The organism is Enterococcus sp. B2E4, assembly GCF_030499455.1.
In the GTDB taxonomy this organism is placed as follows: Bacteria; Bacillota; Bacilli; order Lactobacillales; family Enterococcaceae; genus Enterococcus_D; species Enterococcus_D casseliflavus.
This window is the reverse complement of sequence record NZ_JAUKPK010000027.1, coordinates 1-44774: the sequence shown is the minus strand read 5'-3', so window position 1 is coordinate 44774 and position 44774 is coordinate 1. Positions and strand designations below refer to the sequence as shown.

29 protein-coding genes and 4 pseudogenes are annotated in these 44774 nt (G+C 33.5%); 27 read left to right on the top strand and 6 right to left on the bottom strand.

Translation table 11 applies throughout. From position 1 onward, the window contains the following. The first annotated feature begins 1532 nt into the window (after positions 1-1532). On the top strand, positions 1533-1847 hold the full coding sequence (locus tag Q1X33_RS15550) for a hypothetical protein (RefSeq protein ID WP_034868824.1): 315 nt from the start codon (positions 1533-1535) through the stop codon (positions 1845-1847). A 68-nt stretch (positions 1848-1915) separates the two neighbouring features. On the opposite strand, the pseudogene Q1X33_RS15545 reads toward Q1X33_RS15550, so the two are convergent. Further along, a pseudogene (locus tag Q1X33_RS15545) lies at positions 1916-3353 on the bottom strand (IS1182 family transposase). Between the two features lie 348 nt (positions 3354-3701). Continuing rightward, on the bottom strand, positions 3702-3992 hold the full coding sequence (locus tag Q1X33_RS15540) for a hypothetical protein (RefSeq protein WP_301969796.1): 291 nt from the start codon (positions 3990-3992) through the stop codon (positions 3702-3704). A gap of 910 nt (positions 3993-4902) precedes the next feature. Between Q1X33_RS15540 and Q1X33_RS15535 the strand changes: the two genes are divergently transcribed. The 10 genes and pseudogenes from Q1X33_RS15535 to Q1X33_RS15490 form a co-directional block, all read left to right on the top strand. Beyond that, entirely contained in the window at positions 4903-5655 is a 753-nt protein-coding gene (locus Q1X33_RS15535; RefSeq protein ID WP_003128371.1) for a GntR family transcriptional regulator, read from the top strand. A gap of 2 nt (positions 5656-5657) precedes the next feature. Next, a complete protein-coding gene (locus tag Q1X33_RS15530; protein ID WP_005227400.1) occupies positions 5658-6845 on the top strand; it encodes a glycoside hydrolase family 88 protein in 1188 nt (395 codons plus the stop codon). Between the two features lie 17 nt (positions 6846-6862). Next, entirely contained in the window at positions 6863-7363 is a 501-nt protein-coding gene (locus Q1X33_RS15525) for a PTS sugar transporter subunit IIB (protein ID WP_005227402.1), read from the top strand. Positions 7364-7376: 13 nt separating this feature from the next. Continuing rightward, positions 7377-8207: a PTS sugar transporter subunit IIC gene (locus Q1X33_RS15520; protein WP_003128374.1), complete on the top strand. Its 831-nt coding sequence runs from the start codon at positions 7377-7379 to the stop codon at positions 8205-8207. Continuing rightward, positions 8197-9012, top strand: a complete 816-nt coding sequence (locus Q1X33_RS15515; protein ID WP_003128376.1) for a PTS system mannose/fructose/sorbose family transporter subunit IID — start codon at positions 8197-8199, stop codon at positions 9010-9012. The genes Q1X33_RS15520 and Q1X33_RS15515 overlap by 11 nt, the downstream gene beginning before the upstream one ends. 54 nt (positions 9013-9066) lie before the next feature. Then, positions 9067-10968 carry a heparinase II/III family protein gene (locus tag Q1X33_RS15510; RefSeq protein ID WP_301969795.1) on the top strand — a complete coding sequence of 634 codons (1902 nt, stop codon included), beginning with the start codon at positions 9067-9069 and terminating at the stop codon, positions 10966-10968. 2 nt (positions 10969-10970) lie between these two features. After that, positions 10971-11414, top strand: coding sequence for a PTS sugar transporter subunit IIA (locus Q1X33_RS15505; RefSeq protein ID WP_005227409.1), 444 nt, complete (start codon positions 10971-10973; stop codon positions 11412-11414). A 399-nt stretch (positions 11415-11813) separates the two neighbouring features. Next, positions 11814-15014 carry a polysaccharide lyase 8 family protein gene (locus Q1X33_RS15500; RefSeq protein ID WP_262118846.1) on the top strand — a complete coding sequence of 1067 codons (3201 nt, stop codon included), beginning with the start codon at positions 11814-11816 and terminating at the stop codon, positions 15012-15014. A gap of 76 nt (positions 15015-15090) precedes the next feature. Further along, positions 15091-15885: a hypothetical protein gene (locus Q1X33_RS15495; protein WP_003128383.1), complete on the top strand. Its 795-nt coding sequence runs from the start codon at positions 15091-15093 to the stop codon at positions 15883-15885. Between the two features lie 80 nt (positions 15886-15965). Beyond that, a pseudogene (locus Q1X33_RS15490) lies at positions 15966-16661 on the top strand (phage tail protein); the annotation flags it as partial. 1187 nt (positions 16662-17848) lie between these two features. On the opposite strand, the pseudogene Q1X33_RS15485 reads toward Q1X33_RS15490, so the two are convergent. Then, positions 17849-18181 (bottom strand): annotated as a pseudogene (locus Q1X33_RS15485) (tyrosine-type recombinase/integrase); the annotation flags it as partial. Positions 18182-18635: 454 nt separating this feature from the next. Beyond that, positions 18636-19076, bottom strand: coding sequence for a hypothetical protein (locus Q1X33_RS15480; RefSeq protein WP_003128387.1), 441 nt, complete (start codon positions 19074-19076; stop codon positions 18636-18638). Between the two features lie 104 nt (positions 19077-19180). Here Q1X33_RS15480 and Q1X33_RS15475 point away from each other — a divergent pair, with 104 nt between their 5' ends. The 5 genes from Q1X33_RS15475 to Q1X33_RS15455 all read left to right on the top strand — a co-directional run bounded on the left by Q1X33_RS15475 (position 19181) and on the right by Q1X33_RS15455 (position 26430). After that, the gene (locus Q1X33_RS15475) at positions 19181-19426 is read left to right on the top strand and encodes a helix-turn-helix domain-containing protein (protein ID WP_301996800.1); all 246 of its coding nucleotides are present in this window, start codon (positions 19181-19183) and stop codon (positions 19424-19426) included. Between the two features lie 142 nt (positions 19427-19568). Then, positions 19569-22541: an NACHT domain-containing protein gene (locus Q1X33_RS15470; protein ID WP_005227414.1), complete on the top strand. Its 2973-nt coding sequence runs from the start codon at positions 19569-19571 to the stop codon at positions 22539-22541. Positions 22542-23215: 674 nt separating this feature from the next. Then, complete coding sequence (locus Q1X33_RS15465; RefSeq protein WP_005227415.1) at positions 23216-23620, top strand: hypothetical protein; 405 nt, start codon at positions 23216-23218, stop codon at positions 23618-23620. After that, the gene (locus tag Q1X33_RS15460) at positions 23621-23974 is read left to right on the top strand and encodes a hypothetical protein (RefSeq protein WP_005227416.1); all 354 of its coding nucleotides are present in this window, start codon (positions 23621-23623) and stop codon (positions 23972-23974) included. A 686-nt stretch (positions 23975-24660) separates the two neighbouring features. Beyond that, positions 24661-26430: a hypothetical protein gene (locus tag Q1X33_RS15455; RefSeq protein WP_005227417.1), complete on the top strand. Its 1770-nt coding sequence runs from the start codon at positions 24661-24663 to the stop codon at positions 26428-26430. 776 nt (positions 26431-27206) lie between these two features. On the opposite strand, the pseudogene Q1X33_RS15450 reads toward Q1X33_RS15455, so the two are convergent. After that, positions 27207-28532 (bottom strand): annotated as a pseudogene (locus tag Q1X33_RS15450) (IS3 family transposase). 533 nt (positions 28533-29065) lie between these two features. Here Q1X33_RS15450 and Q1X33_RS15445 point away from each other — a divergent pair. The 11 genes from Q1X33_RS15445 to Q1X33_RS15395 all read left to right on the top strand — a co-directional run bounded on the left by Q1X33_RS15445 (position 29066) and on the right by Q1X33_RS15395 (position 44381). Further along, complete coding sequence (locus Q1X33_RS15445; RefSeq protein ID WP_005227420.1) at positions 29066-30403, top strand: DUF2142 domain-containing protein; 1338 nt, start codon at positions 29066-29068, stop codon at positions 30401-30403. A 694-nt stretch (positions 30404-31097) separates the two neighbouring features. Then, the gene (locus Q1X33_RS15440) at positions 31098-32027 is read left to right on the top strand and encodes a hypothetical protein (RefSeq protein ID WP_005227422.1); all 930 of its coding nucleotides are present in this window, start codon (positions 31098-31100) and stop codon (positions 32025-32027) included. An 82-nt stretch (positions 32028-32109) separates the two neighbouring features. Continuing rightward, on the top strand, positions 32110-33417 hold the full coding sequence (locus Q1X33_RS15435; protein ID WP_005227424.1) for an ABC transporter substrate-binding protein: 1308 nt from the start codon (positions 32110-32112) through the stop codon (positions 33415-33417). An 84-nt stretch (positions 33418-33501) separates the two neighbouring features. Further along, entirely contained in the window at positions 33502-34383 is an 882-nt protein-coding gene (locus Q1X33_RS15430) for a carbohydrate ABC transporter permease (protein ID WP_005227426.1), read from the top strand. 2 nt (positions 34384-34385) lie between these two features. Continuing rightward, on the top strand, positions 34386-35213 hold the full coding sequence (locus Q1X33_RS15425) for a carbohydrate ABC transporter permease (protein ID WP_005227428.1): 828 nt from the start codon (positions 34386-34388) through the stop codon (positions 35211-35213). Positions 35214-35225: 12 nt separating this feature from the next. Further along, positions 35226-35807 carry a hypothetical protein gene (locus tag Q1X33_RS15420; protein WP_005227430.1) on the top strand — a complete coding sequence of 194 codons (582 nt, stop codon included), beginning with the start codon at positions 35226-35228 and terminating at the stop codon, positions 35805-35807. Further along, a complete protein-coding gene (locus tag Q1X33_RS15415; protein ID WP_005227432.1) occupies positions 35804-38035 on the top strand; it encodes an alpha-galactosidase in 2232 nt (743 codons plus the stop codon). Before Q1X33_RS15420 ends, Q1X33_RS15415 begins: the two co-directional genes overlap by 4 nt. Positions 38036-38104: 69 nt before the next feature. Next, positions 38105-38818 (top strand): GntR family transcriptional regulator, encoded by a 714-nt coding sequence (locus Q1X33_RS15410; RefSeq protein WP_005227435.1) that lies wholly within the window; start codon positions 38105-38107, stop codon positions 38816-38818. 669 nt (positions 38819-39487) lie between these two features. Next, positions 39488-40456 (top strand): acetylxylan esterase, encoded by a 969-nt coding sequence (locus tag Q1X33_RS15405; RefSeq protein WP_005227436.1) that lies wholly within the window; start codon positions 39488-39490, stop codon positions 40454-40456. After that, positions 40449-41840 (top strand): glycoside hydrolase family 1 protein, encoded by a 1392-nt coding sequence (locus Q1X33_RS15400; protein WP_005231442.1) that lies wholly within the window; start codon positions 40449-40451, stop codon positions 41838-41840. Before Q1X33_RS15405 ends, Q1X33_RS15400 begins: the two co-directional genes overlap by 8 nt. A gap of 444 nt (positions 41841-42284) precedes the next feature. Continuing rightward, positions 42285-44381, top strand: a complete 2097-nt coding sequence (locus Q1X33_RS15395; protein ID WP_301969794.1) for a YfhO family protein — start codon at positions 42285-42287, stop codon at positions 44379-44381. Positions 44382-44512: 131 nt separating this feature from the next. Here Q1X33_RS15395 and Q1X33_RS15390 read toward each other — a convergent pair. Further along, positions 44513-44774, bottom strand: a 262-nt coding sequence (locus tag Q1X33_RS15390; RefSeq protein ID WP_301969793.1) for a transposase, incomplete at its 5' end; no start/stop codon positions are given.

Genomic DNA, 44774 nt, shown 5'->3' with positions numbered 1-44774 from the left:
TATTGGGGATTAAGCTGTTATTCTCTTCCAGTTCAGTGAAAGAATGGGTAAAAGAGTTAGAATATGTAGAGCAATATTGACAACATATAAAGGAGCTATTGTTTAAAATTGGAGTAACAAAAAAATAAAGAGAGGTTTACATCTGTCAGATTAAAAGTGATAGTATGTCCCATGAAACTTGCAAAAGAGTTGAACCGATATACACTAGGTTCAACTCTTTTTATTTGTATATTGAAAAAATATCACCGAAGTGACGAATGAAACTATAACCAAAGTAAGCAAGAAAATAAATTTTGTAAATAAAATAAAGTAGTGTAAAAAGATATTTATAAAGCCAATCAAAACTTAAAATTTCAAACGCTAGATAATCAAATAGATAAAAAAATGAAATCGGTTCTATGCGTACGACTAATAAAAATAATAAATTTTCAATAGAAGAAAATGGAAATGAAATCAAATAATTATGAAGAAAAAACAAAGCACTTAGAAAAGTCTGCAAGCAAATTTGAGTAATCGAGATCTAATTTTTTTAAGGAAGTTTAGCAAAAATATGTAATTCTATTGTCAGTATTAAAGAGAAATTTGGAGCGGAATATAATGAAAAGAGAAAAGCAATTAAACGCAAAAAATGTAGAACTTAAAAAATATAAAGAGGAACAACCGTTAAAATTAGGAATGATGTAGTGTAAACATTGTAATTGCTATGATATAAATGAAGTGTTAAAGAAAGCAAATTTAAACCAATTTTGTGAAGAGAAAAGAGAGTGGCAAGCTTTATTTTGCCACTCTTTTTTTGTGCGTAAAAGCTTTAGTCACTATGACCAAAACTACGGACGAAACTATGACCAAAAGTAGGTACTATATTATGACCGAAAATAGGTCCAAAATGGATTTTTTTGTGATATCAAAAAATATGAAGTGATTTTGAAAGAAAACCAGTTGGGACAGCCAACTTAGCAACCTTCCTGTAGGAAGGTGCTATCAGTTTTCCCTTATGCTCTTTTCTTTCTTTTTTGTTTCATATGTCAAATGCCATTTTGAAATGTACCATCTTAAGAAATTTAACCTTAAAAACAATTGCGTTATTGGATAAAAAGATGCTACATTATCTTAAAAAAGGAATCAAATATGATGAATTTAGTGGCTAGCATATCGTGTGATTAAGATGCTTTATAGTGTAAGTTGAAGGAGAAAAAATATTTAAAATATACTTCCCATTTCAGTGGGAAGTAAAATTAATCTTGTTGTTTCTACTAGTAATGTATCTTTTTGGAATCTATGTAACAATGTAAACAAGATTTTTTTCAGAAGAAAAAACGATAAAAGTTGTGATAAACGATTTAAAAAATAGGAGAAAATATATCAAGCGCATGGTATGAAACGCACATTTAAAAAGATTCGACTAACTAAAAAAATAAGTTTACAAAGCATTGTTGTGTATTACAAGTGATCTATACACTGAAAATGATAGAGAAAATCTGATACGTCCGCAACAATGGACAATTGAAAAAGAAAGTGAGGAAATTGGAAGAATGGTTGATGAAAATAAAGTTGTTCCGCTTGAAACACTAGTGATAAATAAGGAAGAGTTTGAGCAACTTTTTCTTGATTTTTTTGTTCAATATGACAGGATTTATGATTTTAGTTCGTCACTAGATTTATTTGAATTAGAGGCAGAAATAATAGAAAACAGTCGAGAGGAGAATGGTAAAATCATCATTTCAGTAGAAAAATTCAATGAATTATTCTCAGAAACATTTGAAATAGATACAGATTATTATCAACCACAAGAAGTTTTCCAATCATTTAGAAATCAGATTATTCGCTCAGGTAAGACCGTAAACTGAAAAACAATAAAAGAAACGTTGAAAGAATAATTATTCCTTCAACGTTTCTTTCAGACTGTAGACAAACCTTATACAAACATGAGGTTTGTCTTTTTTCTATGTAATATTCTATGGATAATCGATAGATTAGGCAGTTTTCCTTTAGGAAAACGCCTCTTTTGCGCTTTGATCCTTTTTATTTTTGCTAGCTTTTTCATATTAAGACACGCAAAAGTAAGCCCAATTTTCATGTGCATTTTTTCAATTCCTATTTGATTGGTATAACGTAGCCCAAGAAATTCTTTTGCTGTCCCAAAAATTCGTTCAAAGGTTTCTTTTCTCTTTTTATAAAGTTCTTTGAACCAACTTAGATGGCGTATCTCTTCACAGGTCTCTATAGCTTCAGCCCAAATGTGTCTAGTGATTACTTTGGTATGATTTTTTGAGTTGGTACACTTAGCTAAGAAAGGACAATTTTTACAATCCTTGGGATTGCTTTTGTATTCGATATATCCTTTGCGATTGGTAGTGGTATAAGAGAGTATTTTATTATTGGGACAGATATAAGAATTATAGTAATCGTCATAAACATATTCATGTTTCTTGAAATAGCCTTTTTTAGTCATAGGACGTTTGTATGGGAAAATTGGGGTCAATTTATGTTCGAGTAGTAATTGTGCAATTGCTGGTGTCTTATACCCAGCGTCCATAATTAATTTTTCTAGGGGAAAGGCTCCTTTGAGCTTGTTAAATAAAGAAACAAACGTACGACTGTCATGAAAGTTCCCCGGGTGTGTAGTATAACCTAATATCCATCCATATTGATCACACGCCACTTGTGAGCTATAGGCAAAAAACTTCTTTGTGTTCACCTTTATGAAACCAACCACTTTCAGGATCAGTCGTACTTCTTTTTTTCAAGGAAGTTTTACTTTCTATGTTTGTTTTTTTTAAGGGCTTTTTTAAATGTTTTTCTCGATTCTTGGTGATTTCTTTTGTCAGCTTATCTGTATAAAAAACAGCTTGTTCCATTACTTCGACAGATTCTTTTTTGTTACGATTCGCATGTGCTTTAATATGCGTACTATCAATAAATACTTCGGAAGTATCTACGATACCTTCAGCGATACATTGTTCTAGAATTTCATAAAAAATTTTTTCAAAGAGATCTGTTCCTTTGAACCGTCGCGTATAGTTTTTACCAAATGTTGAAAAATGAGGAACAGGATTTTCTAAACTCAAACCTAAAAACCAGCGATAAGCGATATTCACTTCTATTTCTTTAATTGTTTGTCTCATACTTTTAATACCAAATAGATATTGAATCATTGGTAATTTAATTAGAAGAATAGGATCCAAGCTAGGACGTCTTTGGATTTCATCGTATTTCTCTTTAATCAATTCATAAATAAAGGAGAAATCAATACATTGATCTATTTGCCGCAATAAATGGTCCTGTGGGACCAAGTCTTCAAGAGAAAAGAAACCGATTTGTGCGCGTTTACTCATATCTTGTTTTGAGAGCATCTGGATACACCTCCATTTGATACTCTTATTTTAACGGATAAAAAAAGACAAAGCACTAAAAACTAGTACTTTGTCTATAGTCTGAAACAAATACTAAGGATTTGTTTTTTCTTTTATTATAAGAGTTTTCCACAGCTAAGATATTTATACACAGCAGTAGAGTAAACAAGTTTAGTAGTGTTTTATTATGCTAATTGCATAACAGGAACTAATGCTTTACATAAATCCTTATTACACATGTTGTATTATTCCACCCCACTTGTAACAACCTTCACACGCCTTACATGTTCTATCTAAATCATCAATAGGATTCTTCTTTTTTTTGCATGGACCAAAATAATTTCTATATTATAGTCTGGATATTCTGAGTCTTAAATAAGGTGAAGTTTCATTCTCTGTTTTAATACTGTTAAATGCTTCACCAGATTGTATTATTAAATCTCCTTCTTGCTTAGCGATAGCAGCTTCAAAATCAAAATATCTATCATCGTTTTTAAAACTGATACCATATTGATTGATCTTTTCTAGTAACTCTACTGCAAATTGTGGCACTTCAGAATCACTAGAGTGTTCTTCATCCACAGCTGAAATTGTAGGGTTAAATACTAGTATTATAAAAAGCATTCCAAAAAAAAACAAGTATCTTTCTCATAATTATAAATTTCCTTTCATCTTCAAAAATTTGTACCAAAAAACAACAAAATAAATCCAATATAAAGGAGCGCTCCCCCTCCTAAAAGAACAAAAAAGTAGAAAACGTATTTAGTTGTTTTAGTAATATTATTTGCACTTCTTATTTTAATAGTAATAATATAAAATGCTACGAGAATTAACAATGGTAGGGCTCTGATCAACAATTCTTGTTCCTCCTTTGGTAAAAGCGGTATGAACATTTTTTATAGTTTTCAATTAAACAATATTTCTGTGATCAGATACCTAAAAGTTTTTGATTTTATTTAGAATGCCCAATTCATATGCCCTTCATCAACTCACTTAAATAGTTCAATTATAAATTGTTTATGTATAAACATGATATATTTTGTTAGCCAAATTACCAGTTTTAATCTATAAATCATTCTTAAAAACGAAGTAAGTTGAGCATAATTAAGTATTAAACCATAGAATATTGATGTTGAAATTTTATAAAAAGAGTTTGAAAAAATAATAGAAACATAACATGTTGTATTAAAGTGTTAAAATATCATCAATCAAGTCAAATAATTGTCATTTGTATTATTCTTAAAGATGACAATGAAACTTTATTACAAGAAAACTTATCTAACTAATAATTCACTATAGTTTTTCTAATAAAAAAATAGAAAGTAATAAAGTAGAATAGATATTTTTAATTAGTTAATTATTCATCTATATTGATGTTAGATAAACATATTAAGTTTTATGGTAAAGATTATTAATTAAGCTTCAGCTAACATAACGCTATAACTTTTATTATTTTTACGTTTTTTTGAAATAAAAGGGTTTACAAAGTGGGTTTTTGTGGTATTATTAGCTAAGTCAACACGTTAAGTAAGAGAGGAAAGATAAAATAATGTTACCTAAGTATGAAATAATAAAACAAGACATTATTGAGAAAATTAATACTGGAGAATTTGAAACAGGGACAAAAATTTACTCCGAAGGAGAACTCAAGAGAATTTATGGTGTTAGTAATACGACAGTTGTCAGAGCTTTGCAGGATTTAGTTTTGGAAGGATATTTAATTAGAAGACAAGGTGAAGGTACGTATGTAAGAAGGAATTTACGTCATAAGAAAGTGTACTTTGATGAATTAGGGCCTTTTATTAAAAGGAAATCAGAAGAAACTATTAAAGAAGCAACTGAAAAAACAATAACAAAATTTTATCGTAGTGTTCTACAGAAGGAAATTGCAAAAAAATTGAATTTAAAAGAAGATGCAAGTCTAACTCAGATTGTTCAAATAGCTATGATTGATGACTTGATTTGGAAAATTCAAATTCGCTATGTGTCAGATGAAATGTTAACAGATGATATGATAGTTCAATTACAATCTGGGGGGAGTTTATCAGAGGAGTATAAAAAAAAGAGCCAATTAAAGCAATTACCAATGAATCAAGAAATTAAGTTTAGTGTAGTAGCAAATGAAAGTGATGTTTTAAATTTAATTCCTGAAGAAATGCTGTATGTTGATTGGGCATTAAATTTACCGATTGTTAAATTTAATAAAACTTATTTTGATAATCATAAAAAAGCTATTGAATTTTCAACGACATTAATTCATTACAAACATTATGCAATTAAGATTGAATATGAAGGGATATAAGTATGAACAAGTTAAATGTTGAAGTTTTAAAAGATAGTCATCGTTTTATGAATAATGGCTTATTGACTAAAGAGAAAGTTGAAAAAGCGATTGAAGAAGCTATTCAAAAGATTGATCACAACATGAGCCGTCTAGGTGAACGATTTCCATCTCCTAATACGATTAACCATAGTTATCAAACAATTGAAAATGTAGAATGGACAACAGGTTTTTGGACAGGAATGTTGTGGTTAGCTTATGAATATACACAGGATGAAAAATACAAACAATTAGCAGATAAACATGTGGATAGCTTTTTAGAAAGAATTGAAAAAAATATTGCAGTGGATCATCATGATATGGGTTTCTTATTCTCGCCTTCTTGTGTAGCATCATACAAACTTACAGGAAATAAAAAGGGTAGAAAAGCAGGTATTTTAGCCGCAGATAAGTTGATGACTCGCTACCAAGAGAAAGGAAAGTTTATACAAGCTTGGGGAGAATTAGGAACTAAAGATAATTATCGATTAATTGTTGATTGTTTATTGAATATCCCATTACTTTATTGGGCTTCTGAAGAAACAGGAGATCCTAAATATAGTGAAGTAGCGGATAAGCACTATCAAACAACAATTGCTAATGCAATAAGGGAGGACGCATCATCATTCCATACATTTTATTTTGATCCAGAAACGGGAAAGCCTGTTGGAGGAAGGACTCGTCAAGGGTATGCTGATGATTCAAGTTGGGCACGTGGACAAAGTTGGTTGATTTATGGTATTGCGTTAAATTATAATTTCAGACCAAAAGAGGATGATTTTGTTAGTTATGAAGCAGTTACTAATTACTTCTTAAATCGTTTGCCAAAAGATTTAATTTGTTATTGGGATTTGATTTTTGATGATCAATCACAACAATCAAGAGATTCTTCTACTGCTGCTATTGCTGTTTGTGGGATGAATTTAATGAACAAGTACTTACCAGAGTCTTTTGATAAAAAACAAGTTTATACTTATGCACAGCATAGCATATTAGAAAGTTTAATTGACAGTTATACAGAACAGTTGAGTCAAGGAACTGTAGCATTAATAAATCATGGCGTTTATTCTTGGCACAGTGGTAAAGGAGTAGATGAAGGAAATATATGGGGGGATTACTACTATTTAGAAGCACTTATTCGTTTTTATAAAGACTGGAAAATGTATTGGTAATAAAGGGGGAAATGTAAATGGATGAGAAGCCAAATATTAAGATGATTAGAATTGATGAAAGATTGATTCATGGGCAAGGACAGCTGTGGATAAAAAGTTTAGGTGTTAACTTAGTTATTTGTGCAGATGATAAAGTATCTTCAGATAGTATGCAACAGTCGTTGATGAAATCAGTTGTTCCTCAAGATATAGCTTTACGTTTTTGGGATCTTGAAAGAACAGCAAAAGTAATTTGGAAAGCGTTACCTAGTCAATCGATTTTTGTGATTGTGTCATCTCCAAAAGCTGTATTGACATTAGCAGAACAAGGTTTTCCAGTTGGGGAAGTGAATGTTGGGAATATTCATGCAAAAGAAGGTAAAGAGAAGATTTCACAATTTATTTATTTAGGTGAAGAGGATAAAGAGTCGTTAAGAACTTTACGAGACAAATATGGATGCTCATTTAACACTAAAACATCACCAATATCAAATGATGGAGCACAATCACTAGAAAAATTGGAAAATATTTTAGGATAAGGAGAAAAATTATATGGATATTTCAATGACACAAGCACTGTTAATTGCTTTAATCACTGGTTTTTGCTATGCAGGTCAATTGTTGGGGATTTATACAAATCGTGCGTTAGTAATGTCATTTTTTGTTGGAGTTGTTTTAAATGACATTCCAACAGCTATTACCATGGGGGCTATTGCTGAACTTGCTTATATGGGATTTGGCGTAGGAGCAGGAGGAACAGTACCTCCTAATCCAGTAGGTCCTGGTATTGTAGGTACAATAATGGCAATTACTTTGAAGGACCAAGGAGTAACACCAGAATCGGCCTTGGCATTATCCTTTCCGTTTGCCGTACTGTTTCAATTAGTAACAACTGCGCTTTACTCACTATTTGCTGGTACTACAAATAATGCAAGAAATTTAATTAAAAAAGGTAATTTTAAACAATTTAATTTGTTAGCTAATTTGACATTTGTAAGTTTCTTTGTTACTGGATGTGCGATTGGTTTCTTTGCCTCGGTATCACGTCCAGCTTTACAAGCTTTTGTAGAAGCGTTACCAGAGTGGTTGATTACAGGATTTTCAGTTTCAGGCGGATTAATTCCTGCAATTGGTTTTGCAATGATTCTTTCTGTTATGCTAGATAAAAAACTTATGTCGTATGCATTACTCGGATATATTTGTGCAGCATACTTAGAATTGCCAACAATGGCAATTGCTTTAGTAGGAACTTTCTTTGCCTTAATTACTTTTTATGCAAACCAAGATAAAGATTCAATAAATAAGACTGAAACAAAAAATGATAAAGAATCATACCATGACTTATCTAATTTTGCGGAGGAGGATTTTTCTAATGGAATCTAAACAAAACAGATTAACACAAAAAGACTATATGAAAACTGCACTACGGTCTTATCTTTTGCAAAATGGATTTAACTATAATGTTTACCAAGGAACTGGATATTTGTATAGTATTTTACCAGCCTTAAAGAAGATATATGCAGATGATCCAGAAAAACTAAAAGAAACAGCTGGTGCTAATATTGAATTTTATAATGTAAATCCTCATATGGCTCCATTTGTTACAAGTATGCAATTGGCTATGTATGATCATGGAGAAGAAATTGAAGATGCTCGAAGTATTAAAATGGCTTTAATGGGACCTCTGTCAGGTATTGGTGATTCATTAGCACAATTTGGGATTGCTCCTTTATTTTCTACTATATTTGCTGGGCTAGCATTAGATGGTTTAGGATTTGCTCCTATGGGATTCTGGGTATCAATGTTGGTATCAATGTTTGTTATTAAAATGTTTTCAGGATATTTAGGGTTCAAATTAGGAACAAGTATTATTGATACATTAAGTGAGCAAATTAGTAAAATATCTGCTGCAGCTAACATCGTTGGAGTTACAGTAATTGCGGGGCTTTCTACTACCTTTGTAAAAGCTAATATCCCTATTCAATATACTTCTATAATGGCAGATGATACAGAACAAATTATCTCTCTTCAAGAAATTTTAGATAAGATTTTACCCAAATTGTTACCTGTTGTACTTACTATTATTGTTTTTTATTTAATTAAGAAACGTAACTGGTCAACATACCGTTTGTTAATTTTATTATTTGCGATCGGAATTTTAGGTTCTCTTTTAGGTATATTAGGATAAACTTAAAAAGGAGTTAATATAATTTATTAACTCCTTTTTTGAAAGGATCTATTGATGGATTTTAAATTAATTGAAAAATATAATAATGAATTTTTTAAAAATCAGTCTATAAAAGAGGAAGTATCAAAAAATAGAATTTTTTTTGATACGATTATTAATAGAGGAAATTACTTAAAAAAAGGGCAAATTATATTTAACGACTCCTTAGATATGGAAGCAGTAAGCACACCTTACAACCTAGACTTAACTAATTTGGAAGAAAGTCCAAATGGCGATTTAGAGTGGTGTTACATGGCTAGTCGTAATGGATATCTTGTAGACTTAGGAATTCTATACGCTTATACAAAAGAAGAAGTGTATTTTAAGCTTTGGAAAAAATATCTCTTTTCTTTTATTGACTGGCAAGAGAAGAGTCCTCATGTATGGCGAAGTTTAGATGTAGGGTTACGTTTAAATAATTGGATGAAAAGTTTTATTTACATTTCTGATTTGACTAATCAATTATCCAGTACAGAGAAAATTAAATTAGAAAAATCTATCATTAAACAGATTATTTACTTAAAAAAAAATTTTCCTAACAAAAGTTACTTAAGTAACTGGGGTGTATTAGCTATAACAGGAGTTTTATCTACTAGTCAATTATTACCAGAATTAGTTGATAAAGAAACAGAAGAATGGGCATGGACAACTTTAACAGAGGCACTTGAAATTCAATTTTATGATGATGGAATCCAGTGGGAGCAAAGCCCCATGTATCATCATGAAGTTACCATTTGTATGTTGCAATTATGGTTAAATAGCTATTACTTAGAACATTCTTTCCCTGCACATATACAGTCTATTTTAGAAAAAGCAATTAACGTTAGTTATTATTATTGCGATCATGCTTTTAATTTATTATCTTTACATGATAGTGATGCAGTGGATTTCACATATGTTTACAGCATCTATGAATTATTAGGTTTTTTGGATATAAATATGAATAAAACACCAGGAATTTTTTATACTGGAAAAAAAATTAATACAGAAAAGAAGAAACTGTTACCCAATCTATTTGAAACAGGTGAAAGTGGTTTTCTAGCATATAAAGACGCGAATATTTATTTAACTTTATTTAATGGACGACATGGTAGTGGGCATGGTCACGGGTCTTTAGGATCTATTACTTTGGATTATCAAGGAAAAGAACTAATAAAGGATCCAGGAAGGTATACATATCTTGAGGTTCCTTTAAGAAGTTATTTAAAAGAAGAGTTTAGTCACAGTTCATTAATTGTTGATGGGAAGCCGTTAACTCAAATAGATTCATCTTGGTCGTATAGAACGATGGCAGAACCAATTTTTCATAAGAGTTTTGAAGATAGGGAGTATGTATTATTTGAGATTAGTTGGCATGGAAAGCAAGAGAATAATTTAGTTATCTTCAAAAGAACAATTATTTATTTTAAGAAGTTAATGGTTATCCTAGTGGTAAATACAACAGATTGTCCTGGGAACCATATTTTGAGCACACGTTACCAAATGGGAGATAATCTTCAGCTAGATAAACAAGAAAATAATATTTTATTAAAGTCAACTCCATTTGCATTACTTGTTGGAAATCAAGCCCACGTGGCTATTAATAAGAAAACATGGTCACCTAAATATAATGAAAAAGAGCAATATGAAGAAATATTGCTTGAACAGTCATTTAATAATAATTTAGTGACGTATGAATGTTTTTATCCTTGGAATCAAGTGGAAGTTGAAAAAGTTGATTGTTATCAAAATAATCAATCAGATCCTTGTGATATGCTGTTATGTTTTGGAGTAAAAATGACTACTAATCAAGGAGAAGTTTATGAATATTATCACAGTGCATATGATACTTTTAGAGGCGATAAGCTTTATTTAGGGGACCAAGGACGTTTATTATATGGGAAACACAAAATCTTCAGAAAAAAGGTAGGGGAATAGTTATGATTGGGTTTATTATTACAGGACACGGAACTTATGCGCCGGGAATTCACGGTGCCATGGAAATGATTACTGGAAAACAAGAAAAGGTTAAGGTAATTCCTTTTTTACCTGAAATGACATTAGAAGTTTTCAAAAATGAAATTGTTGCAAGTATTGATACTCTTAAAAAAGAGGTATCAGAAATAATTATTTTTTCAGACCTTTTGGGTGGAACTCCATTCAAGATTGCTGCAGAAATAGTAATGAACCAAGGTGGTATTGAGATAGTTTCAGGTACTAACTTATCGATGTTGGTAGAAGGTTCAATACTTAGATTAGGAATGTCAAGTTCTCAAGAATTAGTTAATCAGTTGCTTCAAACTGGGAAAGACGGAATTAGTAGATTAGAGTCAATTAGTGAATACTTTAAAAATGACACAGAGGATTTTTCAGATGGGATTTAATTAGAATCACTTAACCAAATATAGTACAAAATTGAATAAGCTGTAATAATAAATGTTTTTCCGATTGAAGGCATATCTTTCAACTCAGTGATAACCTAATATTGTTACAGTTTATTTAACTTTAATAAGCTCATACGGAACTTTTTTTGAAAACGTATACATTTTTTCGGAAGTAAACCAGTATAGGAGTAATTTTTTTAATATTTACGCTTAAAAATATTTTTTATTAACTCTCTAATCGCCTTTCAGGACGGTTGCATTTTAGAAACTAAGATATATCGAGGGAGAAATTTATGATAATTAAGAATTAATTCAAGGGGTGTATCGTTTGATTTATAAAGAATAACCTAATAGGTGTTAATTTGACTTTTATTATAATATACGACAAGGAGAATAATTATGAAAAATAAAATAGTAGTGAAGAGCTTGTTTGTTTTAGCACTATTGACATCTACAAGTTTAAATGCCTTAGCAGAGGAACCAGAATCAGTTAATGAAGCAGAACAATCTATAGATAAAACAGTAATACAATCTGATGATAATCAAGGTAATTCTAATTTAGTGCAGAACGGTGATTTCTCAAATATTGAATCTCAAGAAGGTAAGTGGTCAGGAAATAAACCAAGTAGTTGGGGTATATGGATACCTAGAGATATGACTTCTGCAGACTATACAGCTGAAGTGAATGCTAACAATCAAATAGTATTATCTAGTTTAAAAGATGATTTTCGTGTAGGGATAACACAAAAAATTGAAGTAGATCCTAATAAACTTTATCAGCTTTCATTCAAAGTAAAAACGGATGAGTTAACAAATGTGGCTCGTGTACGAATTAATGAGCAGAATGAAAATGGTCAAACTAATTTATGGTATTCAAAATCTGTTAAGGGAACAACTGATTGGCAAACAATTACGCAAGACTTCGAACCAAATCCAGAAACTAGTTTTGTCACTATTGAATTGTTCTTTGAAAAAGGTATAGGGACACTTTATTATGATGACGTATCGTTTTTAGAGAAGCAGATTGAAGAAGATGATGTTATTACAATCGAAGATAAAATTGAGATCAATACAAACAATATTTATGTGACCAAACAAGAAAATTATAAATACGTTGTAAGTGATTCTTCACTAGCAACCGAAGAAGAAGGGATGTTGTATCCTGTTAAAGAAGGAGAAACAACTGTAAAAATTTTGGATGAAAAAGGTATTTTTATGATGGAAATTCCTTTGGTTATTTCTTCATATAATGAAACAAAGTTTAATAAAATGCTTAATCAATGGAATGGAATTATTGCTGGAAATTCTTATTACAATGATAATAATCATGTAATGGTTCAGCAAAATAAAGATTTGGATTCCTCAGTAGAAAACATTATATCTTTATATACTTACAAAGAAAATTTTAAAACACTTTGGAGTGATATTACAGACTATAAAGTGTCTGCTAATATCACTGAGTCATATAGAAGAATTGAAACAATTTCAAAACAAGTGACTCAACCAGCTTCTAAATATTATCAAGATAAAGAAGTCATTCGCATTGCAAAAAACGCAATGGAGTGGATGAGTAAAAATGTCTATAACGAAAATTCTTCTCTTCAAGGTAATTGGTGGGATTATGAAATTGGAGCGCCACGTGCTATTAACAATACGTTGTCTCTGATGCAAGCATATTTTACGCAGTCAGAAATATTGATGTATACTAATCCGATTAATTATTTTGTACCTGATCCTTATAATTTTAGAGTGACATTAGGCACACCCTTTAAAGCTTTAGGTGGCAATTTGGTTGATATGGGTAGAGTAAAAATTATTTCAGGCGCCTTAAGAGAAGATGGAGATATTGTCAGTAAATCAGTAGAATCCTTGCAACAAGCTTTCGAGTATGCGAAACCTGGTGAATCAGGATTTTATGAAGATGGATCATATATAGACCATGATAATGTTGCTTTAACAGGTGCGTATGGGAGTGTTTTAATAGATGGCTTATCACAATTACTACCAGTAATATTGGAGAGCGAATTACTCCCTGTTAGCAAGCTAGATAATTTATATAATTTTATAGAAAATTCATTTATACCGTTAATGTACAAAGGTGAAATGATGGATATGGTCCGAGGTCGAGCTGTTAGTAGAGAGGAGCTTCAAAGTCATGCTGCGGGAGGAGAAGTTCTTCGAGGTTTGATGCGAGTAGCTAATTCATCAGAAGAAACTCAAAAGAATCGATTGAATAAACTGGTTAAAACATTTGTTAAAGGAAATACCTACTATGATATATACGACAGTCTAAATTCATATAAAGATATTGATTTGATGGATAAATTATTAGCAGATGATTCTATTTCAATAACTGATTTTTCAACTAGTTTAGCAACTTTTAATGAGATGGATAAAGTAGCTTATCAAAATGTAAATGCTAAATTTGGTATTGGGGTAAGTATGTATTCTGATACAACACAAAACTATGAGTATATGAATGAAGAAAACTCGCATGGATGGTATACATCAGATGGGGCAGTTTATCTATATAATTTGGATTTAAGTCATTACAATGATAATTATTGGGCAACTGTAGATCCTTATCATATCCCGGGAACCACTATTATTCCAACGGAGAGAAAAGATGGGTCTGGAATGGTTAGATCACCTAATAGTTTTATTGGTGCAACTAAGCTGGATGATACAACAGCTTCAATAGTTATGGAGTTTACTAACTGGGATAAGACACTAAATGCGAATAAATCTTGGTTCATCTTCAATGATAAAGTTGTATTTTTAGGTTCAGATATTCAAACTACTGGAGATACACAACCAATTACTACAATAGAAAATAGAAAAAATACTGACACAACACAATATGATGTGTATGTAAATGGAGATAAGCAGATATTAAATAATGAAAAAGTAGAATTAAAGAATGTACACTCTTTATTGTTATCTTCACCAAATAACCAAGCAATGAATATTGGCTATATTTTCTTAGACAAAACTTCATTAGATTTTCTAAACAAGACAAACCAAGGGAGATGGAAAGATATTAATGCAAGCCAGTCAGATCAATTACACGAAAATAATTTTTTAACATTCTATAAAACACATTCTAAGGAAGACACAAGATATGCTTATGTGATGTATCCGAATGTATCAAATGATGAACTAGCAAAGAAAGAAGAATCAAATAAAGTCAAGATATTGCAAAATAATGCGTCTGTTCAGGCTGTCTATGATGCTGATGAAGAAAGTTGGGGAGTTGTATTATACGAGGATATGCCTTTTGAGATTGATGGAGCTATAACACTAACTAAAAAAGGTGTTTATAGTATTAAGAAGAAAGATGAGTATAGAGTTTCATATTTTAACCCGTCAGATGAGGAATATCATTCAGACACAATTGAGACTATCTTATCTCAAGAGATAGTACAAGAAGCAACAAATAAAGATAAAAGCACGATTATTAGACTTAGCATTGATAAAGATACAAGAAAAGCATTAAAAGACAAACAAAAAGAGAAAGAAAAACAAGCAGAAAAAGATAAGCAGAAAAAAGAAAATCAGTTAGAAAAAGAAAAAAGAGCTAAGAGAAATAAAAATCTTTAATGGATATAATTTGCTCGAAGGATAGAAATAATGAGCTTTTATATTATGAAGAAATAGATGAGTAGGAGAAATTGTATTGTTAACATTAATATTAAAAAACGAAAACAAAATTATTATGAAAAGAAGTCATTCTACAGAGACTTATTTAGCGTTGAAACGTAGAGAATATGCAGAAGGGGAAGTAGTAGAATTAATCTTAGATAAAGCTAATCAATTTGTATGGGTTCAGGTAGATGAAGCTATTGAACCAAGCCTAATTTATTTAACAGAAAAAAAATGGAAATTTCCGATTATCTTAGATGAGAAGTTACGTTTAGCATATTCACCTAAAATTTTTACAGGAGATCGTCATTATATAAGAGCTTGGTTACCTACAGAAAACGAAATTCATAGTTACCGCAATTTAGCACGTAATGCACACGATCAAAAGGATGTTACGAATACTTACCCTCATGCATTTGCTAATGTCGAGACACGAAATGACTCAACATTCTTTGCTCGTAATGCGATTGATGGTATATTAGCAAATGAAGGTCATGGTGCTTATCCATATCAATCATGGGGAATTAACCAGAATGAAGACGCAAAGATTACAATTGATTTTGGTCGTGAAGTTGAAATTGACAAGTTAGCATTAGTTTTACGTGGTGATTATCCTCATGATAGTTTTTGGACACAGATTTCAGTTGTTTTTTCAGAAGGTGAAGAAAAAACCTTAGAAACAACTAATGAACTGAATCGTCAATATTTTGATTTTCCTTTCATAAAAACAACAAAGATTACATTAAAAAATCTCATTAAGAATGAAGATGAATCTCCGTTTCCAGCGTTAACTCAATTTGAAGCATACGGAAGAGAGGTATCAAAATAGTTATGTTATATGAGGAAAAAAGATTTCAAAATTAGTTCCTGTGTATGTTATTTTGTTATTAGTATGAACCATTTGCCTTGCTTATTGCAGGATTAGTTCTCGCCTATAATAAGGTTGAATGGTTTAGAAATGGCGTTAATGCATTCTTTCAAGGTGTTTCAGATGTCGCCGTTGAGGTGTTCAACTTTATTGGGGGATACATTAGTGGAGTATTCGAAGGACTTTGGACAAATATTTCCAACGTATTCGAAGCTGGTAAACGCATATTCACTGGTTTTATTGATTTTATCACTGGAGTTTTCACAGGGGATTGGGAACGAGCTTGGAATGGTATTGTAAACATTTTTGGTGGTATCTTCGATGGAATTGTTGCGATTGCGAAAATGCCACTAAACAACATGATCGGACTTATCAACGGATTTATTCGAGGGCTGAATAATATCAAGGTTCCAAAATGGGTACCTGGTGTTGGTGTTAAAAGCTTCAGTATTGGAGAATTACCTTATCTAGCAAAAGGCGGTCATGTATTGAATGGTCAAGCGATCGTTGGTGAAGCTGGACCAGAATTACTTACGAATAAAAACGGTAAGACGACCGTTACTCCGTTATCAAACGAAGAAAAACGCAAAGGCATTGGCGGCAAAGTACAGCCTGCTAAAGTGGAACAACATATCCACATTGGGAATGTCGATGCGAATAACCCGAGCGAATTAAACAAAATGAACCGTAAATTTTACCGTGCAAGCAAACAAGCACTTGCCGGCGTGGGAGGATAAATATAAGGCATCTAGCTTATCGGCTGGGTGTCTTTTTTGTTATGCTTGCAACACCATGTACTAGGAGGATGATTAGAAAAGCGAAAATTATGATTGAGTTTGAAAATATCAATGTTCAATAAGCGTGTTACTTTGCCTATTCAGTAAATTACTATATAATTATTATGATGACGGAACATAGTTCCCCTTGCGCGGCGTATGAAAATATGCTGTGCCATTTTTTTTGCAAAAAAAACAACCACTCTCGGGGAGGAGTGTCACACGTAGATAAAAAAGTTTTTCAAATTTCATGCTGGTCAAAAAAAGTTATATACTTCTCTAAAAGTTTAAAATCCTGTTCCAAATTTTTTCTAATAATTATCTGATCTCCCAAAAACGATTTTCGAGATGTACGTGCTATCTTGTGATAAACATCATTTTTAATTAAATAGTCTAATTCTTCATTAATTTTCTCGAGGTTGCTTTGGTCAGACGAAGACTGAAAGTATCGTATCGAATTGTATTCTAGGTGCCTTGCGCTGTTAATGACTTTTCTATAATGTAGTTTATCAACTTTCATAGAATCACCTCTAATACAAATTTACATCATTCTTAACTTTCTATCAATATGTTTAATTAATAAAATGGAGATTTTAATCCTATAATTAATATAAATGGGTAAAATTTTAAAGTTAAGAACATATATAAGAGATTTCTAATCAATAATTTCTATTACGTTGAAATAATGATAAAATAAACAAGAAGAGTATTAGGCGCACTTCCCCAAGTTTTCACCGCCTAACTACTCTTCTTAAAGTATTGCACGCACTAACTAATTTATAGCATAAACTAAATTACTGCAAGTAATATGAATATAATTATGTACAAGCTTGCCTTAGCAAGTCATTTATTTACCAAGGAAATTTGATGAAGATAAGAAGAAAAAATTTATAGAACAATTGATTGCCCCCAGCTAAAAAAAGCTATCTAAAAACTATCTATTTGTAAAAATAGTTGTGAATATATGGATTTTAGAAGATAACTTTTAGAGATTTTTTATTGATATAACAGTATTTGCGCGTACTTAGATAGAAAATCGTTAAATGGAAGGTAGTGTGGGGTAACAACTATTTTATTGCTCGAAACGTTGATATTAAAGCGTTTCGAGCGTTTTTTATTTGGATTTTAATGGTTGGATACGTTTGGAATTATTCGCCCATAAATTTTGCAAATCGGTCACCAGTTTTCTTAACAGATTGTGGTGTGACATGAGCATAGATATTCATGGTAGTTTTAATATCTTTATAACCTAATCGTTCTTGTACTTCTATTATCGAAGCACCACTTTCAGACAATAAGCTACAATGGGTATGCCTAAATTCACGTGGAGTAATTTGCGGCTCCATCGGTGTCTTTTTGTAAATCCAATTTAACCAATCGTTGACTACTTGAGTATAGTGGATCTTGTCTTAGTCTGTAGCGAATAAAAACTATTTTTGTTAATATATATTATATCAATATAGAATCGTTATAATCATTCTATTATCCGCCACAAGGAGTTTTACAACTGCTTAGAAATCAGATTACTCGTTCAAATGTTATTGCAATTTGAATCAATAAAAGAAGCGTTGAAGAAGAGCTCACTCTTTCAACGCTTCTTTTTCAGAAGATTTTAATGACCATATCAACTTCACTTTCAGGATTAGGTAATTCATGGAAGCTAGTGTTTATAGTGCTTAATTGATCAACTAACCATGTTTTATTTTTTAACTCTTAGACGAATCTAAAATTAATATCATTGTTCTCGTGTTGAAGAGGTGTCTCCAAATAATCTGGTGAATATTCATAATCAACTTAACCTGCTAATACAAAAGAGGGTAATCCATAATTTAGTGTCAGATTTAATGGATGGTCGCAAGCTTTTATTTTTTTTACGTCATCTTGTACATATCTTCAGCCATAAAAGTTGAGAATGTGATTTCATCTTGTGTTTCATTAAAAAAAGTTATCCGAATAATCGCTTATTTTTGAAAAGTCTTTATTGGCACCAGCCTCAAAAAATTGTTCAACTTTTTTAGTATAAAGTTGTGCTAACGCTCCTTTTTCAATATTAACTTTGATATTTTCATGTCTATCAATTTGTGTGCTGTTCAGTAAGGGAAGATCAGCTTTTAGTTTTATATCGTCTTGATTTCTTTCAATTTCAATTGGCAAAATCTTTTCAGTAGATTCCGTTTCTGATAAAGGGACATCTAGTTTTTTATCATGATAATAAGCTTCAAATCCATCTGGAACCGGAAAAAAATGTATTGGGTAATTCTTTTCTGAGGTTGTTGTACTAGTTTCTGTACTTGTAGAACTTGTGTCAGAAGTGGTACACCCGCTTATAGTTCCGATGAGTAAAGCGTAGGTTAGAATGATTGCAAATTTCTTCAAAAAAATTCCTCCTTAAAATTGTATGTGGACTAATACTAGTCCCGTTGTAGCATACCAAATCTTTAATATTAATAAGAAAAAGGACTAATTTTAGTCCAAAAGGTGTGCTATTCTTGAAAGAGGAAAAAATTAATGATAAAGAAAGTGTAATCGGTAGCAATATTAGACGAATCCGATTAGAAAAAGGAATTGGTCAAACCGAGCTGATTAGAGACCTACAGCTCAAGAAAATCGCTATAACTAGGGATACAGTGGTTCAGATCGAAGGCGGCCGCCAACACATTAAATTGGATCAATTGAAAGCCATCAAAGATATTCTACAGGTGTCTTATGAAGATTTGCTTCAATGACTACTTGTAGTCATTTCATTTAAAATTATTATGTTACACCCTTATGTGTCATGAAGAAATACTGGTATAATAATGAATGAGATATTTAACGTTAGGGTATACTCTTGTATTACACACAGATTGAAGAGAAGGAGATTTTTTAGTGAAGGTCAGTGAATGGGTAAAAAAAATTGATCCTAATACGTTAGTATCAGAGCAAGATGTTAGGACTAAGATTGCAGTTCCATTGATCAAATTGTTAGGCTACGATGAAAGTCATTATGCGGATGAATTTCCTATCTATAGTTATTCCGGAAGAAAAAGGAATCCGACTAAACATGTTGATATTTTATGCTTTAATTCAGATGGATGGAAATCGAAACGTGACTTATCCTCTTGGCAGTGGGTTCAGGATCATTCTTTGATTTCAATTGAGTTGAAAAAGCCTTCGGAAGGTCTTGAAGATGCTGCTGGACAAGCAATGTTTTATTCAATGAATGCAAGAAGTCCTTTCTATATTGTTTTGAATGGGATTGATATAAAAATTTTGAAGATGACTGATCATTTTTCAGATACAGTTATTTTTGAAGGTACTATAGAGAATATGGCTAAAAATTGGATTGATATTGATAATGCAATTTCTTTTAAAGTATTATCGAAAACAGCAAAAGAGAATAGCGAATTTGAGAACTCTAAAATATTTACGAACTATTGTATTTCTTTATCACAACAATATAAAGATATGTATCGATGGCAATGGCGACAGCGAGTAATTAAACAAATTCAAAATGAGACTGTGGAAGCATATCCAGAAGAGTTTACAGACTTTGGAGGGCGTGCATTGATTGAAGGGGATGCAGGGAGTGGGAAAACAACATTCCTTCATAATATTTTTTTAAATCAATGTCAAAAGTATATTAGTTCTGAAAGTAAAATGATACCAGTTTTCTTATCTGGAAAACTTTGGTATAGGAATTTTCATTCCATATTTGAAGGGATTCTAAAAGAGTTAAAAGTTTTTGTTCCAAACATAACGATTGAGATTGTTGAAAAAATGGTATTTGAGGATGAGATTTTATTAATAATCGATGGAATAGATGAATGTCAGGGAAATCGGGATCTGTTAATCCATGATATTATACAGAATAAATTTAAAGTAGTTTTATCATCACGACCCTTAAATATGGATAATAGTCTGGAAGTGTTCGGCACTTATAAAACAGAGATGCTAGATGAAAATAGGATAACTGAAATTTCTACAGATGTCTTGAAAAGAAATATGATTACTGAAATTCATCGATTACCTAAAAGTATGAAACAAATACTGGAGACACCTATTTATTTTAATATGTTTTTAGCGTATGAAATGGATAAAAGTAATGATAAGGCTCCGAGCAATATTGCAGAGTTATATCAATCTTTTACGAATTACGTCTTGAAGCAAGTAAACAATAAAGGAAATGTGGATATAGATGGATTGCCTTTATTTAAGCTACAGAATATTTTGTCAGAATTCGCTTTTTTATCATATTCTATAAAACATGGAAAAGAGACGGATATAACAACTATCATAAAAAAAGAATTTCCTAACGATGTATTTTCAGTCTACAAAATCTTTTTGCAAAGTGGTTTAATTTTTGAAACTGCAGAGGGGTGTGAATTCCAACAATTTTCGTTAAAAGAGTATTACTATGCTCTGTTTATAACCAATAATGTTCTTGACCAGTTGGAGATTTTTTTAGATAAGCATATTGTTGACCCAAACTATGAAGAAATTACCTTATTGCTTGTAGGAATAAATAAAGACAAAGTAATCCAAGATAAAATACTCGATGCTTTACTCGCAAGAAATTTAACACTCTATGTAAAATGTTTAAAAAGAAGATATAATTTTTCACTTGATTTTGAAGAGAATAAAGATAGGAATTTTTATGAAATCTTTTTTGGAACAATATGTGACACTTATCAACGTTTAGTAGATACTTATTTTTCTACTATTAAAAAATACATGCTACCCTATGTGTTGAAAAATGAAGATTCTGATTCTTTTGTAGTGGGCATAGATTGTGCTGTAGATATGAGTAGGAACTCTATAAGTATTGAATTAGTAGCGGTAGATAAAGAAACCAATAACGACCAATTAGTAAAAATAAATTATACTAATACTGCTCCAGTCATGACTATGAAAAAAAAAGGTGAAGAAGTTACTATCCCTTATTTAAGATTTAGTAATAATATTGGTTTCCACCATTATGAACTTAATCGCTCAAACACTGGGATAGACTACGCTAGAGAAATTGCGATAGATATGATTTTTTCTAATATAGATGAAATCTTGAAGAATACTAAACTATTGGAATTTGAAACTCCGGAAATGATTTCTTTTTTCATTGAAGATTTTCTTAACTCAGCTTCTCCATTGAGTGTATCGAGGGATAACGAAACACGAGAGTACAATCTATCATTAAAAAGACAAACTATTGATGAGCTATTGGATTTGTGCAGAGGCTTATATAGATATGAAATCAAGATGAGAAGTAGGAATGTATTTAGTTTTGGTGGGATATGGTACTTGCTTTATATTAATAAAGATAATTTTGATTTAGACTTTGAACATCTTTTATTTCCTGTAAAATTAGATAGTCCTATCGGAAATGGGAGGTGGGTTTGGAATTACTATACTGATCAGCATATTTTAGACTGGATTACCAATTATTATAAACACGGTCAAGAATCTTATAGAATCTTTGTTGACAAACTATTTCCGAATCTTAAAAAGGATTTAGCTTTGTATCAAGTTGGGCCCATTCAATACAATATAGATATTAAACTTCCTGATCGCGACTCTAATGAGAGCTTCAGTCAAGGCAGTATCGGTACTAGTTTTAGTTTAGTTGTTAGTGTACAAAATTCTGATCCGAAAGTAAGCATTGTTAAAAACAACACAAAACTTATTGACAGAGACAGCTACTATGATCAATTAAGAAGAGAGGCTAGATTTTATAACAGAACACTATCTATAGGATCAATTTCTAATTCTATACTTACTTATTTATTCAATAAAGAAATGAATGCGAGAAGTTTTGTGTATGAAACGTTACGGAAAGAATTCAAAGAAATCTTCAACCCCAAATAGTAAAATCTATCTAAAAAGACTAACAAGATAAAAAACAATAATTCTTTCAATTCTGATAAGTTAGCAATGCTCATTGTAAAAATATATAGATATTGCTTATGCACATTATATATTCATATATTCTAATTTTCTTACCAAAAGCACGCCACGTAACTTGAATACGTTTTTGAATACAATCAGAAAACCAATCAAGATGATTTATCATTAATAAAGTGATTAACTCTATTCAAAAATCATTGAAATATCAACTATCTTCAGTCATCATTAATGAATTTAATTTCATGAGTGAATAAGAATAACTTGAATCTTCAAATAACTTCTCTACCTGCTATTTTGGGTACGATATTGGCTACGTTATCGATGATAGTACCTGATAATATACACTGTCAGTCTATGGTAATTTGTCAAATGAATTATTTATATAAAGTCTATCCCTTTCCTCTGATTCCCAAAAGAGTCATTGGAAGGTAGTGTGGGGTAATGGAGTTGAATAAGCTAGAAATGCCTATTTGCAGGTGTTTCTGGCTTTTTTTATTTTGGGTGTGTATAAAGTAACACCATTTGGATATAAATTTTTAGAGAGATTTAACTAGTATGCAGTTATTTTTGCATTGTTAAGCCTAAATAAAATAATTAGTAGCGCCCAATTTTGAAAGTATACGTTTGCTGAATATATGAATGATAAAGGTAAAGAGACAAAACTATGGTATGTTACAAAAGATAATTTTGGAAAAGATACAGCAATTGAGTCTGTTTTAGTATTTGATAAGGATAATAAAATTAGCAGATATAAGAATACTAAGTTAACTATCGGCGAAGTCTCTAAGATGACAGATGAAGAGATATTAGAAAAAGTTAAGCAAGATGAATTTGATTATCAATCAGTTAGAATTCAAGGTATACGAGAAGATATTGCAATGGCGGAGGAGCTATTAGAGAAAAGCGACAGTTCCATAGTAAAATCAGGAAAAGAATTCCTATCCAAGATGAAATCAGATAATAATTTGAACCCAATTGATATCGAACCATCAGATTTTTATTTCAATATTATCACCGATTCATCAGGAAATCAGGCGTAGATGGGAGAGTTTTCATTTATTATTCATGAAGTGAATTACCCTGATTCTAGTTATACAGGATTATATAATATGGAAGGAGATTTGTATGCGATTGGGGACAATTATGTAAATGATGAGACAATCAATGAGGCAATCTCCACCAAAGAATATCAAATGCGTACACTGCAAAACGAGGTAACTTATGAAATTACGGCTCCGACTGTAGTGCGAGCACCCCAAGTTTATGAAAGCACGTATAATTATTTTCCTATTGAGCCTCTGGGATGGTCTATAGCCTTCAGAACAAAAGATTTAGTCTCACTTAAATTTGATCAACCAGATACAGATATTGAGAATATTACCATTGATGAATAGTCTTTTGCTCCTTATTTTGTTATAGATGAAGTTTTTTATTTACTTAAATAAAAAATCACGTTTTCCAATGGTTATGAAAAAATGATTTTTGCTCTTTAAAACTAGCACCACTGACTAAAAAATTATAAACCCAAGGCATCGTTTAAATAGCAGAGATAGATCTAGCAGTATTTAGAAGCTGTTAAAATTGGGGGGAGAACATTTTTCTTTTGTTTGAAAAATCGGTTAGATAAATCTGTAATAAGGTCTATAAATCGTTGTTAATTCAGTGATCAATAGACCATTTTATTTTTTGAAAAGAGAGAAAAAATGTTGCTGTTTCTGTTCTATTCAGAATTGCAGGTATTGCAAATGATATATATTCAAAATTCTTAGATTGAAGTACAGTGAGACTATTTTGTTTATGAAAGAAATATTTATTACATTGTAAAATCTAGGGAAGAAAAGATCTGACTACCCTTGGCATGTTTTGCTTTGTTTTCTATTAGGGCTATTTTTTTATTATTCGATTAAATCTATTTCGGCTATTGTAGAAATGTGGTAATTTAGTTAGAATGTTTATTGTTAGCTATTAGATCTGATTAGGATTTTTTTGTAGTTATGAAAATGGTTAATGCGTCAAAGCTATTTACTTGCGGAATAAAGAAAAAGGCAATTGAGTGAGATTAGTAGGAGGAAATTTTGGCATGCAGGGTGAAGAAATAGGGGCAATGAGGAGAACAAAAAAAAATAGTCAGACAAAAGATACTACAAGAAAAAAATATATCTTTTATATTGGGATATTCTTTTGTATTAGTTTGATTTATGTGTATGTGAATAGTTATTTTCTGGTATCTGGTGCAGATTTTGATTTTCATACAAGCAGAATTATTGGTTTAGCTAATTCTTTGGAAAATAATCACTGGTTTCCAAAAATAAATTACTATATGGCAAATGGCTTAGGATATGGAACACCGATGTTTTACGGGGAATGGTTTTTATATATACCAGCAATCTTGATAGTTTTTTTTAATTTTTCCGTTGTTCAATCTTGGATGGCGTTGTATGTTTGCTTTTATACGGGTTCATTGACCATTCTTTTTTTTACAGCTAAAAAATTTGAGCTTAGTGACTTTCGAGCATTTTCATTTTCTGCATTGATTATTTTCAACTCTTTAATGGCAACTATAGTGAATGGGGCAATAGCTTTTGCTATATGCTTAGTACTATTGCCTTTGTTATTGTACTATCTGTATCAATTATTTTATTTTGAGAAGACGAATATAGCAGCTGTTTCAATTATAGCTGCAATTATTGTCAATACACATATCTTAAGCACAATGGTAGTTGCATTAATATGTCTTTTATTCTTTTTTTTAAATATACGAAGAGTAAATGGTAAAGTAATGCTTGCTTTAATGAAAACCATTCTTTTAACAGTGGGATTCTCCGCCTTTTTCCTTTTGCCATTACTAGAGCAGAAAGCTTCACAAGAGCTGATTGCATTTCATACACCTAATGCTTTTAGGTATACTAGTGTAAAAGGGATAGGGACTATTTTATTTAATTCTTTGAACGATAATGTAAGAACCATTAGTAATTTCCCGACATTAAGCGCTGTTGGAGTCATTCTTTTAACAGCTACATTGCGTAAGTTTGATATGAAACCAAGCCTGCTAAGAGATTTATCTTTCCTCATATTTGCATTGATTATTTTAGGAAGTAACATGTTTCCTTGGATAGAATTTTCTTCGTCCTCTCTAGGAGCTGTTCAATTCGTGGGAAGATATCTTGTATTTGCACTCATTCTAATCATACTTTTAAGTGTTCTGAATCATAAAATACCAAATTATTTGTTTGTGTTTTGTATAGTTTTGACAATTTTTTTGGGAATTTCTCGGAATACATTCCCAGATTTTACGACATCCGATAATCCGCAAGAAGTAATTATTCTTTATAATAGTCCAGAATATGAACAAAAAAAGTTAAATAGATATGAAGATTTGAATGCTATGAGAAGCGGTGTAGAAGGAAAATCAGTGGTTCTGGGTGTTTCAGGGGGAGAGTATTTAAATATTGGTGCCGATCCTAGCAATTTATCAACAAATGGCGAACCAACAATCAAAAATGGACAAATAGTGGGTACTGATAAATCCTATGGAAAAATAAAAATCCAATATACTATTGATAATGAAGAAAAAAAAGCAGAGATTGTGGTCCCATTGTTATGGTATAAGGGGTATGTTGCAAATTATTCAAAAGGAGCCAAAGGAAGTCAGCCTAACTTGCTTTTATCAGAAACGACTGGAAAAGCACTTGAGGATGGCAAGATAACATTGCTAGCAGAGAAAAGTGGCTCAGTTGAGATTTATTACGCTGGCACACTTATCCAGAAACTCTCGGCATGTCTCTCTGTATTTTTGGTATTGCTTGTATTGACTTTTAAAATTAGAAGAAAAGTAATGACTAAAAAATGAATTTATTAGTATATCTCTGTGAGTGAGGTGTCTCATAAATATATGACATTAATCTTTAAATGATCGTTCTAACTCGATTAACTCTAAAATGAGTTTAATAAAGCAATTACTGTATTATAAAGCGATTAAATGACGATTATTGTCAATAATGATGAATGGGGTATGCAGAGCGTGAGAGCGACATTGATCGTAAAGTATGCTTTCGAAGTGTGTCAGATGCAAACTCAAACTCCGAGACACTACAGCCACAACTGAGGTTGTTAAATCGTTAAAAGTGATGAAAGAGAAACGAGTAAATAAGTTGTTTATACGTTTGTTGGTATGGTTTGATCCCGGCAAAATGATTGGACTAAAAATGAAGAGAACTAGTGATAGAGAGTGTCATTTCCCCCGAAAGAAGAACTTGATCGATAGACCCAATCGAACACTTTGCAAACTATCAAAAAGAACATATTATTTATGATATGTTTTTTGAAGGTCAGTCTTAGTCAGAAATTGTTTCAGGTGGACTTTTTCTCATAGCTGTCATGGATTTACCAAATTCAAGTGCAGTGATTGGATTGCTAATCAAGTTTATATAGAGAATTGTCAAGAGGTATATAAGTAAATAACTTTGAGGCATTATACATCTTATTTTCTTATATAAAAAGTATATTCCTCTTTTAAGAAAGAAAAATTGTACCCCGAAGCTTGCTGGACAATTGTAGTGACCCCAAAAAGTTAGACTTTTATGGAGTGGAGAAATCCACTCCTTTTTTGTACGATAAAATTAACTGTTAGACAGCTGTTTTTACAGCTTCTCTAAACTGAACCGGACTTCGCCGATTTAATTTCTTTTTGATGCGTTTATGTTTGTAATAATAGATATATTGGTCAATTTTTGTTTTCAATTCATCAAAACTCCGATAGATTTCTCCATGAAAAATTTCTTGCTTTAATAAACCAAAGAAGTTTTCCATAGGTGAGTTATCTAAACAATTCCTTTAGGAGACATACTCTGGAAGATTCTACGAAATGGGCAATCATTTGTTATCTGGATTGCTTCTTCTAATCCTTCCATTATGGCTAGTGCGTTTGGTTTTTCAGAAATCCGATAAGATAGAATTTCACTATTGTAAAGATCCATGAAAGGATCTAAATACAGCTTTTTCTGACGAACGACACCTGTGGTGTCTACCTCATAATACTTAAACTCTGTGGTATTAGTTGTAATTTTTTGGTGACAGATATTTGTATAAAACCGACGATGAATACGATTTTTGGCGACAGTGCCAACCTTCCCACGATAAGAATTGTACTGTCGAGATTTTCGAGTGTAAGACTTTACTTCGATACCTAGTTTTTTATCAGACGTTGAATCTTCTTTTTATTGACATGAATCCCTTGATTCTCTAATTTTTTTGTCGCAGACAGCCATAGTATTTATGCTCTCTGCGAATTTCAAGCACTTTTTCTTCAATTTCTTGGTCTGGGTTTAGTCTGTCAAACCGTTTCTGCCAATACATATAGGTTGCTTTAGGAAATTTCAATGTTTCAAGAAGCTCAACTAGTTTGAATGATCCTCGGAGGCTGGCGATGATTCGTGCGATTGATTCTTGCGTCTTTGTTGGGCTTCCTGTTTTCGCAGCTTCCTCAACTCTTTTAAAAAGGCATTCTCAATTTGAAGGGATCGTACTTGCTTTTCTAATGCCTTAATACGGTTGTGTTCTTCAGTTGTTGTACTTTCTTTTTTGTTTTCTTTTTTTCTAGTCAAAGTAAGTGGTCGCCCTTTCTCTTTTGAGAGCCCTTCAATACCTGCTTCTCTGAAATTACGCATCCAATTGGCAATAAGCGCAGGGTTGTTCATTTCTAAAGTGCTGGCAACTTCTCGATAGGACATCTCACTTGTTTGATATAACTCTAGCGCATTTAACTTAAATTGAACAGAATATTACTGATTTTGATGCTTTCTCAATAGACCTTCCTCTCCGTATTCACGATAGGCATTCACCCAATCACTTACTTGAGACACCGCATTTGTTGGCAAGATGACGATATCCGCCCACGCCACTAAGATATTCTTTAACGATTTTTAGTTTTAATTCAAAAGGATATTTTGCCATACAAATAACGACCCCCAAAAGTTAGATTATTTGGTCTAACTTTTGGGGGTCGCTTCAAATCAAGCGAGGCGGGTATACTTTCTTTTTCATTTTCCCGCATCGAAATTAATATATCTTGCTTCTATTCTGAAAAATTGGTTTGGTTTCTTGAGGAATATCATCAAAATTATTGGTCTGACTTTTTGTTAGCTGTTAAGAAATCTTCTGATTGATGATCAAAATGAGAAGAGCTGTTTTTTTCCGTATTGTTTCCGATCAGAATATATTGCCTTATAGATAAAACTCATTATATAGCGATTGTGTGATAATGGATTCGAACAACTAATTTAAATTGTGATTTTCCAACGAAATACTTTTCCTTAAATGAATGAAAGTAAAATCAGTTTCATGCAAATAAACGGCGACCATCTGCTCAAACACTACTGCTTATGATTGGATTGGTATTTTTGTTATTTAAATTGTATTAATATTGAGAAACTGCTATCATTATGTGTTGTTAGTGGAGTATTCAATTTTTTGAAAGGGGGCTTCTAGTGGGAACCTCATTACCAAGTAAACAGAACTTTCCAGAATTCTTTTACTTATTTGCAATTATGATTTTCGGTGTAATCTCAACATTTATTACGTATCCCATAACCAACGGGGATGAAGGGTATCATTTAAGCAGGAGTTATACTATTTTCTCTGGAAATAATCCTGATTCAATGAAGACTGATACTGTGCGTAACCTTGAATTAATGGCGATAGCATCGAATAAGGAAGAACATGATTTTGACGTAGGCTCTTTCTTTAAAACAAAGTTGTCGGATGTCCAGGAGGACACGTTAAGCTTCCATCTGCAAAGAGAAAATAATTCAATCCTCAAAATAGGTATAGGTCATCTTCCAGCAGCCATAGGTGTTTTGATAGGTAGATACGTTTATCCCAGTTACGGTGTCATGTTAGTCTTTTCCAGACTTTCAAACTTAGTTTTTTTCGCGATCAGCTTATTCTTTATTATCAAAAGCAGTAAGGTAGCGAAATGGGCGTTGGTCATGCTGTTTTCAGTGCCATTTTTACAGAAAATTGCTAGTCCAAGTTATGATGTCTATTCTTATGTGGTTCTTTCAGCGTTTATGGTCAATTTATTGAACTTAGCTAGAGTAACTAGATTTAAAGATGTAACCAAAAAAAAGATAGGCTATACCCTTCTTACGATTTTTTTCATTTTGTTTGCAAAGAATAATTATGTTTTTGCATTACCTTCATTGTTTTTTCTGCCGTTGTTTACAAATAAAGCAACAGAGATATACACACGACAGAGGAAAGGCGTTCGCTTCGCTTTTTGGATTTTTATCATGTTAGCCGCTGTTGTTGTACTGTATTTCTTAAATCAGATATTTGGTTTAAGCAACTTTTTTAAACAATTTATTCATTCTTATTTGAATACTGAAACAATGGAGCGAAGAGGAAGAACCTTGTTCAATGTAGTTTCTACCATATTGCCAGATATGTTTAATCTGTTCTGGTTGTTGTGCTTGTTTTTTGTGATGTTAACTGAAAGAAAATTCTCATGGAAACCAGCATTTATTGTGGGATTGATTGCAATTTTCTTCACAAATTGGGTTGGGATTTTTGCCGGTTTTTATCTCATATTAGATAAACCAACCCAAGCATTTGATGAACTTAGTGGACGCTATCTGCATCCCTTTATTATCTGCTTCTTACCTTTTATCCAAACGATAAGTTACAGATACAATTTAGTATCCTCGCAAAAAGCAGTAAAAATAGTGGCGATTTTTTCTACAGTCTTAATAATGACATTATATTTGGTTGTTTGCTACTATAGAGGGTATGTTATTCATACCACACCTACATGGACGACAAGGTAAATGAATGGGGGGGCTGACCAAGTGAACTGGACATCCATTAGTAAACTAAAAAGTCAGACTTTTATGGAGTTGAGAAATCTACTCCTTTGTTTACCTCTTTCACCAACTTCATTTTACGACGTGCGCTAGCAAAGATTTGCATGTCTAGAGGGAAACGTAAGAGCTCTCGCAAAAAAACTCCTTTCTATTTAGGGTGCGACCGCTTCCTAAATAGAAAGGATTTTTTGTGTTTGAGAATTATAAAGACAAAAGGTGGACAACAGGAAATCAGCAGTCATTTTTGAATACCAAAAAGGAAATAATCGCTTTTGATCAAATAATCTTCTGTATGAATGGCAAGGAATCCAAAACAAGTGAAAAATGCCTTTATCGTTGAGGTCTGTTTGATATGCTCAACAAACAATTTCCGCAAAAGTATATATTTATATTGAATAAAGTATAAATATTGTGTAACATATTAAAGAAAGCGATTACAAAAACAGGTAAATGGAAACTGAAGAATAATCATGAATGATAGTCTGGGCATAACACTCTTCTTACCAAGGGATCAGAACATACTATGGCAGTTTTCTTTTTCATACTACTCTTAAAGCTTAAAAGTCTTGTGGAAAAGCAATGAGAAGAACAATAGGCTGTTTACATGTTCGGTATAGCCCAGCAGCATTTTATTTTCGTGTAGAAAGGAAAGAACTATATGGATCAAATCAATGCAGTAACATTTGGGTTTATGGCACGACGCGGCGAATGGGAGACGGAAACATGTAAATCTTCACTAAAAATCATGAAGAAGAGATGTGGTGCAACTCATGTCATTTTACCGATTGTAGTGACGCAAAAAACTCCACAATCCACAGTGATTGATTGGCAAGCAGAAACGGTTCTAAGTGATCTCGAAGTGATCCAACTGATTCACTATGCCAAAGACATCGGTCTATCTGTGATTTTAAAACCAATGGTCAATGTCGCTGACGGGACATGGCGTGCGCATATTAATTTTTTTGATCATGATGTCCCATGTGAGCCTAAATGGTCTGAATGGTTCAGCTCCTATGAAGCGTATATTTTACATTATGCAGCGATTGCTGAGAAAACCCAGTGTGAAATGTTTGTTGTTGGCTGCGAGCTGGTTAATTCAGATCGACGGGAAGCACAGTGGCGGGAATTGATTGCAAAAACAAGAAACAGCTATGCTGGACAAATCACTTACAACTGTGACAAATACCAAGAAGACCATGTTGCTTGGTGGGATGATCTAGATGTAATTTCTTCTTCAGGTTATTATCCCATCGATCAATGGGAATCTGAATTGGTTCGAATTGAACAGGTTGTAAAAAGATACAACAAACCCTTTTTCTTTTGTGAAGTAGGTTGTCCTAGTCGTAAAGGGAGCCAGTATTTGCCGAATGATTGGCAGTTGAATGGATCTGTTGATCGATCTGCACAAAAAGCATGGTATGACAAAATGTTTGCTGCTTGTCAAAAGTATCCTTGGGTTAAAGGGTTCGGCATTTGGGACTGGAAAGCCGACGTATATCCGCTGGAATTAGCCGACAATGACACAGATTATGCTATCTATGGAAAAAAGGCAGAGAAAGTAATAAAAAAATATTTCGAAGAAAAATAATAAAAGTATATACATTTAAAATAAAAAGTGATAATATCTAAATGTAATCGTTTTCTTTATAATTTTATTAGGAGGAGAGAGCATGAAATTGAAGTTTTTGAAGGTATCTGGGGTTATAGCAGCAGTTGGGATTTTAGGAGCTTGTGGCACTGGCAGCTCCAACACTGATTCTGATGGAAATGAAGTTGAAACAATTACTTTTATCAACCATAAAACTGACTGGGAAGGAAACGGGAAATGGGATGAGTATATGGCGGAATTCAATGAAAAATATCCCAATATCAATGTCGAAATTCAAACGATCACAGATTACGCTGGTCAAGTAAAAACAAGAATGAACAGCAAAGAATATGGTGATTTGTTAATGATTCCTGGTGATATAAATCCTCAAGATTATAGTACATTTTTTGAACCGCTAGGAGACAAAAGCGAACTTTCTGAAAAATATTTAGGCTTAAATGATCGTTCTTATCAAGGAATATCTTATGGCATTCCAACTCAAATGAATGCTACGGGTATGGTGGTAAATATGCAAGTCTTTAAAGATGCCGGCATTGAAGATTTTCCAAAAACACCAGAAGATTTTATAGAGGCTTTAGAAATAATCAAAGAAAATGATGAAGATGTGACACCATTGTATACAAACTATGCAGCAGGTTGGACTTTATCAAATTGGGATTTTGTTCGTGCAGGAGCGGCGGGTGATGCTGATTTTACTAATAAGATGACTTCTGACCCCGCACCATTTTCTGATGGAAAAATTATGAATACGATATACAGTACACTTTATCAAGCAAGCAGCAAAGGTTTGATTGAAGCAGATCCGACTACCACTGATTGGGAACAATCAAAAATTGATTTAGCCAATGGTAAAATTGGTGTTATGGTATTGGGCAGCTGGGCAGTACCGCAAATACAAGAAGCAAATCCAGACAATGCAGAAAATATTACTTTTCAGGCCTTTCCAATGACTGCGCCGGACGGCAAGCAATATATGGGGGTTGGCGGCGACTACAACTTAGGCATCAATGTCAATAGTGAACATAAAGAAGCTGCAAGAAAACTATTGGATTGGCTGGTGAACGAGTCAGATTATGCTAAAGACAATGGCGGTCTTCCTTCATTGATTGGCGCAGAATATCCAGACTCTTTAAAAGACAGTCAGGCAGCTGGTGTTGAGTTATTAGAAGAGAACCCTGCGCCAGAAGGAAAAGAATCCTTGTTCAGCGATATTAATAACCAATCAGAACTAGGCATTGGATCAACTGATAACGAAAAACAACGCATGATAGATTCGGCAATTGGGAATACATCTGAAAGTTTTGACGCTATCATGGATGATTTTAATTCTCGATGGTCAAACGCTATAGAGGCAGTTTCAGGTAACTAATATTTGAAGCGATTCAAAGAAAGCTGCTTAACATAGATGTGCAAGCATCTGTTTTAAGCGGCTTTATTTTTAGGAGTGTGAATCATGAGAAAAATTAAGATGTCACAAAAAATGGAGAAACGTTTAATTATTTTTTCTTTTACCATTATTCCTCTAGTGCTGTTGCTAACGTTCTCTTACTATCCCTTAGTAAAAATGTTTCAATATAGTATGACAGATTGGAATGGCTATAGTCCCAACAGTAGTTTTGTCGGGATAGATAACTATCGAACGGTTTTAACGAATCCTGCTTATTTCACTGTATTTAAGACAAGCATGTATTATTTTATTGCAACCTTTTTTCAATTAGGTCTTGCGCTATTATTTGCAACGATTCTATCGTTTAAAGTAAAGTTTGCCAATTTTTGGAAAGGGATTTTGTTTTTTCCATACTTGTTGAATGGTGTGGCGATTGGATTTATCTTCCTTTATTTTTATAAAGGTGGAGGAACATTAGATACTGTATTGACTGGTCTAGGGCTTGAGAGTCAAATTCGTTTATGGTTGGGTGATCGGTCAATCAACAATATTTCACTGGCATTTACATCCATCTGGCGCTACACGGGATTCAATTTTTTGATTTTCTTAGGAGCGATCCAATCGGTCAATCCGGAAGTCTACGAGGCTGCCGAGATTGATGGGGCAAATCGTTGGGACGAATTTTTATACATTATATTGCCGAGTATTCGCAACATTATTTTCTTGAATATTATCTTAGGAGTCAGCGGTTCGTTGAGCGTATTTGACATCCCGTATATTATGACTGGCGGATCGAATGGCACCACTACTTTTGTTATTCAGACGATCGATACTGCCTTTAAGTACAACAAAGTTGGCTTAGCATCCGCAATGGCGATTATACTGTTGATGATTGTGGTGGTCGTTACAGCGATTCAACGATTAGCAACACGAGAGAAAGGAGCCTAGCTATGAAGAGAAAATCATTCACGATTGGGAAGATAGTTCAATACGCTGTCTTGCTTTTGGGGACTGTTGCAGCAATTTTACCGATCCTCGTTGTATTTATCGGTTCATTAAAATCAAATGATGAATTTTTGACCACCGGTGTTTTAGCATTGCCTCAATCTTTTGATTTTAGTAATTATAAAACAGCATTTGTAAATGGACAAATGCTGTTAGGGTTTAAAAACACGATGCTTATTTTTGCTATTAGTATGGTTGGAAAACTTACGCTGGGTTCGATGTTTGCTTATGTAATGAGCCGGTTTGATTTCAAATTAAAAAAAGCCATCATGCTTTTGTTCATGATGGCAATGCTGATCCCAGGAATCACAGCTCAAGTAGCAACATTTCAAATTATCAATAACTTAGGATTGTTTAATACAATGTGGGCAGTGATTGTATTGAACTTAGGTACAGATGTTATATCGCTGTATGTGTTTATGCAGTATCTCCAAGAGATTCCCATCTCGTTGGATGAATCAGCGTTTTTAGATGGTGCCAGCTATTTTGGGATCTTTTGGCGTATCATTCTCCCCAATTTAAAAGCACCAATCGTTACCATGTTGATCATTAGCGGTGTAGGTGTTTATAACGACTTTTACAGTCCGTTTCTTTATATGCCCGACCGTAATTTGAAAGTGATTTCCACGGCATTATTTGCTTTTAAAGGTCCCTATGGAAGCAACTGGCCAGTTATTTTAGCGGGAGTAGTTATTGTGATCATTCCGATATTGATTGTGTTTTTAGCTTTACAAAAATATATTTATAATGGTGTAGCTGGGTCGGTGAAATAAGGAGGAAGTGTTATGCTGCAAACGTCATCACGCGTCGTTCTTTTTATCGAAAAGTGTTATCAATGCATCAGCAATTCTTTCTTTTTTTGGGGAATGGTTATTCGTCACTTAATTGTGTATGGATGGTCTAGCGCGATGCGAAGAACACTGCTTAGACGAAATATGCAAACAGACCAACAAGTGGCAGAAAGCTCAAAACGCGGGCATCCCTTTGACTCTATTCTTTCAACGATGTTGACAAGCGGATTAAGCTTGTTTTGGCTCAGTCAGTTTTCGAATACTGAAAGCAGGATGTCTGGTTTGATCAAAGTAGTAGGGACAACCTTATCGATTCTATCATATCTTATAATGGTTTATTATCTTCTAGAAAGTGAGAAAAAAGGACCTGGGGTAGCAGCTTTGTATCAAGGTATCAAGAATATCGTTATACGACCATTTTTCACATTCTTTCTAGTGTCGCTCTTTATTCTGGCAAGTCTTCTTTGGGTAATAAATCCCATTCTGTTTTTTTCGGCAGCACCAGGAATTGTGGTCGAATTTATTTATCAAGGAAAACAAAAAATTTTTTTTAGCCCTGAAAAGGAGAAAATATGATCTATATTAATAATAATAAGGAGTTTCACTTAACGAATGGAATGATTAGTTATATCTGTAGGGTTGAGGAAAAAACAGGTGTCTTGGAGCAGTTATACTTTGGATCAGCCATTCCTCATCAACCAACGTTTGATTACTTGATTGAACGTGAGATTCGTCCTTCTAATAACTTCAAGAAAGAGGATCATACCTCTTCGCTGGAACATATTAAGCAAGAAATGCCAATGTATGGGACAACAGATTTTCGCTATCCTGCCGTTGAAGTTCAATACCCAGATGGAGATGCTATCAGTCATTTTAACTATTCGAATTATCGGATATCAAATAAAAAGAGAAAAATCCCTAATTTGCCAACTAGTTTCTATGACGAAGCAGAAGCTGAAACGCTGACGATTGTATTAAAAGATCGTTATTCTTCGTTGACAATTGAAATGGATTACACTATTTTCAAAGATTTCCCTATCATTTCTAGACAGAATCATATCGTGCATCATGATGATTGCCGTTACCAATTGATGCGGTTTATGAGTATGAGTCTTGATTTGCCAATAGATGACTGCGATTGGCTGCATTTAGATGGTGCTTGGGCCAGGGAAACGCAAGTGAAGAGGGACAAACTGCATAGTGGATTGCAGCAAATTTCCAGTACCCGCGGTGCCAGCAGTCATATCCACAATCCCTTTTTTGCAATATGCGAAAAGTCTGCAACTGAATTTCAAGGAGACGTGTACGCATTTAGTCTTATTTATAGCGGAAATTTTGTTGGACAAATCGAAGTGGATACATATCGTATCTCTCGTGTTCAAATGGGGATCAATCCCTATCAATTTTCTTGGCAATTAGAAAAAGGTGACGTTTTCTCCAGCCCAGAAGTCATAATGAATTATGCACAAAATGGCTTTAATGAAATGAGTAGAAACTTCCATGCTTTTTTTAAAAAGCATTTGATTCGCCAAAAGTGGGCATCGAAGGAACGTCCTGTGTTGATAAATAATTGGGAAGCCACTTACTTTAATTTTGATGAATCAAAGATTCTGGCATTAGCTCAAGAAGCAGCCGATTTAGGGATAGAATTGTTTGTTTTAGATGACGGCTGGTTTGGTCATCGAGACAATGATGCTTCTTCATTAGGAAACTGGCAAGTCGACAAAAGGAAATTACCGCATGGCATTCGCAGTTTATCACAAAAAATCCATGAAAAAGGTTTGAAATTCGGGCTATGGTTTGAACCAGAAATGGTTTCTATGGATACACCTCTTTACCAAGCTCACCCTGATTGGATAGTGGGGCACCCGCAAAAGAACATTTCACATGGGCGAAATCAATACGTGTTGGATTTTAGTCAGAATTGCGTCATTGACTGTATTTTTGAACAGATGGATGCAGTGTTAAAGGCATGTGAGATTGATTATGTGAAGTGGGACATGAATCGCTATATCTCAGAAGCGTATTCCGTCTCGTTAGGAAAACAGCGGCAAGGCGAGTTTTTCCATCGTTATATTTTAGGCGTCTATGCTTTGTACGAAAAACTGTTAGCAAAATATCCTGATTTGTTAATAGAATCCTGTGCTGGCGGCGGCGGTCGATTTGACCCTGCCTTACTGTACTATGCTCCTCAAACGTGGACGAGTGATGATACAGATGCGATAGAGCGCCTCAAGATTCAATACGGTGCATCAATGGTTTATCCGCTCTCTGCGATAGGAAGTCACGTATCTGAGGTGCCTAATCATCAAGTGGCCAGGATGACGTCATTAAAAATGAGAAGTGATGTTGCCTTGTTTGGCACATTTGGGTATGAATTAGATGTGACTAAGCTTTCTCAAAGAGAAAAAAGTCAGGTCAAAAACCAGATCATACTTTTTAAAAAACATCGGACGCTGCTTCATACGGGCACTTTTTTCCGTCTGCAAAGTCCTTTTAATGGGAATGTATGCGCATGGATGGTCGTTTCTGAAAATCAAACAGAAGCTTTGATTGGTTATTATCAAATCTTAGCAGAGCCTAATCCGCCTTATCAGCGCTTACGATTAAAAGGATTGAACGCAGATTTTGATTATACGATATGGGAAAAAGAACAGGTTCGAACGGGGAAAGATTTGATGGCTGTCGGCTTGATTTTTGGCGAGAATTATATTGATCGAGCATCAGATTTTTGGCAACGACAAATGGCAGGGGATTTTTCTTCAAAGCTCATTTATTTAACACGAAACAAAATGCAGGGTTAAATAACAAATAGACAAAGTAAAGGAATCAGGCTAAAATCAAAAGGGAGAGTAAGCGAAAGGTGAATGAGAATGCAAAAATATATTTATATTTCAAATGATATTCGCAATCGGATTTTAGACGGCACCTACAAAGCAAATGACCAGATTCCTTTTGAAAAAGATTTGTGTACAATGTATGACTCAAGTAAAATGACGATCAAAAAAGCGTTAGATATTTTAGTTTCAGAGGGCTTGATCATTAAGCGTAGGGGATCGGGAACATTTGTTAAGGACTTGGCTATTGAAGAAATCGAGCGTATAGCGATGGCAAATCAATTTCGAGGAACCACTGCGTTAAATCCTGGAAAAAAAGTGACTAGTCATGCGTTGACCTTTACTGTGGTAGTTGCTGATGAACTAGTCGCCAATAAGTTGAATCTGACACCAAATAGTTTTGTATATGATATTTATCGGGTTCGTTATATTGATGGAAAGCCCAAAGTCATGGAAAAAACGTATATGCCTATAGATTTGATTCCAGGTTTAAAAAAAGAAAATGTAGAAGGATCCATATATGAGTACATTGAAGAAGATTTAGGATTGGTTATTCAAAGTGGTCATCGACGGATTTCGGTTCGAAGAGCTACAGAGGAAGAATCGCAGTATTTAAAACTTGAAAAAGGCGACCCCGTCGCTGTAGCAGAACAAATTGCGTATTTTGACACCGGTGCTGCTTTCGAATACTCAAGATCGGTCCACCGATACGATGAGTTTTCAGTGGAAATGATCCTCACCAGAAATTGAGCAATCAGCCAATTGATTGCTCAACTTTTTACACGAAAAACACAAAAAGTATTTACGAATATAATTAAAAGTATATATCATTTTTACGGCAAAGTGCTTCTGTGAAGGTATTCTATGATGTAAGCGAATCCACTGCAATATTAGGGGAGGGAAAGAAAATGTGATTGTTGAAAAACGATCATGGATGCTTCTAAATTAGAAGAGAACGTTGACGGCAAACAAGGATGTCTTTCAGACGCAGCTTAGTGAAAGCCGCTCAATTCTTTGGAGAGAGGGAAAAGAATTGAGTTCCAGCTTTTTTTACCAGCTCTATTTGGCAGCGCAATGAGAAGCGTATAGCGCAGACATCACAGAACCTTTCACAGGAAAAAGTAGTTGACACAGTGAACGTATCAAGGCTTGTTTTTATGCTTGAGGCGATGAATGGTACCATATTTTAGTCATTACCAGGTGCCCGATTTCTTTCACAGATAGGTCCAAACGCCTTATTATTAGCAGCAGAATGTTGTGGTGAGAAGGGGAATCAGCAACAATTTCATCGCATCTTTTTTATTTCCTACCAATCAATGGTACATCAGAAATTCCAATAAAATTCAGCCTGTATAGTTCAGAAAAGCTGCCAACGAATTGAACCAGCCGTTAATTTTAAGAAGAGGGAAGGAAAAACTATTGTATTTTAAGGATGCCCAAGCATTATGGGGAAAATATCTAGGCAGTGAGAAAAAGCCGAAAGATTTTGACGAGTTTTGGAATAATGGGAAGAAGATCATTGAGGCATTGCCTAAAACGTTTGACCTAGTGCCTCATGAGATTTTTTCGCATGTCGCAAAGGGGTATGATTTGTTTTTTACCGCACATGACGGTAACCGTATCCACTGTCAATTCATAGTACCAATGGATGAGAAAAAGAAATATCCGACTCAATTTCAATTTCATGGCTATCATGGAAATAGCGGTGATTGGAGTGACAAAATCGGCTTAGCTGCAGAAGGGTACTGTGTTATCGCAATGGATGTTAGAGGTCAAGGCGGAATATCTGAAGACAGCAGAAAAGTTTCTGGCGGGACCTTGAAAGGTCATATTATTCGTGGTGTAGATGACGGACCGGATGAATTATTTTATCGGCAGGTCTTTCTAGATGTTTACCATCTGGTGCGTATCGCGTGCTGCTTGCCTCAAGTCGATGAGAATCAATTATCTGTGTATGGCGCTTCTCAAGGTGGAGCATTAGCAATCGTATGCGCCGCTTTATCGCCTTCAGTCAAACAAATTTTCACCTTATATCCCTTTCTAAGCGACTATCGTGAAGCGTTTCGATTAGAGGTGACACAATCAGCTTATGAAGAATTGGCATACTGGTTTCGCTTTAGAGATCCAAGTCATGCAAAGGAAGAAAGTTTTTTTTCGGTATTGGATTATATCGACATCCAATACTTGGCAGAAAGAGTACAAGGAGAAGTCTTTTGGGGGATTGGATTAGCGGATACTATTTGCCATCCGAAGACACAATTTGCTGTGTTCAATCAATTGCAAGGGGCAAAAGAAATGATTGCTTTTCCAGAATACGGACATGAATACATTCCGCTTTTTAGTGATTTCATGCGTAAAAAATTAATTGGAGGGAAAATGAATGAATGATTTTCCAAAAGGGTTTTGGTGGGGAGCCGCCACATCTGGTCCTCAAAGCGAAGGACGTTTTCAAAAAAAACACGCAAATATGTTTGATTATTGGTTTGAAATCGAGCCAGAGGCTTTCTATCAACAAGTAGGACCGGATACAGCATCCAATTTTTACAATAGTTATAAAGAAGATATTGCACTAATGAAGGAAATCGGACTAAACAGCGTACGAACATCGATTCAGTGGAGTCGGTTGATTGACGATTTAGAAAAAAACAGCATCAACGAGGAAGCTGCCGCTTTTTACAACGATATGATCGATACATTCCTTGAACACGGCATCCGTCCTATAATGAATCTGCATCATTTTGATTTGCCCGTAGAGTTATATCACACATATGGCGGTTGGGAATCTAAACATGTTGTAGAGTTATTTGCAGGGTTTGCGAAACATTGCTTTACTCTTTTTGGCGATCGCGTGAAAGAATGGGTGACACATAATGAACCAATGGTTGTTGTGGATGGGGAATATTTGTATGAGTTTCATTATCCAAAACAAGTAAATGGGAAAAAAGCAGTCCAAGTTGCTTATAATCTTAATTTAGCTTCAGCTAAAGCAATTGAAGTCTTTCGCAGCCTGGATTTGCAGTCAAAAGGAGGGCGCATCGGAACAGTCTTAAATTTAACCCCCACATACGCAGCTAGTGACCAGACTCAAGATTTGGAAGCAGCCCGCTTTGCTGAGTTATGGAACAACAAGATGTTCTTAGAACCAGCTGTTTATGGCAGATTTCCAGAAGAATTGGTGCAGATATTGGAGAAGGATCGTGTTATTTGGGAAGCAATTGAAGAAGAAGCTATTATTCTCCAGAACAACACCATCGATTTTCTAGGTGTGAACTTCTATCATCCCCATCGTGTGAAAGCACCTGAGATAGCACCTGACTCGGTTGGGGAATGGATGCCTAATCGTTATTACTCTGAGTATGAGATGCCTGGGAGAAGGATGAATATTGATAAAGGCTGGGAAATTTATCCAAAGGCGTTATACGATATTGCATTAAATATCAAAGAAAATTACGGGAACATTCCTTGGTTTGTCTCTGAAAACGGGATGGGGGTTTCGCGAGAAGAACGCTTCTTAAATGAGTCCGGTATGATCGAAGACGACTATCGTATTGATTTCATTAAAGAACATTTGGACTGGCTTCATAAAGGAATACAGCAAGGCTCAAACTGCTTTGGTTATCATTTGTGGACACCGATTGATTGCTGGTCATGGAGCAACGCCTATCGCAATCGCTACGGATTTATCTCTAACGATATTCATACCCAAGTGAAGACGATCAAAAAATCGGGTTATTGGTTTAAATCTTTTGTAGGAGAAGCCAAAATTGTTTAAAAGGCGCTTGTCTTATTGAAACTTTACGCCTGATCTTGGCAATCGCAAAGCTTTGTCCGTTTGTTAAAAGTGTTAAAAACTTGATTTCTAGAAAATCGAGGGAGTATTGGAAAAGAGAAATTTAACTACCGTTATTCCAAAGAGCCGATTGAAAAGAATGCTAATCAAAAGAAAAATCTTTTTAGGGAGGTTGATGTGCTAAGCATCAACCTTCCTTTTTTAATCATTTATCGTCGACAAATCGTGAGAGAGCAAGTAGTGCAAGCGAATTAGTGTGTAAAATGAATTTCGTTATTCATTAAATTTTAAAATTGAATATGGCAAAATGATTTTTTGAATTTAGTTCTAATAGTTTAGTTATTTAAATTGAATTGGCATTGAGTAACTGCTATTATAAAGTGTCGTCAATAGTGAAATATTTAATTTGGTAAAGGAGTACTACCTTTGAAATTGATACGATCCTTCGTTAGACAGCATCAATCAATTATATTGTTTACACTTTTATTTGGACTTGTTTTCATTTTAGGTTATTATCCTCTGTGGAGTCAAAAGCTATCTCTGATATGGAAAATAGATAGCGTAGGGCAGTACTATCCAGCATTTATTTATACTGGGCGTTACCTGCAAGACTTTATCTTAGGACTATTCAGTGGACAAATCAATCTTCCAAGCTTCGATCTTTCTATAGGTATGGGTGAAGACGTGATTGGTTCATTAAACTACTATGGTTTTGGTGACCCTCTCAATATTTTTTCTGTTTTTGTAACTGCTCAAAATGCACCATATTTATTTTCTTTTATGATTATTTTCAGAATGTGGTTGTCTGGTTATGCTCTGATGAAATATTTCTCGTATTTCAGATTTGACAAAGTAGCGATTATTTTTAGTGCCCTATCCTATGTAATCTGTGGTTTTTCGATTGTAGGGGGAACAAGGTATACCGAATGGCTCTCAGTTCTAATTTTCTTCCCAATGATTTTATTGGGGATTGAGAAAATGATGCGTCAAAAGAAATTTAGTCTCTTCATTGTTTCTGTGATGTTTGCGGCTTTATGTGGTTTTTATTTTTTATTTATGGTTTCCGTTGTGTTAGCACTATATTTCCCTATACGTCTATTATTTAAACGTCTGAGTTTGAAATACTTAGTTGCAAATGTAGGAAAAGGAATATGTGCATATATCTTAGGAATTTTGTTAGCAGCTCCTTTTTTCCTACCGACTCTTCAAAGCTATTTCTTAAGTGAGAGAAACAGTGAGCCGATGAGTAATATTATTTTCAATTTAAATAACTATATCCCGAATTTCTCAATCAATTTGGGGGACTTTCTTACTATGAAAGATGTCGAGCCGCCTATTTTCTTATCCGGAATTATAGTAATAGAATTATTAGCAATTATTCTATTACTTTTTCTGCCGAATAATAGAAAAAAAGTACAGTGCTTGATTTTTCTAGGTCTGGCATTTATTGCCTATTCTTTGCCTATCACAGGCTATCTACTCAATGGATTTGGTCAAACAAATGATAGATGGGCGTTTATAGTTCATTTGCTGCTTTCAGGAATTCTGGCTTATGTAATAACGGAGTATAGAAAAATATTGGACAATGAACTTACTCATCAAAAGAGTAGAAACAAAAAAATAAGTATTGTTTATCTTCTTTTAGGGACGATGATTATTACAAATTTAATTGTAAATTTGTGGGGGATTTATTCTGATTATGGTGAAGGATGGACGCAAAAATTCATTCCCCTTGAAACTTCAGAAGTATACACAGCGTCACCTGTAAAAAGCTCAAAAAACATAAAGGAAGACGTTGAGCTGTTTAGAGTTTCTAACGACACATTTACTGAAGCTAATGGACGTCCCGAAAATTTAGCAATGATTAATGATTATTACGGATTAACCTACTGGCTGAGTATAATAAATAAGCACACGCAAGAAATAGTTGATCAATACAACCAATCGTCTTTACGATGGCGGTCATATGGTTTTGAAGAGGATAATGCAATGAATACCCTGAGTGGTGTGAAATATCATCTTTCAAAGGAGCCGATGCTAAATGAAGATGGCTACCAACAAATTGAAACTCTGTCTTTCAACAATGAACAGTGGTATGTCTATGAGAATAAAAATTTCCGAGGCTTGGCTTATATTTTGAACGAAGATGACATGAATATCTCTGACATACATGTCGAAGAAAATCGGAATCATTTGCAAAAAGTAATCAAAGATTCCTCAAGTAATGTGAGTGAGATATATTATAAAGAAAATATTTTTGAAATCAATGCAATTGCAAGTAAAGATGAAAATCTTGTGCTATCAGTTCCTTATCATAATAATTGGAAAGCCTATATAAATGAAAAAGAGGTAAGCCTGAATAAAAGCGGAACAAACTTTATGACTGTGCCACTTAGTGAAGGAGAAAATCACATCAGGTTTATCTATTCCAACCCATTTATTTTAATTGGTACTATTTGCTCTGTATTTTCTCTCATTGCTTGTGCAGTAATTTATTTTATTCGAAAAAAAGCGGATAACTAAAGAATACGATCTTGTCTATGTAATAAGTATAGATTAGATCGTTTTTTTTGCTCTTTGTCAATAAGGACTGATGAGTTGTGTAAAATCAAATCTGGGTCAGAATGAACCACATTCTGGCTCAGATTTTTTTGTTATCTTACATTGATTAATTGATTGATCAAAAAGATTCTAATTCTCATGTTCTCGAATGATTTAAATCCGTAGGATACTCGTTTCATTGTCTTTATGTGGGTATTCTTCGCTTCTATTTTTCCATTGGAATAAGGATAGATCATTGCGTTGGTAATGCCTTCTTCATGGGTAAGAAGGTTTTGAAGCTTCTCCCGAAAGCCGTCATCTAACGTTTCAGGAAGTTCTGCCAATAAGGAGAAAAATAAGTCAGGGTCTTTGTCT

Excerpts from the sequence above, each read along its gene's own strand:
- Q1X33_RS15550 (WP_034868824.1), top strand. The coding sequence starts at position 1,533 with ATGGTTGATGAAAATAAAGTTGTTCCGCTTGAAACACTAGTGATAAAT.
- Q1X33_RS15535 (WP_003128371.1), top strand. The coding sequence starts at position 4,903 with ATGTTACCTAAGTATGAAATAATAAAACAAGACATTATTGAGAAAATT.
- Q1X33_RS15530 (WP_005227400.1), top strand. The coding sequence starts at position 5,658 with ATGAACAAGTTAAATGTTGAAGTTTTAAAAGATAGTCATCGTTTTATG.
- Q1X33_RS15525 (WP_005227402.1), top strand. The coding sequence starts at position 6,863 with ATGGATGAGAAGCCAAATATTAAGATGATTAGAATTGATGAAAGATTG.
- Q1X33_RS15520 (WP_003128374.1), top strand. The coding sequence starts at position 7,377 with ATGGATATTTCAATGACACAAGCACTGTTAATTGCTTTAATCACTGGT.
- Q1X33_RS15515 (WP_003128376.1), top strand. The coding sequence starts at position 8,197 with ATGGAATCTAAACAAAACAGATTAACACAAAAAGACTATATGAAAACT.
- Q1X33_RS15510 (WP_301969795.1), top strand. The coding sequence starts at position 9,067 with ATGGATTTTAAATTAATTGAAAAATATAATAATGAATTTTTTAAAAAT.
- Q1X33_RS15505 (WP_005227409.1), top strand. The coding sequence starts at position 10,971 with ATGATTGGGTTTATTATTACAGGACACGGAACTTATGCGCCGGGAATT.
- Q1X33_RS15500 (WP_262118846.1), top strand. The coding sequence starts at position 11,814 with ATGAAAAATAAAATAGTAGTGAAGAGCTTGTTTGTTTTAGCACTATTG.
- Q1X33_RS15465 (WP_005227415.1), top strand. The coding sequence starts at position 23,216 with ATGAATGATAAAGGTAAAGAGACAAAACTATGGTATGTTACAAAAGAT.
- Q1X33_RS15460 (WP_005227416.1), top strand. The coding sequence starts at position 23,621 with ATGGGAGAGTTTTCATTTATTATTCATGAAGTGAATTACCCTGATTCT.
- Q1X33_RS15455 (WP_005227417.1), top strand. The coding sequence starts at position 24,661 with ATGCAGGGTGAAGAAATAGGGGCAATGAGGAGAACAAAAAAAAATAGT.
- Q1X33_RS15440 (WP_005227422.1), top strand. The coding sequence starts at position 31,098 with ATGGATCAAATCAATGCAGTAACATTTGGGTTTATGGCACGACGCGGC.
- Q1X33_RS15435 (WP_005227424.1), top strand. The coding sequence starts at position 32,110 with ATGAAATTGAAGTTTTTGAAGGTATCTGGGGTTATAGCAGCAGTTGGG.
- Q1X33_RS15430 (WP_005227426.1), top strand. The coding sequence starts at position 33,502 with ATGAGAAAAATTAAGATGTCACAAAAAATGGAGAAACGTTTAATTATT.
- Q1X33_RS15425 (WP_005227428.1), top strand. The coding sequence starts at position 34,386 with ATGAAGAGAAAATCATTCACGATTGGGAAGATAGTTCAATACGCTGTC.
- Q1X33_RS15420 (WP_005227430.1), top strand. The coding sequence starts at position 35,226 with ATGCTGCAAACGTCATCACGCGTCGTTCTTTTTATCGAAAAGTGTTAT.
- Q1X33_RS15415 (WP_005227432.1), top strand. The coding sequence starts at position 35,804 with ATGATCTATATTAATAATAATAAGGAGTTTCACTTAACGAATGGAATG.
- Q1X33_RS15410 (WP_005227435.1), top strand. The coding sequence starts at position 38,105 with ATGCAAAAATATATTTATATTTCAAATGATATTCGCAATCGGATTTTA.
- Q1X33_RS15400 (WP_005231442.1), top strand. The coding sequence starts at position 40,449 with ATGAATGATTTTCCAAAAGGGTTTTGGTGGGGAGCCGCCACATCTGGT.